We start from the raw sequence: 57,226 nt of genomic DNA on the forward strand, positions 1-57,226 counted from the left end.
GGCTTCCTTCAGGCCCTGCCGTTGGCCAACAGCGCCCTTGCCATTCGGATTATCTTCCCCTCAGTCAGGGTGATTCAGGTTTCTTTCAACCTGACGGGTTTGCCAGCTTCGCTGGGCAAACAAAAAAAAGCGCCCTGAGGCGCTTTTTTTGATTACCGGGCGGTTCAGGCCTTGTATTTGCTGAACACCAGGCTGGCGTTGGTGCCGCCGAAGCCGAAGCTGTTGGACATGACGGTGTCCAGCTCGGCGTCCTGACACTCGGTCACGATGGGCAGGTTCTGCGCCTTTTCATCCAGCTCGGTGATGTTGATGCTGGGGGCGATAAAGCCGTGCTCCAGCATCAGCAGGGAGTAGACCGCCTCGTGCACACCGGCGGCGCCCAGGGCGTGACCGGTCATGGCCTTGGTAGCGGAGATATAAGGGGCCTTGTCGCCAAACAGGCTGTTGATGGCTTCCAGCTCTTTTACGTCGCCCACCGGAGTGGAGGTGCCGTGGGTGTTGATGTACTGCACCGGGTTGGGAGCCGTGGCCATGGCCTGCTTCATGCAACGTACCGCGCCTTCGCCGGACGGGGCCACCATGTCGTAGCCGTCGGAAGTGGCGCCGTAGCCAGTGATTTCCGCGTAGATTTTGGCGCCGCGGGCCAGGGCATGCTCCAGCTCTTCAACCACCACAATGCCGCCGCCACCGGAGATAACAAAGCCGTCACGGCCGGCATCGTAGGTGCGGGATGCCAGCTCGGGGGTGTCGTTGTACTTGCTGGACAGGGCACCCATTGCATCAAACTGCAGCGCCAGGGTCCAGTCCACTTCTTCACCGCCGCCGGCAAAGACAATGTCCTGCTTACCCAGCTGGATCTGCTCCAGGGCATGACCGATACAGTGCGCAGAAGTGGCACAGGCGGAGCTGATGGTGTAGTTGATGCCTTTGATCTTGAAGGGGGTGGCCAAGCAGGCAGAGGTGGTGGACGACATGGTGCGCGGCACCATGTAAGGACCCACACGACGCACGCCTTTTTCACGCAGAATATCGCAGGCTTCAATCTGGTTTTTGGAGGATGCGCCACCGGAGCCGGTGACCAGACCGGTACGTTCGTTCGACACCTGGGATTCGTCCAGACCGGCGTCGGCAATGGCCTGCTCCATGGACAGATAGGCAAACGCGGCAGCGTCACCCATAAAGCGCATCACTTTACGATCGATGTGTTCGGACGGGTTCAGCTTGATGTCGCCCCATACCTGGCTGCGCAGCTTGTGATCGGCAAATTGCTGGGAAAAGGTAATGCCGGAGCGGCCGGCCTTGAGCGACTCAAGTACTTCTTCCTTGTTGTTGCCTATGCTGGAGACCACACCGATACCGGTAATGACTGCTCTTCTCATCTATCGTTCCTACTGTTTCGATTTGGTGCCAATTCTAACCACAAAGCATGGTCAAACTGGTCAGCTTTCACATAAAATGACCGTTTTTTGCGGCCCCGGAGCGTTCAGTGTCTCACCGTTTTATTACCACCGCCCGTCTCGACTGGAATGACCAGGGAACCCCGGTCGCCACCGCCTTTGACGATGTGTATTTTTCCAACGATAACGGCCTGGCCGAAACCCGTTATGTGTTTCTTGGTAACAACGGTCTGCCACAACGCTTTGCCGAACACGATCGCGACCTGTTCGTGGTGGCCGAAACCGGCTTCGGGACCGGCCTGAATTTTCTGGCAACCTGGAAGGCCTTTGCCGACTATAAACGGCAGCATCCTCAGGGTAAAACACGCCGGCTGCACTTTATCAGCGTAGAGAAATTTCCCCTCTCCCGCGACGACCTGCAACTCGCCCTGCGCCAATGGCCAGAGCTTACCATTTTAAGCGAACATATGTTAGCTGAATATCCGGTACTGGTTGACGGCTGTCACAGATTGCAACTTGCAGATGATGTCTGTCTGGATTTGTGGCTGGGGGACGTGGCCGAGGTACTGCCGCAAATGGATGCCGGCCTGGCCGGCCGGGTGGACGCCTGGTATCTGGACGGCTTTGCCCCGGGCAAAAACCCGGACATGTGGACCCCCGAGCTGTTTGCCCAGCTGGCCCGACTGGCCCGCAACGGCGCCACCCTGGCCACCTTTACCGCCGCCGGCTTTGTTCGCCGCGGGCTGATTGAAGCCGGTTTTGATGTGAAGCGGGTAAAAGGCTTTGGCCGCAAGCGGGAAATGCTGGCGGGCCACCGCCGCAGCGATACCCGCCCCCCCTGCCCCGCTCCCTGGTACTGGCGCCGGCCCGGTCAGGGTGAACATACCCTGATCGTGGGCGCCGGCGTGGCCGGCGCCGCCCTGGCCCGCGCGCTGACCCGCCGGGGCCAGCGCGTGACCCTGCTGGAGCAGGCCAGTGCGCCGGCTCAGGGAGCCTCCGGCAACCGCCAGGGCGCTATCTACCCGCTGCTGAATGGCGATCACGATACCCTGAGCCGGTTTTATCTGCCCGCCTTTCTCTATGGCAGGCGGGAGCTCGGCCGCCTGGCCCGGCGCCAGTCCTTTACCCACGACTGGTGCGGTGTGGTGCAGCTGGCTCATGATGACAAAAGCGCTAAAAAAATCGACAAACTGATAGCCGGTGGTTTCCCTGATGCGCTGGTGCAACCACTGTCAGAGCAGGAAGTGAACGAAACCACTGGCATTGAGGCCAATATCGACGGCGTGGCCTACCCGCTGGGGGGCTGGGTGTGCCCCCATGAGCTGACCGCCGCCCTGCTGGCGGACGCCGGTGAGATTGACTGCCACTTCAATACCACCGTCACCGGCCTGGAGCGCAGCCCTGATGGCTGGCAGGTACAGACCGAAAACGGTGACACCTTTACCGCCGACAATGTGGTGCTGGCCAATGGCCATGCCCTGGCCGAACTGTCGCAGACCGAGGCGCTGGCACTGTATCCGGTGCGCGGTCAGGTAAATCATCAGCCCACCACCCCGGCACTGGAAGGACTGAAAACCGTGGTGTGCTATGAAGGTTATCTCACTCCCGCCTGGCAGGGTCTGCATTGTGTGGGCGCCAGCTACGACCGCCGTGATGCCGGGCTGGATTACCGGAATACCGACGAAGCCGATAATCTGGCCAAACTGCAGGCTACCCTGCCCGCGCTGGGAGCACTGAACGCCAGTCCGGGGAACGGCCGGGTGGGCATTCGCGCCGCCTGCCGGGATCACCTGCCCCTGGCCGGGGCCGCCCCCGACCAGACCGCCCAGCTGAATGATTATACCGACATGCCGAAACGGGCCGGCCAGGCCTTTCCCCTGGCCGCCGATCACGAAGGCGTGTATGTGCTCTCGGGCCTGGGTTCCCGGGGCATGTGCTCGGCGCCGCTGCTGGCGGAGCTGCTGGCATCCCAGATACTGAATGAACCCCTGCCCCTGGGCCGGGAGGTACTGGACGCCCTCAACCCCAACCGCCACTGGCTGCGTAAATTGCTGAAGGGAAAACCTTTATAAAAGCTGTAAGCTATAAGCTGTCAGCTTTAAGTTGTTTCGACTGGATTGTCGGTATGGTGTTGTGCCTGCAAAAGTCGCATTTTCTGCAAGTGCGGCTTTTGTCAGGCAGACAACGCCGAGCAGCTTATAGCTGACGGCTTACAGCTCCCCTTGGGGGGCTTATTCCGCGGGGCGGATCAGGCCGAGGTGAGGGCCAAAACCGTGCTGGCGCTGAAACGCATTCAGCAAGTCCTGAGCAATACCCAGCTGGTGATAGCCTATGTTGTCGGCCACCCGGTGCAGTTGTATGCAGTCTGCCTGCGGAGCAATGTCCAGCAGGGAATGCTCCAGCCATTCGGCGGCCATCAGGGCGCGCTCACGCATCAGCCGCTCATGGGCGGTGAGGGCCAGCCGGTAGTTCTGCCATTGGGGTGTTTGCGGCCATTCCAGCGGTTCGGTCACAGTGGCGGTCAGCGACACCTGCACTCTGGATGGTACACAGCCGTCCTGGTGCTGTTCCCCGTCAAGCTGCCAGGCAATGCGGTATTCCGCCTCTGCCAGGCCTGGCTCAAGGGTCGGGGAACCATATACATCGACCGTCTGCCGGGCTTTGAGCTCCATGGCGCCGAGTGCCGGCATGGCCAGCAGCATGAGCAAGGCACAAGAAACCACATTCACAACTCATCTCCCGGTAACGGTGACTGAGACCATGTTCTGATTATAAGTCTGCCATGGTCTCAAGTCATTTGAGTCTATGGTCGAAAAGCCTGCAATCACACATCACGCCGGACCGGTACACCTGACAAGCTTCGCAGGCCTCTATATAGTGCAGGCAAAGCGACTGTCTGGAGTGCTGCATGATCACAGCCTATACCCTGAACGGAAAATCCCTTGAAATTCAGCCCCTGAGCCTGACCGACAGGCTGCCAGCCAATACCCTGTGGCTGGACATTCACAAGCCCGACGAGCAGGAACAGCAATGGATGAAGCAGCTGTTCGTGGAAGAAGTGCCCGAGCTCGACGAGCTGGATGATATCGAGGCCTCGGCCCGTTTTTACCGGGACAAGGACGGCCTGCACATTCATTCGCTGTTTCCCCAGCGCCTGGGCAAGGAAATCGACGGCATCAACGTGCTCTTTACCCTGCGCAACAATATGCTGATCAGTTTCCGGGAAGACGATCTGGGGCTGATGCGGCTGCTGCGCCACTATATGCGCCAGGACCGGCTGGAGGTGGAAGACGCCCCGGACCTGCTGCTGGAAATTTTTCAGCTCAAGATTGAATATATCTCGGATCTGATCGAAGACGGCTACAAGACCCTGGAAGAAACCGCCAAGGAAGTGCTGCATGTGGAAGACCTGCGCGAGACCATGTCGAACCTGATGCACCAGGAAGACGGCAACGGCCATGTGCGCCTGGCGCTGTACGACACCCGTCGCGCCCTGCGCTTTATGCGCCGGACCCTGCGCAAGCAGGCCAGCGACGAGCAGCGCAAATGGATAGACGAGCTGCTTTACGACATTGAATCGCTGCTGCCCCACACCCAGTTTCTGTTCGACAAGATCAACTTTCAGCTGGAGGCGGCCATGGGCTTTACCAGCCTGGAGCAGAGCAAGGTGATCAAGATCTTCTCGGTGGCCGCCGTGGTGTTTCTGCCGCCAACGCTTATCGCCAGCATCTACGGCATGAACTTCCATTTCATGCCGGAGCTGTCGCTGAAATACGGTTACCCCATGTCGCTGGTACTGATGCTGTTGTCCGCCTGCGGCACCTATTACTTCTTCAAGCGCAAGGGCTGGCTGTGAGTTTGAGGGATTAGGGAATAGGGACTGGGGAATCGATTCCCTAATCCCTGATCCCCAGTCCCAGCTTTTAACCGTGATAAAAACGGCGTCCATGCTCCTGGCGGCGGCCGGCGCTGAAGGCCGATACCCGCTTGAGATAGCCGATCACCCGGGTGGCGTGGTCAATGTGCTCGCTGCCGCACTCACTGCACTGCCAGTCGGTATGCTTGCTGATATGGCCACAGTCGTTGCACAGGGTGCTGCGCACGTTCACAGTAAAATAGTGGCAGCCGGTTTTCGCGGCAATGCGGTAAAGCTGTAAGTAGCCTTCCGCCGACAGGTGCTCATCCAGGTTCAGGTGCAGGGCCGAGCCGCCGTCCAGATATTGCACCAGCTCGTGGCCGTGGAGCACAAACTTGTCGGGCATCTGAATATCATCATCCTCCACCACATAGAAGTAGGAGTTGTAACAGTCCCGGGGCACGGCATAGCCGTCGGCCCTGTCCCATTTGGCGTTTTTCACCCCCAGGTTTTCGGCGGGCACAAACTCGGTATTGAACAGATAGCCGTATTCCCGCCGCGCTTCCCGGTTGGCGTCATAAATCACTTTCAGCCGCTCCCGCACAAAGGTCCGGTAGTCCGCATTGTTGCCCACCCGAATGCCGCGGGACTCCGCCGCTTCCACCATGCCGTTCACCCCTATGGTCAGAAACTGCTTGTCGAGACTGATAAAGCCGGCGTCATACACGGTCAGCAGACCCTGCTGCTGAAACTCCTCCATCAGCCGGCGATAGGCCACCTGATAGCGCTGAATTTTCTGCACCTCGGTGCGCAGATCCCGGTCGTCCTGCTCCAGCCGGTTCATGTTCAGGGTGATCACATTGATGGAGCCGGTGGCCACGCCCCCGGCCCCGAGGGTGTATGAAAAGGTGTTGTCGGTCATTTCGTTGCGCAACCGGCAACAGGATGCCAGGGAATCGGCACTGTCCGACATATACACAAAAAAGCTGTTGCCCCGGCTCATCTCACCGGCGCACAGGGCGGCAAAGTCGTCATCGGCCGGTGCGCCATTTTTGGTGAGCATGGCGGCGGTCACCACCGGAAAGGTGAGTACCGCCTTGCGGCGCTCCTCGTTGAACCAGTTCAGAAAATACGCCTGCAGCCGGCGCACCGACCCGGCCGCCGGTACACTGCCATCGGGAAACACAAAGTGCTCAAACAGGCTGGCGAAATAGTCCCGGTCAAACAGGGAAATGTTCCAGAACACGCTCTGGTAGCCCCGGGCCGCTGCCGGCTGGTTGATGGCATACACCACATGCTGCAGGTGATTGTCGATGGCATGAGCATGGGTATCGAGATAGTCGTTACCATAGTCCTTGCGGGCGAAATAATCGAAGTAGGTCAGAAACTCCACCGTGGCCACGGCCCCGGCAAACTGGGAGCTGACCGCAAACACCAGATTCACAAAAGCCCCGCAGAACGACTCCAGGTGCCGAGGCGCCCGGCTTTCGCCCCCCAATCGGGTCAGACCGTCCAGCAGAAAGGGATACATGGTCATGGACACGCAATAGGGCTTGAGGCTGGTTTCGTCGTGCACGTAAATTTCGTGGGCCTCAATCTGGCGCTCATATTCCGCCGCCAGCTCATCACCGAACAGGGCGGCTATCTTGTTTTTTACCAGGCCCCGGTTCACCTGCACAAAAAAGTCCTTCATCAGCTCGGCTTCGGCGGTGGCGATGTTCTTGTGGGTGACGTTGGCATTGGGATCCATGCTGGAACCATCGGCGGCGTTGGCCGCTCGCATATAATGGTGAAAACCGTCCAGTTTGGCAGTCAGCTGCTCCGGGTGCAGACGAATCATGGTGCTCTCCGAAAATGATGATTAAGCGACTCGCCGGTGGCCAGACACCGCAGTCGCTGATTGGTATAAGGAGAATCGAGCCCGCCCAGGCTGGCGCGCCAGGGGCCGGTCTTGAGGTAATCCAGCTCGGCCATCAGCAGGCCGGATACCCGCTCGCGGCCGGTATAAAGACAGGTTTTCAGACCCTGTTTACGGCAATGGCGCAACAGCGCCAGCAGGCTGTGGCGATCCCATTCTCCGCCAAAAAACAACACACAGCTCACCAGTCCGTCGTAGTGTGCCAGCCACTGATTCAAGCGCGTCTCGGTCAGTGGCGTGCCCGCATGCGGATCCCAGCTGTCCTGGCTGTGGCAACCCGGGCAGGCCAGCGGACAGCCGGTCACCAGCCAGGCCAGGCTCACTTCTCCGGGCACTTCCTGCAGCACCACCCTGGGCTCAAAGGCATTCAGCATTACGACACCAAATCACTATATGTTGTGCCTAAATGCTATATCGATACACAACATATTGTAATCCCCTCTTTCGGCGATTCACCCTTTCACTGATCTGGATCAGCTTTGTGCATCGGCCGCCGCCATTGGCCTCAACGCCGGCTTTGTGTTATCACAGGCGCAGTGCTTAACAACGAGGAACAGCATGAAAAACAAGTGCATGGCAGTACTGCTGGCGGCGCTGGGGCTGGCCGGCTGTGATAACAATGAAGTGGGTGATGTGTCTCTGGGGCTGTTTACCACCAAGGATATAAAAATCGAGGTGCTGACCGATCCGGAGGTGCCCGGCGTCACCTGCCACATGTCCAACATAGTGGCGGATCTGGATCTGGCGGATCCGTCCGACATGTCCATCAGCTGCCGCCAGACCGGCGAGATCACACCGGCCATGATCGCCCATATCGACCGCTCCAAAAGCGGCGACATCGTGTTCAAAAAATCGAAGAGTATTTTTCTCAAGAGCCTGAAGATCCGTCGTATCTATGACGAAACCAGCCAGAGCCTGCTCTATATCGCCTACAGCACCAAGGAAACCAGCGGCAGCTACAAGCACTCCATGTCCACCGTGCCGCTATGGGGTACGGCGGCATATCAGGCACCACAAGGGAAGTAACCATGGTTAAAGTTAACTACAGCGAGCTGGAAGACGCTTTGATGTTTGCCTCTGCGGCGACGGATCTGGGTGACGGCGGTGCCTTTATCGACAGTGAGACCGGAGAAATCTGGCTGATTTGTGATGGCGCTCCCGAGCCCTGGCCCGAGGATGTCTTTGAAAATGAGCGTTATCTGCCCCTGCCCGACCAGCGGGACTTCGATCTGGGCAGCCCGCTGGTGTTTCGTTTCGCCAGCCGCTTTATGTCTGACAAAGATGAAGACAAAGTCCGGGATATGTTTCGCGCCCCGGGCGCTTACCGTCGCTTTGATGATTTAATCGACAAACGCGGTCTGCGCGATAAATGGCACCAGTACCGGGATGACGCCCAACGTGAAGCGCTCACCGAATGGTGCGCGGAAAACGGTATTGAGCTTGAGGGCTGATGCAAGCGGTTGTTGCTTCGGGGCCGATCGCGGTCAAACAGCCCTCATAAAGAACAACAGAATAATGTGACAACAGAAGTAGAACAAAGAAGGCATTTCAGACTATTGCACTACAAATGGATTTCACCTTAGAATAAAAAAGCCTGACAAAGGCTTTTTTAGAAAATCAAGAACACAGTTTTGTAGTGAGTAATTGTAAAATGATAAAAAAAGTTACCGCTTTAGCTATCCTTGCCGCTTCCGTTACTTCCCTCAGTGCAAATGCAGAAACCTATCACCCGGGACCTTATGTCGGTGGTTCCATCGGTCATACATCCGTTGACTGGGACGTATTGGATGACCTTGAAAGTGAAGGAGCCTCTGTTGATGACAACGATGTCGGTTACAAGCTTTTTGCCGGTTACCGCATAAACAACTTTTTCGCCATTGAAGGCTTCTATGCGGATTTGGGTAAAGCAACTGCTGCTGGTAGTGGCTTAGTAGGTGGCAACACTGCCCATGCATCTGCCGATGTAGATGCCAGCACCTTTGGTCTCTCCGCTCTCGCCATTTACCCGATCAATGACAAGGTTGAAGTCTTTGGAAAAGTAGGCTTTAACGCTTGGGATGCTGATGCAAATGCCAGCCTGCGGATCCCCGCTAATGGTATCAACGAAAGTGCTTCTGATAGCGATGACGGCACCGATCCCATGTATGGCGTTGGTGCTGCCTATAACATCGATAATCTTTCCCTGCGTGTTGAATTCGAACGCTATGAGCTGGACGATGCCAATGTAGATATGGCGTCTGCCGGTATATCCTACAAGTTCTAATATTGTCTGCATTCTTCCAATAGCAGAAATGGACATACCTGTATCAGGTATGTCCATTTTTTATATGTGGCTGTCAGCACAATGAACCCCGGCTTATGTTGGGATTCGCTTCGCTCATCACCAGCCTGCAGACTCGAACGAATCGTAAACACTGTGTCAGCTGCGGATCATTTGCTCCCTGAGCTCGTGAATACGGTCGCGCAGCGCCGCGGCCTGCTCAAACTCCAGATTCTGGGCGTGGGCCAGCATTTGCTGCTCCAGCTCGTCGATCTGGTGGCTGAGCTCCCTGGCGCTGGGCAGGTGCTCGGGCAGCGGGGTTTTCTCCTTGGCCCGCTTTGAGCCCACCCGCTTGGTGCCGTCCAGATCCATCACATCGGTAATGCGTTTGTTGAGGCCCTTTGGCACTATGCCGTGCTCTTCGTTAAAGGCCTGCTGTTTGGCCCGGCGGCGCTCGGTTTCGCCGATGGCGGCGGCCATGGAGCGGGTCACCCGGTCGGCATAAAGGATGGCCTTGCCGTTGAGGTTACGGGCAGCCCGGCCGATGGTCTGAATAAGGGAGCGCTCGGAGCGCAGAAAGCCTTCCTTGTCCGCATCGAGAATGGCCACCAAAGACACTTCCGGCATGTCCAAACCTTCCCGCAACAGGTTGATGCCTACCAGCACATCAAATTCGCCCAGACGCAGATCCCGAATGATCTCCATGCGCTCTACCGTGTCGATATCGGAGTGCAGGTAGCGCACTTTCACCCCGTGCTCGTTCAGGTATTCGGTGAGATCTTCCGCCATGCGCTTGGTGAGGGTGGTCACCAGCACCCGCTCGCCGTTCTCCACTCGTCGGCGGGCTTCCGACAGCAGATCGTCCACCTGAGTGGCCACCGGTCGCACCTCCAGCTCGGGGTCGAGCAGGCCGGTAGGGCGCACCACCTGCTCGGCAATGTCGTCACCGGACTTGTCGAGCTCATAAGGGCCGGGAGTGGCCGAGACAAACACCGTCTGGGGCATCAGCGCCTCGAATTCCTCAAAGCGCAGGGGCCGGTTGTCCAGCGCCGAGGGCAGGCGAAAGCCATATTCCACCAGGGTTTCCTTGCGGGAGCGGTCACCCTTGTACATGCCGCCAATCTGGGGCACGGTGACGTGGGACTCGTCGATGATCAGCAGGCCATCGCCGGGCAGGTAGTCAAACAGGGTGGGCGGCGGCTCACCTTCGCCCCGGCCCGACAGGTAGCGGGAGTAGTTTTCAATGCCGGAGCAATAGCCCAGCTCCTGGATCATCTCTATGTCGAACTGGGTGCGCTGACTGATGCGCTGCTCTTCCAGCAGCTTGTTGGCCGAAAGCAGCTGGGCCTTGCGCTCGACCAGCTCTTTTTTAATGTGCTCTATGGCTTCCAGCAGAGTTTCCCGCGGGGTCACATAGTGGGTCTTGGGGTAAATGGTAAAACGGGCCACCGTCTGCAGCACGGCCCCGGTGAGCGGATCAAACAAGCTGATGCGCTCGATTTCATCATCGAACAGCTCCACCCGTACCGCCTGATCATCCGACTCGGCGGGAAAGATGTCCACCACCTCACCGCGTACGCGAAAGGTGCCGCGCTGAAAGGCCGCGTCGTTGCGGCTGTATTGCAGCTCCGCCAGCCGGCGCAGCATGTCGCGCTGATCCAGCACATCGCCGGTGCGCAGATGCAGCATCATGCTCAGATAGGACTGGGGATCCCCCAGGCCGTAAATGGCCGACACCGAGGCCACAATGATCACATCCCGCCGCTCCATCAGTGCCTTGGTGGCCGACAACCGCATCTGCTCGATGTGATCGTTGATAGAGGCGTCCTTTTCAATAAAGGTATCGGTGGTGGGTACATAGGCCTCGGGCTGATAGTAATCGTAATAGGAAACGAAATACTCCACCGCATTATGGGGAAAGAACTCCTTCATTTCGCCATAGAGCTGGGCCGCCAGGGTCTTGTTGGGCGCCAGCACCATGGTGGGCCGGTTGAGGGTGGCGATCACATTGGCCATGGTAAAGGTCTTGCCCGAGCCGGTCACCCCCAGCAGGGTCTGGTGCGCCAGCCCGGATTCAATACCGTCCAGCAGCTTTGCGATGGCGGTGGGCTGATCGCCGCCAGGCTGATAATCACTGACCAGTTGAAATGTTTTGCTCATGAACCCCGCCTCCTCACTGTGCCCGCCAGTGTACCCCCGGGAGAGGTTTATTGGCAAAAACAGGCGATAAGGGCCGTTAGCAACAAAATGTCATTTGAGGCTTGACCAGGCCGGATCGGGCGCGTATTATTCGCGGCCTCTTCACGAGATTCCCCCTTAGTTCAGTCGGTAGAACGGCGGACTGTTAATCCGTATGTCGCTGGTTCGAGTCCAGCAGGGGGAGCCACTTTTTCGCCTTCCGGCACTTGACTTATCCACTTTGTCAACAATCTCCCTCGGCAAAAACTCACATCCTGGTGTTTTTACTCTATCCCTCGCCGGTGTTTATAAACCGAGCGGGATTTTTTCGTTGCATTTATTAAGCGCTTGATTTTATTGATCTTATTTTTTGTCTGTTTTTTTACCGCATTAATCGGAAGCCGCGCCACGACTGGCTTCTCACTGGTTCCGCTCACACAATCCACACCCTTATCCACAGAAATGGTGGATAACCTGCTCCACCCCTGCAGGCACAAGGCTTTGCAAGGCTGTGCATAACCCGTTGCCATTTCAGCGCCGAACGAAACACAACAAAACCCTTATGATCCCGTCCATGTTCAGGGCAGGAATCAGAACATATTTTTACAGACAAAATGGCCATAAAAGGCCCAGAAGGCAGCAGCTGATATGTTTTTATTACCTTTTGCGCGGAATAACATCAGCAACAGGCGAAAACGTCATGATGATAACACCAGCCTCTTGCGCATGGCTTCGGCTACCGACTCTGCTCTTGCTCCCAGCACAACCTGCAGATGGCGTTCACCCAGCCGGACGACCCCTTTTGCCCCCAGTCCCCTGAGCCGGACATCGTCTGCCAGGGTGCTGTCTTTCAGGATCAGCCGCAGGCGGGTAATGCAGGCATCCACATGCTCGAGGTTGCCCGCGCCCCCCAGAGCGGCGATAAAATCATCGGCTTCATGGTTAACACCTTCATCCCCGGCCTTGGGGGGAGTTCCGGCATCGCGACCGGGGGTGGCCAGGTTGAAGGCTCGAATCACCCCATAAAACACCACAAAATAAATCAGCCCTGTCACCAGCCCCAGTCCCAGCAACCGCCAGGGATGAGTGGCCAGTCCCCAGTTCAGCACCAGATCAAACAGGCCGGCAGAAAAGCCAAAACCATGCAGAGCGCCCACCACGTTGGCCGCCACCAGCGACAGCCCGGTGAGCAGGGCATGAATGCCATACAACACCGGCGCCAGAAACATAAAGGTAAACTCCAGCGGCTCAGTGATACCGGTCAGCAGAGACGTCAGCGCCACCGACAACAGCAGGCCACCGACCCTGACCCTGTGTCCTTTGGGCGCCGCCAGCACCATGGCCAGCGCCGCCGCCGGCAACCCGAACATCATTACCGGAAAAAAGCCGGCCATAAAGACACCGGCGGTGGGATCACCGGCAAAAAAACGGTTCAGATCGCCCCGGGTCACCTCATCGGCAATCTGGGTAACGATGGCGCCATCAACGCCGGGCACGGCCCCTCCCACCGCGAGGGTTTCCGCCAGCGCCGGTGACAGACAGATATTCTGCAGGCCGCCCGCCGCCTCATAGCTCACCTTCAGGCATTCGCCCAGGCCGAACCAGAACAGGGAATTGAGCACATGATGCAGCCCCATCGGGATCAATGCCCGGTTCAGCACGCCATAAACAAACTGCCCCAGTGAGCCTGAGCTGGCCACCGCGTGACCAAAGGCATCAATGCCCTGCTGAACGGGGGGCCAGACCAACCCCACCATAACGGCGGCGATCAGGCAAAACAGGCCGGTCATGATCGGCACCAGGCGTTTGCCGCCGAAAAATCCCAGATAATCGGGCAGGCGCACGGCGTGAAAACGGTTATAGCTGTGGCCGGCGATAACACCGGCGATAATGCCGCCAAAAAACGACAGCTCCAGGCCTTCATTAATGGTGCCGGCGGCCCCGGTCAGCACAAAATAACCCACGGCCCCGGCCAGGGCCGCCGCGCCGGCATCGTCTCTGGCCAGCCCCACCGCAATACCGAGGCCAAACAGCAGGGGCAGCTGATCAAAAATGGCGCCGCCCGCCGCCGCCATAAAGGGGATACTCAGCAGATCCGGCTGCCCCAGGCGTAACAGCAATGCCGCCACCGGAAGGGTGGCGATAGGCAGCATCAGGGCCTTGCCCAGTTTTTGCAGATATCCCAACAGTTTCACAGTGCCACTCCTGTGCAAAACAAGCCGGCCCCATGGCAAGCAGGTAACGCTTTGTTATGATAGGAACCACTCTGCCGCGGTTCCGGCCATCTTTTAATATGGTTGAATAATTCCATGTACGCCCTCACCCACTGCACTCTGTTTGACGGTGAACGCCTGCACCGAAACACCGCCTTGGTGATCGACGGCGACCGTATTGTTGCCCTGGTATCCGAACAGGAACTGGATGCCAACCTGCCCCGGACCGGCCTGGGCGGCGCCATTCTCAGTGCCGGCTTTATCGATCTGCAGCTGAACGGCTGTGGTGGTGTCATGTTCAACGACGCCATCGGCACCGAGACCCTGAATATCATGCATGCCAGCAACCTGAAATCGGGTACCACCACCTTTTTACCCACGCTGATCTCCTGTCCCGATGAACACATGCACCGGGCGGTAGCGGTAGTGCGCGACTATATGTCCAGGCATCCTTACCGGGTGCCCGGCCTGCACCTGGAAGGTCCCTATACCAATGTGGCGCGCCGGGGCATTCATCCGGCGGAGCAGATCCGTCCGCTTGATGCGCCCATGCTTGAATTCCTGTGCGACCACGCTGGCGCCATCGCCATGCTCACCCTGGCTCCGGAAGTCAATAACCCGGCTCATCTGCAGCGGCTTTCCCGGGCTGGCATTCGTCTTTCCATGGGCCACACCGGCGCCGACTATGATCAGGCCATGGCCGGCTTTGACGCCGGTATCGGCTTTGCCACTCACCTCTACAATGCCATGACCCCCACTGCCAACGGCCGTCAGCCCGGCGCCGTGGGCGCCGTCTATGACGCCTCCGGTGTGGGCGCCGGTATTATTGCCGATGGCCATCATGTGCATTACGCCAATATTCGCCTGGCTCACCGGGTGCTGGGCGAGCGGTTGTGCCTGGTGACCGACGCCACCGCCGCCGCCGGTGCACCGGCGGGCTTTGATCATTTCGACTTTTGCGGCGCTGCCGTGTATCTGCGCGATGGCAAATGCGTGGATGACCAGGGCACCCTGGGCGGCTCGGCACTGACCATGATCGACGGCGTGAAAAACCTGGTACAACAGGCAGGGCTGCCCCTGGAAGAGGCCCTGGCCATGGCCAGCCGCAACCCGGCCAGAATGCTGGGACTCGACGCCCATATCGGCACCGCCACTCCCGGCCGGGTCGCCAATCTGGTAGCATTTGATACAAACTTCAATGTGGTTACCATCGTCGTCAACGGACAACTTTCATCATGACCCGCGGACAAATCGCCAACGTCGACCTGGTCAAACAGGTCAACAGCTCTGCCGTATACCGGCTGATCGACAGCCGGGGGCCCATCTCCCGGGTTCGCATTGCCGAGCTCAGCCACCTGGCGCCGGCCAGTGTTACCAAAATCACCCGGGCCCTGCTGGAGCAGGGCCTGATCCGCGAACTGGAACACCAGGCCTCCACCGGCGGCCGGCGGGCCATTTCCCTGACCACGGTGACTCAGCCTTTTCATCTGGTGGCAGTGAAACTGGGCCGGGAAGAGCTGCAACTGACCCTGTATAACCTGTCCGGACAGGAGCATGGCCGCCAGGTACTGCCCTTTCCCCGCCGTGAGCTCGACAACCTGATGGCGGCCCTGCACCGGCACATTGCCGACTTTATTCAGCGTCATGCCGGCGAACGCCGCGTGGTGGCCATCGCCGTGGTCATGCCCGGCCTCACCGATGCCCAGGCCGGGCGGGTGATTTATCACCCCAGCTATCCGCTGGCGGGGGTTGCGCTGGCTGAACGCCTGGGCGCCCTGCTGGGGCTGCCGGTGTTTATCGGCAACGATATTCGCGCTCAGGCCCTGGCGGAGCATTATTTCGGGGCATCACAGGATTGCCTGGACTCGGTGCTGGTGAGTGTGCACCACGGTGTGGGTGCCGGCATCATTACCGAAGGGCGCATCTTCAAAAGCCAGGGCCGGGACGTGGCGGAGATTGGACATATTCACATGGATCCTCTCGGGGAGCGCTGCGACTGCGGTAATGTGGGCTGCCTGGAAACCATGGTGGCCGATGCCGCCCTGCTGCGGCAGGCAGAGCGCATGCTGGCCCAGGGCTATCAAAGCTGCCTGGCCGGTGAAGCGCTGACCATGAGCGCCCTGTGCCGGGCGGCACTGGCCGAAGATCGGCTGGCCGTCAATATTCTGCGTCAGGCGGCCGAACGTCTGGGTCAGGCGCTGGCCATTGTGGTGAATCTGTTCAACCCGCAGCGGGTGCTGCTGAGCGGCGCCCTGTGCGAGGCCGAAGAGCTCGTGTTTCCGATCATCAACAGGGCCATCACCCACCAGTCACTGCCCGGTTTTCATCAGGGGCAGCCCATTATCCGCGCCCGCTTTCAGCACGATCAGACCATTGGCGGCCTGGCTCTGGTCAAGCGCGCCCTGCTGGAAGGCGAGCTGTTGCAACGTATTCTGGAGCAAAAATCATGAGCAATATCGTTTTCAGTACCGATCCGGACTGGCGGCCGGAGCAGAACAACGGCCAGCAGGATCCGGGACTGTTTCCCGCCGATGGCATAGTGCGCCTGCGCCGGGAAACCAAGGGCCGCAAGGGTGCCGGGGTGGTCTGCGTGTATGGTATCGGCGCCGACCGGGTGGGCGAGGTGGCCAAAAAGCTGAAAAAGCAGCTGGGTACCGGTGGCGCGGTAAAAAAGGGGGTGATTGAAATTCAGGGCGACCGGCTCGAGCAGATCAGGCAATGGCTGGAAAAAGCCGGCTTTACCGTGAAACAGGCAGGCGGCTGAGCAGAGCCGCCTTGAACTTGCAGGCCAAATGACTAAAATACTCACTTCCCTGCTCAAGGGGGAGTAGTCACTATCGGAGCCATCCGAAGACGGTCGTCAACATAGTTGGTGCAAAATCACCATGGTGGCCGTGACCTTCAGGGTTTGACGAGACCTTTGACAGACGAGTGCCGATACCGGGGACGGGCGGCGTACGTCTGTTCATTGGTAACAATAATCCTGTCCCCTCTGGTATCACTTTTGGAAGCACTCACCACCTCGACCCTGGCGGTCTCCATTGCCGAGATCGGCGACAAGACCCAGCTGCTGGCCCTGATCCTGGCCTGCCGGTTCAGAAAGCCGGTGCCCATTGTACTGGGCATTTTTTTTGCCACCATTCTCAACCATGCCCTGGCGGGCTCGGTGGGCGTCTGGATAGAGTCCTGGCTCGATCCCCAGTGGCTGCGCTGGCTGCTGGCGGCATCGTTTTTCGCCATGGCGGTGTGGATCATGATCCCCGACAAGGCCGACGACGAAGACAGCCGCTTTTACCGTCTGGGGCCCTTTGCAGCGACCTTTGTGCTGTTTTTCCTGGCGGAGATCGGTGACAAAACCCAGATTGCCACCACCCTGCTGGCGGCGCGCTTTGTGGATGAGTTCTGGCTGGTGGTGGCCGGCACCACCCTTGGCATGATGGTGGCCAACCTGCCGGCCGTGCTGTTGGGGCACAAGGGCGCCGGTCGCCTGCCCATGCACTGGGTGCACGGCGTCAGCGCCATCATCTTTCTGGCCCTGGGCATCACCACCCTGTGGTGGCCGTAGTAACAACCAACAGGGCCCCGCATTGCGGGGCCCTTTGCCGTCATCTGCCAGCCATCAGCCGTAAAGGTTAAAGCTGTCGCTGTTGAGCCAGAGGTGAACGGCAATGCTCGCCACATAGCCCAGGGCGATCACCGGCGCCCATTTCAGGTGGCCGGCAAAGGTATACATGCCCCTTGCCTGCCCCATCAGGGCCACCCCGGCGGCAGAGCCGATAGACAGCAGACTGCCCCCCACCCCGGCAGTCAGGGTGATCAGCAACCAGTTGCCGTGGGACATTTCCGGCTGCATGGTCAGTACCGCAAACATCACCGGAATGTTGTCCACAATGGCCGACAGCACCCCCAGGGCAATGTTGGCGTAGACGGCATCCCAGCTGGTATAGAGCAGGTCCGACACCAGCGCCAGGTAGCCCATGTAACCCAGGCCGCCCACACACATCACCACGCCGTAGAAGAACAACAGGGTATCCCACTCAGCCCGGGCCACCCGGCTGAACACATCAAAGGGCACCACGCTGCCCAGCCGCTTGAGGGCCTCGTCGTCGCCCCGCTTGATGGCCAGCGCCCGCTTGCGGGCCAGTGAGCTGGGCAGGGTACGACGCAGAAAATAGCCAAAACACTGCAGGTAACCGAGTCCGGTCATCATGCCCAGCACAGGTGGCAGGTGCAGCAGGCTGTGGCAGGCCACCGCCGAGGCAATGGTCAGCAGGAACAGCAGTACAATGCGAATGGCGCCGCGCTTGAGCTCCACCTCTTCATACTGAGCGGCAGGCCTGCGGTTTTCGATAAAAAAGTTCATCGCCAGGGCTGGCACCAGATAGTTGACCAGCGCCGGCAAAAACAGGATCAGGAACTCGTTGAACTTGATAATGCCTGCCTGCCATACCATCAGGGTGGTGATATCGCCAAAGGGGCTGAAGGCGCCGCCGGCGTTGGCGGCAATCACGATATTGACGCAGCACAGGTTGATAAAGCGGTTATCCCCTTCCGCCACCTTGGTCACCACGGCGCACATCAGCAGGGCCGTGGTCAGGTTGTCGGCAATGGGCGAGATAAAAAAGGCCAGAAAACCGGTGAGCCAGAACAACGACTTGTAGCTGAAGCCCCGGCGAATCATCCAAGCACGCAGGGCGTCAAACAGACGCCGCTCCTCCATGGCGTTGATATAGGTCATGGCCACCAGCAGGAACAGCAGCAATTCTGCATATTCAAGCAAATTATGACGAAACGACGCTTCCGTGACCCCCGGAATGCCGTGATTCATATAGGTCCAGCCGATCAGGGTCCAGATAATCCCTGCCGCAACCAGCACCGGAATGGACTTGCGCAGGTGAAAATATTCTTCTCCCATCACCAGCAGGTAGGCAACCACGAAGATGGCCACCGCGAACATCCCCACCCCTGAGGTGGTCAGATCCAGCTGGCCGGAGGCCGCAAACGCGGGAGCGCTCGACAGTGCCGCCAGCCCTGCCAGGAACAGGCACAGTTTCCTTGTCATTGTTATTCTCGCTTTTATTTTTGTGGCTATAGTTAGCGGCCTGCCCGGTACCCGGAAAGGCCCCTGAAAAGGCTAACATAAAGCCACGGACGGTCGCAGACCGGTTTCCCGACACGGGTCTCAGTTTTGCATAAAAAACGCACCGCTTACCGCCGGGGTCCGAGTATGGCAGTATTGCCCGCTATCGCCCCGGCGGCCTTGACCCTGGTCAAGATCCCTGCTGCGGAGCGAATCAAACAAAGTAAATATTTAATCTTGTTTTTTGCATTAATTTTCACGATGATGAAACCGTGTTTTTCAGGCAATCAAGGACAAGCCCGTGCGCGAAAATGATGCCGCCCTGGTCAAGGCGTTCCGTCAATCCAGCCCCTATGTCAATCTTCACCGGGGCTCCACCTTCGTCATCATGCTGGGTGGCGAGGCCATCGATCAGGAAAACTTTTCCAATATCATCAGCGACATCGCGCTGCTCACCAGCCTGGGTGTCCGGCTGGTGATCGTGTTCGGCGCCCGACCCCAGATCGATCGCGGCCTGGCCGAAGCCGGCCTGAGCGGCGTATTTCACAAACACACCCGGGTGACAGACGAAGCCAGCTTTCGCGTGATCAAGGACGTGTGCGGCGGTCTGCAGATGGACATTACCGCCCGGCTGTCCATGGGGCTTATCAATACGCCCATGCAAAATGCCCGCATTAACGTGGTGACCGGCAACTTCGTGATCGCCCAGCCCCTGGGGGTGGATGACGGCGTCGACTACATTCACTCGGGCCGGGTGCGCCGCATTCACACCGACACCATTCATCACCAGCTGGCCAACGGCGCCACCGTGCTGATCTCCCCTATCGGTTTTTCCGTGACCGGCGAAAGCTTCAATTTGTCATCGGAAGAGCTGGCCCGCCGGCTGGCCATTGAACTCAAGGCCGACAAGCTGATCGGCTTTTGCTCTCAGCGCGGCGTGCTCAACGAAGACGGCGTCGCCATTGCCGAGCTGTTTCCGGAGCAGGCGGAAGAGCATCTGCAGAAACTGCTGGACGAAGGTGAAAGCCTGTCGGGCACCGCCCGTTATCTGCGTGCCGCCATTTCCAGCTGCCGGGGTGGCGTGCCCCGCAGCCACCTGGTCAGCTACAAGGAAGACGGCGCCCTGATCCAGGAGCTGTTTACCCGCGATGGTCTGGGCACCCAGATTGTCAGCCTGAGCGCCGAGCAGGCCCGTCAGGCCAGCATCGATGACATTGGCGGCATTCTCGATCTGATCCGGCCGATGGAAGAAGAAGGCATACTGGTACGCCGCTCCCGGGAGCAGCTGGAAATGGAAATAGACCAGTTCACCATTATTGAAAAGGACGGCGCCATCATCGGCTGTGCCGCTCTCTACCCCTTTCCCGACGAAGGCATGGCGGAAATGGCCTGTGTGGCCATTCACCCGGACTACCGCCGGGGCAGCCGCGGTGACATGCTGCTCAACAAAATTGAAGAGCAGGCGCGCAAGCGCGGTATGAGCCGGCTGTTCATTCTCACCACCCGCTCCATTCACTGGTTTCAGGAGCGGGGCTTCAAGCCGGTGGATGTGGATGCCCTGCCCATGGGCAAGCAAAAACTGTATAACTTTCAGCGCCGCTCAAAAATCATGATTAAAGAGCTCAACTGAACGAATTAACCAGATTACCATTGACAGCAATGCCTTAAGTCAGTAGTTATAGGGCCGCCTCGGTACAAAATGCTGAGGCAACGAGAAGAGGTGCGTTGTTCAGGCAGCCGGCAGCAGGAGTCGCCACTCCGAGGATCGCCGGTCAGGGGAATAACGCCGAGATGACGACCGGGGGCGTGACGGTTGTTGTCGGCCGCGAGGGCTGAATCCTTCGGGCTGTCACCTGTTGGGTGGAGTGCTTCCTGATGACCTTTCCAATGTCTTCGCAGTCGTTCCCCCCGTAGTTTGAATTTATCCAGCAAAGCAAGGAGCTTGCCTTGAACCAACCCGTTGTAGCCAAATTCGGTGGAACCAGTGTTGCCGACGCCGATGCCATGAGCCGTTGTGCCGCCATTCTCGAACAAAACCCCGGTACCCGGCTGGCGGTGCTGAGCGCCAGCTCCGGCGTCACCAACCTGCTGGTGGCTCTGGCCTCGGGCGCCCATGGCCCCGAAGAGCGGGAAGACATGCTGCAGAAACTCGCCGTTATTCAGCACGGCATTCTCGACAGTCTGGAGCGGCCCGAGATGCTGACCCGGCATATCGAAGACATTCTCGGCCATATTCGCGAGCTGGCCGACAGCGCCGCCATCAGCCCCACCAGGGCACTTTCTGACGAGATCGTGGCTCAGGGCGAACTGATGTCGACCCGGCTGTTCGTGGAGCTGCTGCGCCGTCGCGGTACCGATGCGGTCTGGTTTGACGTGCGCAAGGTGATGCGTACCGACGACCGTTTTGGCCGCGCCACACCGGATCTGGCCACCCTCAGGGCCGAGGTGGAAAAAGAGCTCAAGCCCCTGTGCAACAAGCAGCTGGTGGTGACTCAGGGCTTTATTGGCGCCGCCCCCGACGGCCGCACCACCACCCTGGGCCGGGGCGGCAGCGACTATTCCGCCGCCCTGCTGGGCGAGGCGCTGGACGCCGCCGCCGTGGAGATCTGGACCGATGTGCCCGGCATCTACACCACGGATCCGCGCCTGGTAAGCGAGGCCCGCGCCATTCCCGAAATCAGCTTCAGCGAAGCCTCGGAAATGGCCACCTTTGGCGCCAAGGTGCTGCACCCGGCCACCCTGCAGCCGGCGGTGCGCTGCCAGATCCCGGTGTTTGTGGGCTCCAGCCGGGCGCCGGAAGAAGGCGGTACCTGGATTCGCAACAGCACCCCCAGCCAGCCGCTGTTCCGGGCCCTGGCCCTGCGCCGCAACCAGGTGCTGCTGACCCTGACCAGCCAGAGCATGTTTCAGGCTCACGGGTTTCTGGCCGAGGTGTTCGGCATTCTGGCCAAGCACAAGATTTCGGTGGATCTGATCACCACCTCGGAGATCAGCGTATCGCTGACCCTGGACGCCGGCGCCGAGCTGCTGACCCAGGACGTGCAGGACGAGCTGGCAAAGCACTGCCATCTCAAGGTGGAAGAAGGCCTGGCGCTGGTGGCCCTGATCGGCAACCGCATGAGCGAGGCCGGCGGCACCGCCAGCCGGGTGTTCCAGGCGATCAATGAAGTCAATGTTCGCATGATCTGCTACGGCGCCAGCCCCCACAACTTCTGCTTCCTGGTGGATGAAGACAACGCCAATCAGGTCATTGCCGATCTGCATAACGAACTGCTGCCGGCTTAAAACAAGCTATAAGCTATAAAATATTAATAAGCAGCGTGTATCAGACAACGCTGCTTTTTTCTTTTCAGACACCACCATAACTTCGTAACTGCCGCAATTTTCTACAGCCTCTTCTTGGAAACTTATAGCTGACAGCTTACGGCTTAAGGCTTTAGTTCAGGCTCCAGGCGGTCAGCAGACCCGCTAACAGAGAAGCGCCCATGGCCCAGGCCACCCGTTGCCCCAGCGCCCGGTCACCCAGACTGAGCGCCATGCCCGCCTTGACCAGGTTGTTGACCGAGGCCGCCAGCACAATGCCCAGCACCGCCATGCCTGGTGCCAGACCGTCCTGAGACATGCGCGCCAGCGACAGGGTAATGGCATCCACATCGGCCACCCCCGAGGCCAGCGCCAGCAACAACACCCCCATATTGCCCAGCGCCTGCTTGAGCCACTCCCCCAGCACCATAATCAGCAATATCAGACCGCCAAACAGCAAGGCGGCCTTTAAATCCAGCGGGTTCATGTTGAGACTGGGCTGCTCCACACTGACCCGGGTACGATGACGCAGCCAGATCCAGACGGCGGGGCCATACAGCAACAGCGTCATCACCAGCACCGGCCACCAGAGTCTGGGCAGCAGCGCCGGATTGATCAGGGCGCAATACACCAGCATGCGGGGAAACATGGTGCCGCAGGCCAGCAGCACGCCGGCAGCCAGCAGCGGTGAAAGCGCCGGCGTGTCTCTGGATAATCTGGAGTAGTGCAGGGTCAGGGCGGTGGACGAGCTCAGTCCGGCAAACAGGCTGGTAAAGAGAATGCCCTTTTCGGTGCCGCCCACGCGAATGGCGAAATAGCCCAGAAAGGAAATGGTGGCGATCAGCACCACCATCCACCAGATTTCAAAGGGATTGACCACACCGCCCGGGCCCATGTCCCGGTTGGGCAGCAAGGGCAGCATCACCACGGTGATCAGCAGCAGCTTGAGCCCGGCATCCAGCTCATGCTCCCGCAGTCTGTGCAGCAGACCGTGAATTTCCCGCTTGTTGTCGAGAATAAAGGCGGTGATCACCGCCGCCGTGGCGGCAATGGCCGGACGGTCAAGAAGTGCCAGGGCGCCAAAGCAAAAGGTCAGCAGCAGACCGATGCTGCCGGTAATGCTGAAGTCATTGAGGGTTCTGGCCTGGGCCCGGTAAGCCACCAGGCTGATGGCCACCAGCCCCAGCAAGCCCACGGCAATCAGCCAGTGCCCCACCGTTTGCCCCAGCAGGGCTATCAGCCCCCCCAGCAGACCCACCAGGGCATGGGTGCGAATACCGGCAATGCGCTGGCCGGCCCCGGCATCCCGCCTTTGCCAGCCCCGCTGAATACCAATCAGTGCCCCCAACAGAAGGCCTATACCCAGACGTACCAGAGTCTGGTGGCCGCTCCACAGCTCGGCGGCCAGCTCACTCATATACCGCTGCCATTCCCAACCTCGTCAGACAGCACCTGCTCCAGCGGCACATGTTTCAGGTGGTGGGCCTCGGCCACCGCCTGATACACCACCTTGCCATCATGCACGTTCAGACCATTGGCAAGATGCGCATCCTCATTCAGCGCCCGGCGCCAGCCCTTGTTGGCAAGAGCCTGCACAAAGGGCAGAGTGGCGTTGGTCAGCGCCAGGGTGGAGGTGCGAGCCACGGCCCCGGGCATATTGGCCACACAATAGTGCACCACACCGTCCACTTCAAAGGTGGGCTGCTGGTGAGTGGTGGGCTTGCTGGTTTCAAAGCACCCGCCCTGATCGATGGCCACATCCACCAGCACCGCCCCCTGAGGCAGCTTTTTCAGCATGGCGCGGGTCACCAGTTTGGGAGCCGAAGCACCGGGAATCAGTACGGCACCGATCACCAGATCGGCCCGGGCCAGCTCTTCTTCAATGGCATCGGCGGTGGAATACTGGGTCTTGAGGCCGGGTCCGTAGAGCGCGTCCAGCTCCTTCAGCCGGGCCAGCGACTTGTCGAAAATGGTCACGTCCGCCCCCAGCCCCATGGCCATGCGTGCGGCATTGATGCCCACCACCCCGCCGCCCAGCACCAGCACCCGGGCCGGCAGCACCCCGGGCACGCCACCCAGCAACACCCCTCGCCCGCCCTGGGCCTTTTCCAGGCAGTGGGCGCCGGCCTGCACCGCCATGCGCCCGGCCACCTCGCTCATGGGCGCCAGCAGCGGCAGGCCGCCCTGGGCATCGGTGACGGTTTCATAGGCGATGGCGGTACAGCCCGAGGCCAGCAGGCCTTTGGTCTGAGCCTCGTCCGGTGCCAGGTGCAGATAGGTAAACAACACCTGCCCGGTTTTGAGCCGGCGATATTCCTCGGGCTGTGGCTCCTTGACCTTGACGATAAGTTCGGCTCCGGCAAACAGGGCCTCCACGTCCGCCACCAGCTCGGCGCCGGCGGCGGCGTACTGATCGTCACAAAAACCCACGCCTTCTCCGGCGCCGGTCTGCACCCGTACCTTGTGCCCGGCACGGACAAGCTCACGCACTCCTCCCGGTGTCATGCCCACCCGGTATTCATTGTTTTTGATTTCTCTGGGTACTGCGATATCCATGTTCACCCCCTGTCTGGCCGCGAGTTTTAGAGTAGAATGCAGCCTGCAACGCTGTGCTCCAGCCTGCTCTGTCCTTTCTTCTGTTATAGAAGCTGGAGCAACATTGTGCTTTTCCGTCACTTAAGATTCAATTGCAACCAAGGAGTACCGGGCCCCATGGACATAGGACAGCGCCTCAAGACCATTCGCCTGCAGGCAAAACTGTCCCAGCGGGAGCTGGCCAAACGCTCTGGCGTGACCAACGGCTTTATCTCTCAGGTTGAAAAGAATCTGGTCAGTCCGTCCATTGGCTCACTGAAGAAGCTGCTGGACGGCTTTCCCATGACCCTTGCGGACTTCTTTGCCGAAGAAGAAGGCGCCGGTGCCGGCAAGCCGGTGGTGTACCGGGCCGACGATCAGCCCGAGCGGGGCACGGGTAATATCAGCTACCGCCTGATTGGCAGCCGCTTTCCCGATCGCCATATCACCCTGCTGCGGGAAACCATGCCCCCCGGCGCCGACACAGGCCCGGACATGCTCAGCCACCCGGGCCAGGAATGCGGCGTGGTGATAGACGGCAAGCTGCTGCTGCACGTGGGCGAGCGCCACTTTGAACTGGGCCCGGGCGACGGCTACTACTTTGACAGTACCGAGCCCCACCGCTTTGTGAACATTGGCGACAACGAGCTGCATATCGTTTCCGCCAGCCAGCCCCAGGTACTTTAAAACGTGGGCGGCGTGGCGGCCGACACCAGCTCGCATACCTCGGTGCCCCGATTGCGAAAGCGATGGGGCTGGCAAGTGTCGAAATAATAGCCGTCGCCGGCCTTCAGCACCCGGCACTCTTCCCCCACGGTGATTTCGATTTCACCGCTCAGCACCAGGCCGGCCTCTTCCGCCTCATTGCTGAGCATCTCCGGCCCGGTGTCGGCGCCGGGCGGATAGCATTCCCGCAGCAGCGCCAGCTTGCGCTCGCCGGTCAGCGGCCCTACCAGCCACATGGTGACGCCGTTGCTGCCAAATTCCACCAGCTCGCCGGCACGAAAGAACACCTGCCGGCCAGCGCGCCGCTCCAGGCTGAAAAACGCCCCCATGGAAATGGGAAAGCCGTCCAGCACCCGCTTAAGGGTGGCCACGGACGGATTGACCGCAGCCTGCTCTATTTGCGAGATCAGGCTGTTGCTCACCCCGGCCCGTTTCGCCAGCTCCCGCTGGGTCAGGCCATGCTGAGCACGCAGCCATTTCAGACGTTCGGGCAAGTCCATGGCGCTCTCCTCATGCCGCCCGGGCGGCGGCGGCTTCCTGGGCCCGGCGTTTTTCCGCCCGGGCCATCAGCCACCAGCCCACAAAGGTCACCAGCGATACGATCACGATAATGATGGTGGCCAGGGCGTTGATCTTGGGGCTCACTCCCAGACGCACGCTGGAAAACACCACCATGGGCAGGGTGGTGGCATTGGGCCCGGACACAAAGCTGGCGATCACCAGATCGTCCAGCGACAGGGTAAAGGCCAGCAGCCAGCCGGCGACGATGGCCGGGGCAATGATTGGCAGGGTAATGACAAAGAACACGCGAAGCGGCCGCGCCCCCAGATCCATGGCGGCTTCTTCCAGGGAGCGGTCCAGCTCTCTGAGCCGGGAACTCACCACCACCGCCACATAGGCGGTACAGAAGGTGACATGGGCAATCCAGATGGTACTCATGCCTCTCTGGGCCGGCCAGCCAATCAGATCGCCCATGGCCACAAACAGCAGCAGCAACGACAGCCCGGTGATCACCTCGGGCATCACCAAAGGTGCTGTGATCATAAAGGCAAAACCGCTCTCTCCCCGAAACCGGCCAATGCGGGTGAGCACAAAGCCCGCTACCGTGCCCAGCACCACAGCGGTACTGGCGGCAAAAAAGGCGATGGTGAGGCTGAGCCCCACCGCCTGCATCATCATGTCGTCAGCCAGCAGCTCGCCATACCATTGGGTGGACCAGCCGGCCCATACCGTCACCAGCCGGGAGCTGTTAAAGGAGTAAATGATCAGCAGCAGCATGGGCGCATAGAGAAAGCCAAAGCCCAGCCACAAAATCAGCGGCCGTGCCCAGGAGCGGCTGACGGGAATATTGTTCATGGCTCAGCCCTCCATTTCTCTGCGCTGAATGCGGTGGAACCACATAATGGGCACCATCAGCAGCAACAGCATGACGCTGGCCACCGCCGCCGCCACCGGCCAGTCCCGGTTGTTGAAAAATTCCTGCCACAGCACCCGGCCAATGAGCAGGGTATCGGGCCCGCCGAGCAACTCGGGGATCACGAACTCCCCCACCGCCGGAATAAACACCAGCATGGCGCCGGCGATAATGCCGCCCTTGATCAGGGGCACAATCACCGTAAACAGGGTGGTCATGGGCCGGGCGCCCAGATCTGCCGACGCCTCCACCAGGGAGTAATCCAGCCGCATCAGCGCGGTATAAAGCGGCAGCACCATAAAGGGCAGGTAGGCGTAAACGATGCCGATATAGACGGCGGTGTTGGTATTGAGAATCTGCAGCGGCTCGTCAATGGCCCCCAGCCACAGCAGAGCATTGTTGAGAAAGCCGGTGTTGCCGAGAATGCCCATCCAGGCGTATACCCGAATAAGAAACGAGGTCCAGGACGGCAGAATCACCAGCATCAGCAGCACGTTGCGGGTAGAAGGCTTTGAATGAACAATGGCCCAGGCCAGGGGAAAACCGATAAGCAGACACAGCAGAGTGGAAATGGCCGCCACCCTGAGGGACTGCAGGTAGGACTCAATATAAAGGCTGTCGCTCAGCAGAAACAGGTAGTTACCGACGTTAAGCACAATCTGCAGCTGCTCGTCGGCAAAACTCAGCAGGGCGCTGTAGGGCGGAATGGCCAGGGCCGCTTCCGACAGGCTGATCTTGAACACGATCAGAAAGGGCACCAGAAAAAACAGCAGCAGCCAGGCATAGGGCAGCGCGATCACCAGTCGCTGGCCGGTGGCGGTTCCAAGCCTCTTCATCATTACCTCCTCAGGTCAGCAGCACGGCGCAGCTGTCCGCCTGCCAGCTCAGGTGTACCTGATCGCCCCAAGTGGGGCTGTTGCGTCTGTGCCGGTCCACATTGGGCAGGGTGGCCAGAATGCGTTTGCCCGAGGGCAGGCGCACATGATAGATGGACACATCCCCCAGATAGGCAATCTCGTCCACGATACCGGACAGCCGGTTATGGGGCTGACCGGGCTCATTCCGGCTGAGGTGCATTTTTTCCGGACGCACCGCAATCATGATGGGCAGCCCTTCGCCGATGGACACACCGTGGTTGATCTGCAGCGGCTGCGCCAGATCGGCACAGCGGATCAGGGCGCTGTCGGCCTCGTTGCGTTCCAGCTCCCCTTCAAACACATTCACCGAGCCGATAAACTCGGCGCTGAACCGGCAATTGGGGTATTCATACACATCCAGCGGCTCGCCCACCTGCACCAGCCGGCCCTTGTTCATAATGGCGATGCGCCCGGCCATGGTCATGGCCTCTTCCTGATCGTGGGTCACCATCACGCAGGTCACGCCCACGCTCTCTATGATGTTCACCAGCTCCAGCTGCATTTCTTCCCTGAGCTTTTTGTCGAGCGCCCCCATGGGCTCGTCCAGCAGCAGCAGCTTGGGCCGTTTGGCCAGGCTGCGGGCCAGCGCCACCCGCTGCCGCTGGCCACCGGAGAGCTGATGGGGCTTGCGTTTGGCGTAATCTTCCATGTGCACCAGTCTGAGCATTTCCGCCACCCGATCGGCAATCTCGGCCCTGGGCAGCTTGTCCTGCTTCAGGCCAAAGGCGATGTTGGCTTCCACCGTCATATGCGGAAACAGCGCATAGGACTGAAACATCATGTTGATGGGCCTGTCATAGGGCGGCACCTCGCCGATGTCGACCCCGTCGAGAAAGATCTCGCCCCGACTGGGCGGCTCAAAGCCGGCCAGCATACGCAGCAGGGTCGACTTGCCGCAGCCCGAGGCCCCGAGCAGGGCAAAGATTTCCCCCCGGGGAATTTTCAGGCTGACGTCATCCACCGCCGGCTGCCCGTCATACAATTTGCTGACGCCGCGCAATTCCAGAAAGGGCGCCTTTTCCGTGCTGACCGGTTGTTGCTGTTCCGGCATGCTTGCCTCCGTATTTCTGACGCTGGTTCAGCGTTAATGTCCAGCAAAAGGCTTTCAGGTTCCGGAGCGCCGGCAGGGATTACCGGATTCGACCGTCAAATGCCATGGCCGAAAAGTTGCTCCTGCATTTTCGGCATTCCCGCCATCCATGGCGGTCAGATGCATTTGCCGAGCGCTACATGGGGCGAGCTTGCTCGCCGTGACGAAGCCGTGAAGCCTGACCGAACATTCGGTGAATGTTCGCAGCAGGCTGAACGGATGAGTATCAACCCATGCAGCGTGTCGAAGAAGGTAACCCTGCTGGTGCTCCGGTGCGTGCTTAAGTCCCGCAGACGACTGGGTAACAAAGGCCTGTTACACAGGCCCTGCCGACTAAAGTGGCAGCTACCACTGCTTCGTCTGCTTTCCTTACTTATTCTTCAAGGTGTGCTTACCGGCCGGTCTTGACCCGGGTCCAGGCGCGGGTAATGGCCCGGTTTACCTTTTGCGGCAGCAGTTTGGCGGTATAGAGCTTGTCCGCCACTTCCTGGCTGGGATAAATGCCCGGATCATTCAGGATGTCTGCGTCCACAAATTCATTGGCGTTTTTATTGGGGTTGGCATAGGCCACGTAGTTGGAGATGTCGCCGATCACCTCGGGCTTGAGCAGATAGTTGATGAGGGCATGGGCGTTATCCGGATGTCTGGCATCCTTGGGAATGGTGAGCATGTCCACCCACATCAGGGCGCCTTCCTTGGGAATACGGTAGGCCACCTTCACCCCCCTGCCCGCCTCGTCGGCTCTGTCCCGGGCCTGCAGTATGTCGCCGGACCAGCCCACCGCCACGCAGATATCGCCATTGGCCAGATCGTTGATGTACTTGGAGGAGTGGAAGTAGGTGATATGGGGCCGCAGGCTCATCATCAGCTCGGTGGCCGGCCCCCGGTAATCACTCACATTGGTGCTGTTGGGGTCAATCCCCTGATAGTTGAGGACGGCGGCAAACACCTCGGTGGGCGCATCGAGAAAAGCCACGCCGCAACCAGCCAGCTTTTCCAGGTTTTCCGGCTTCATCACCAGATCCCAGGAGTCAACCGGGGCGTCCTCGCCCAGGGCTTCCCTGACCTTATCGACGTTATAGCCGATGCCGGTGGTGCCCCACAGGTAGGGCACACCATACTGGTTGCCGGGATCTTTCTCCGCCAGCAGCGCCATGATGCGCGGATCCAGGTTGTCGTAATTGGTCAGCTTTGCCTTGTCCAGGGGCAGAAAGGCGCCGGCCTGGATCTGCCGGCCCATAAAGTCGCCGGTGGGCACCACCACATCAAAGCCGGTGTTGCCGGCGAGCAGCTTGGCCTCCAGCACTTCATTGGAGTCAAACACATCGTAGGTCACGGCAATGCCGGTCTCTTTGGTGAAATTGGCCAGGGTGTTTTCGGCGATATAGTCGGACCAGTTGTAGAAGTTGACCTGAGGCGGCTCCTGGGCCTGCGCGTTCAGGGCCAGAGTGATGCCGGCGGCCAGCAGGCCGGTCTGAAATACGGACTTGTTACTCATGGTGCTTTCCTTGTCGGTTGTTCAAGAGTAGAAAGGGTCAAATCAAGTGCCTGGCGCGCCTTGTGGATCAGTTCGTCCACCTGCTCGCGGCTGATTACCAGGGGCGGCGAGATAATCATGGTGTCGCCCACCGCCCGCATCACCAGCCCCTGTTCAAAACAGTGTTCGCGGCAGATAATCCCGGCGCCGGCATCTGTGGGAAAAGGTGCCAGGGTGGTTTTGTCGGCCACCAGCTCCAGCGCCGCCAGCAGCCCCAGTCCCCGGGTTTCTCCCACCAGGGGGTGGTCCCCGAGGCTGGCCCAGCGTTGCTGCAGGTAAGGACCGATATCGTCACGCACCCGCTCGACGATGTGCTCCTTTTGCATCACCTCTATACAGGCCTGGGCCACGGCGCAGGCCACCGGGTGACCGGAGTAAGTAAAACCGTGAAAAAACTCGCCGCCGTTGATAAGGGTTTCCGCCACACGCCGGCCCACCGCCACCGCCCCCAGGGGGATATAGCCGGAGGTCATGCCCTTGGCCATGCACAGCAGATCCGGCTCAAGACCGTAATATTCGCTGGCAAACCAGTGACCGGTGCGGCCAAAGCCGCAGATCACCTCATCCGCCACCAGCAGAATGTCGTACTTTTTGCAGATGCGCTGAATTTCAGGCCAGTAGCTGGCGGGGGGAATGATGACGCCACCGGCGCCCTGAATGGGCTCGCCAATAAAGGCCGCCACCCGCTCGGGGCCGAGCTCCAGAATTTTCAGCTCCAGCTGCCGGGCCCGCTCCAGACCAAATTTCTCGGGGTCAATCCCTTGCCCCTCACCAAAGTGATAAGGCTGGTCGATATGCACCATGTCCGGCAGCGGCAGGCCGCCCTGCGCATGCATGGGCTTCATGCCCCCCAGAGATGCACCGGCCAGGGTGGAGCCGTGGTAGGCGTTATGGCGGCTGATAATTACCTGTCGCTCAGGGCTCCCCTGCTCGGCCCAGAAGTGGCGCACCATGCGCACGACAGTGTCATTGCACTCGGAGCCGGAGCCGGTAAAAAACACATGCTGCAGGTCGCCGGGCAGCAGCCCGGCCAGGGTGGCGGCCAGCTCGGCGGCCGGCGGATGGGTGGTCTGAAAAAACAGGTTGTAATAGGGCAGGCGCTGCAGCTGGGCGTTGGCGGCATCGATCAGCTCCTGCCGGCCATAGCCGAGATTGACGCACCAGAGCCCGGCCATGCCGTCAAGAATGCGGTTGCCGTCGGCGTCCCACAGGTAGACCCCCTCGCCCCGCTCGATCACTCGTGTGCCCTTTTGCTGCAGGGCCCGACCGTCGGTAAACGGATGCAGGTGATGGGCCGCATCCAGCCGCTGCAGTGCTTCCTTGTTTGACTCCGGCATGCTCAACTCCCTGTCGACATGGTTAACGTGCTACACGTTCAGCAGCAGAAACTCCCGCTCCCAGGCACTGATCACGGTGAAAAAGGCCTCATATTCCTTGCGCTTGACCGCAATAAAGGCGCTGACAAAACGCGGCCCCAGCATTTCGCGCAGCTCTTCACACTGCTCCAGCTCCAGCAGGGCCTCTTCCAGGCTGCGGGCCAGGCCAAAAGGCATGTTGTAGGCGCTTCCCTCTACCTGCTCGGTGGGGGCGATGCGGTGTTTCATGCCCAGATAGCCGCAGGCCAGGCTGGCCGCCAGCGCCAGATAGGGATTGGCGTCGGCGCCGGCAAAACGGTTTTCAATGCGCCGGTCGGCCAGCCCCGAGCGCGGCACTCTGAGCCCCACGGTGCGGTTGTCTTCGCCCCAGGCCATGTTGCGCGGTGCCGAGTCGCCAAAGGCCAGCCGGCGGTAGGAGTTGACGTTGGGGGCAAACAGCGCCACCGCACTGGGAATGTAACGCTGCATGCCGCCGATAAAGTGCAGAAACAGCTCGCTGTGGCTGCCGTCCGGATTGGCGAACAGGTTGTTGCCGTCGGCGTCCACCAGGCTCTGATGAATATGCATGGCGCTGCCCGGCTCGTTTTTCATCGGCTTGGCCATAAAGGTGGCGTACACATTGTGACGCATGGCCGCCTCGCGCATGGTGCGCTTGAACAGAAACACCTGATCCGCCAGATCCAGGGCATCGCCATGAATGAAGTTCACCTCCATCTGCGCCGCCCCCGACTCGTGGATCAGGGTGTCCACCTCCAGCTCCTGGGCCTCACAGAAGTCGTACATTTCCTCAAAGATGGGGTCGAACTCGTTGACCGCATCAATGCTGAAGGACTGACGGGCGGTTTCCGGCCGGCCGTTGCGACCGATGGGCGGCTCCAGCGGGTAATCCCAGTCTTCGTTTTTCTTGACCAGAAAGAACTCCAGCTCGGGGGCCACCACCGGACGCCAGCCTTCCTGCTCATAAAGGTTAAGCACCCGGCGCAGCACGCTGCGAGGGGCGATTTCCACCGGGTTGCCGTCACTGTCAAAACAGTCATGGATTACCTGCGCGGTGGGCTCACTGGCCCAGGGCACCAGCCGGGGGGTGTTGATATCGGCATGCAGTTCCATGTCGCGCTCGGTCCAGTCGATATTGTCATCGTCGGGCCATTCACCGTTCACCGTCTGCAGAAAGATGTTGTCGGGCAGGCGCATGCCCCCTTCTTTCAGAAACTTGCTGGCGGGCAGTATTTTACCGCGGGCATTGCCGGTAAAGTCGGGTAACAGGCATTCCACTTCGGTAATGGCATGCTGCTGCATCCACTGACGCAGCCACTCCATATTGCGATTTTCAGGATCTTGAACACTCATAGTGAAGCTCTGGGTGAAAAACACACTCGTCAGCATAGTCCATATTGGTGTAAAAGTATGCTAGACATAGACATAGCGAACGAGCAAGAAAAAAGCGTCACCAACTTGGTGGTCAAGGAACCCACTCAAAATTTAACAAAAATTTATTGATATTAAACAGCAGGACGACAGCGCAGGCGTTTAAGGACAAACTCATGACCAGACCCCGTAACCGGCCCCGAGCCACCCATTCCGATGCCAGCCCGCCCTGGGCGGAGTTTCAGTCCGTTGACCTGATGCTGTGCGATATCAACGGCGTGATCCGCGGCAAACGCATTCAGACCAGCGCCTTTGAAAAGGCCCTGGAGCAGGGCATCAGCCTGCCCGCTTCTGTGTTTGCCCTCGACATTACCGGCCAGACGGTGGAGGAAACCGGCATGGGCCTGGCACAGGGCGACAGCGACCGGGTATGCCGGCTGTTGCCTCATACCCTGGCGCCTGTGCCCTGGCACAAGATCCCCTCCGGGCAGATTTTAATGTCCATGGAAGACCTGGACGGCAGCCCGTTTTTTGCCGATCCGCGCCATGTGCTGCAAAACGTACTTACCCGGCTCAAGGAAAAGGGTCTGAACCCCTGTGTGGCAGTGGAGCTGGAGTTTTATCTGGTGGATCAGAAGGAAGGCGCCGACGGCCTGCCGCAACCGCCCATACTGCCCGGCACCGACGAGCGCATGCACGACACTCAGGTGTATTCCCTTGACGATCTCGACAGCTGGGAGGACTTTCTTATCCAGGTGGCCGAGGTGTGCAAACTGCAGGGTATTCCCGCCGACAACGCCGTGGCCGAATACGCGCCGGGCCAGTTTGAAATCAACCTGGCCCACCAGCACGACGCCGTGGCCGCCTGCGATCAGGCCATTCTGCTCAAGCGGACAATCAAGGCCATTGCCATCAAGCAGGGCATGTACGCCACCTTTATGGCCAAGCCCTACAACGGTCAGGCCGGCTCGGGCATGCATATTCATGTGAGCCTTCTGGACGACGACGGCAACAATGTGTTTGCCGAGGATCACGAGCGCTTACGTCAGGCCATTGCCGGCACCCTCAGCATGCTGCCCGAGTCGATGGCGCTGTTTGCTCCCAACGCCAACTCCTTTCGCCGGCTGCAGCCCCATATGTTTGTGCCCCTGCACGCCAGCTGGGGCTTTGACAACCGCACCGTAGCGGTACGTATTCCGTCCGGTGACCCGGCCAATACCCGGCTGGAGCACCGCGTGGCCGGGGCCGATGCCAACCCCTATCTGGTGGTGGCGGCCATTCTCGCCGCCGTGGATCATGGCCTGACCGAGCAACTGCATCCGCCCGCCCCCATTCTGGGGGATGCCAACAAGCTGGATTTGCCGCTGCTGCCCTACCGCTGGCAGAGTGCCCTGGACCGCTTTGCCCAGTCACACCGGCTGTCGCAATATCTGGGCAAGGAGTTTCACCGGGCCTACCTTATCAACAAGCGCTTTGAACTGGCCGAATTCGATCAACACGTTACACCGCTGGAATACCAGTGGTATCAGCATCTTGTGTAATATTCAGGAGCCTTTATGCAGTCTCATGCCGATTCCTATTACGCCGCGTCTGCCCACCCGGCACCGGAGCACCCTGCCCTGCACGACAACCTGGAAGTGGACGTGTGCATTGTGGGCGCCGGCATCACCGGCTGCGCCGCGGCACTGAGTCTGGCGGAGCGAGGTTACAGCGTGGCTGTGCTGGAAAGTCGCCGCGTAGGCTGGGGCGCATCCGGGCGCAGCGGCGGCCAGATGATTTTCGGCTATGCCTGCGAGCAGGCGACCCTTAAAAAACTGGTGGGCGACAAGATCAGCCGGCAGTTATGGGATATCTCCATTGAGGCCCTCACGCAAATGCGCCGGCGCATCGATCAGCACAATATTCAGTGCGATCTGGCGGACGGTCACCTGCATGCGGCGGTCAAGCCCCGGCACATGAAGGAGCTGGAGCACTGGGCCGACAGTCTGCGCAAGGATTATGGCTACGACTCGCTGGAAATGTGGAGCAAGGAGCGAGTGCGCGAGCAGATGAGCACCGATGCCTATCTCGGCGGCCTCTATGACGCCGCCAGCGGCCATGTGCACCCGCTCAATTACACCCTGGGGCTGGCGAAAGCCGCCGCCGAGGCCGGCGCCCGTTTTTTTGAATACACCCCCGCCACCCGCATTGAGCAGGGCGAACACCCTGTGGTGCACACGCCCCACGGCGTGGTGCGCAGCCGCCACCTGCTGCTGTGCGGCAACGCCTACCTCGACGGCATCGTCCCCGACATTGAGCGCAAGATCATGCCGGTGGGCACCTATATCACCGCCACCGAGCCTCTTGGTGAGGAGCGGGCCAGACAACTCATTGCCAACAACATGGCGGTAGCCGACATCAATTTTGTGCTCGACTATTTTCGCCTGAGCGCCGACCACCGGCTGCTGTTTGGTGGCCGGGTCAGTTACTCCGGGCGCGATCCGGTGAACCTGGCGGCGTCCATGGGCAAGCGCCTGCGCCATGTGTTTCCGCAACTGGACGGGGTCAAACAGCAATACACCTGGGGCGGCTATGTGGGCATCACCATGAACCGGGCCCCCCACTTTGGCCGGCTGAACGGCAATGTGTATTTTGCGCAAGGGTTCTCCGGTCACGGCATTGCCCTCACCGGCATGGCCGGCAGCCTGATGGCGGACGTCATTGCCGGCAGTGCCGAGCGCTTTGATCTGTTTTCCCGCATTCCCCACAACGACTTTCCCGGCGGCCGGCTGCTGCGTACCCCGGCGCTGGTGCTGGCCATGGCCTGGTACCGGCTGCGGGATCTGTTGTAAAAACGAGCAGAATATGCTCCAGTGAAGGCGGTAACAGGGAGGCGGCTCAATGGAGCAACTGGAGTTTTTTGATGTACCCAGCCCCTGCATCGGCGTCTGCCAGGTCAACAACAGGGGTTACTGCAAGGGCTGCTTTCGCAGCCGGGACGAACGCTTTAACTGGCTGACGTTTACCCCCGCCCAGCGCCGGGAGGTGATCCGCCTGTGCCAGGATCGTAAGCGCCGGGTGCTGGCCGCCGCCCGCAAAAAACAACTGGAGCTGGAGCTCGAACAACAGACCACCCCGCCGCAGGATACACTGCCGTTGTAAGGCTACACCTCCATTGTCTGTAATAAAGGAGCTCTCGAATCAGCAGCGCGGTTACACTCCGCCGACACGCTTCAAGTACCTCCATGTAACGCTCGGCAAATGCCATCCATGGCATTTGACGGTCGGCTACGGCAATCCCCACTGCTGTTTCGTGAAACCTCGGTGCTGTCTGCAGACATATAGCCTGAGACCAGTTCCAGCATCATCAGCCGTTATCCGCGCAGGGACTGCCCCAGAAAATCGAGCAAGATGCGCACCTTGGGTGACAAATGTCGGTTATGGGGATAAATGGCCCAGATACCATTGTCATCTTCCTGATAATGCTCCAGCAAAGACAACAAGTTTCCTTCCGCCAGCGAAGCGCGGACATAATAATCCGGCAACTGCACCATACCGATGCCTTTCAGGGCCGCATCCAGCAAGGCCCAGCCGCTGTCACAGCGTATATTGCCCTTGACCCTGATAGTGCGAACCTTGCCCTGCTCCTGAAACCGCCAGTAGTCCAGGTTGCCCTGCAGGCAATTATGCTGCTCCAGCTCGGACAATGAATGAGGCATGCCATGAATGGAGAGGTAATCCGGTGAGGCGCACACATACTGAATACGGGAGGCCAGCCGCCGGGCCATCATGCTGGAATCCTCAAGCTTGCCCAGCCGAATGGCCAGATCGTAGCCATCTGCCACCAGATCCAGTTTCTGGTTGGTCAGGCGCAACTCTACTTCCAGCTCGGGGTAACTCAGCACAAAATCATTGATCAAAGGGGCAATCACCTTTTCGCCGTAGGTCACCGGCGCCGTCAGCCGCAACCTGCCTCTGGGGGACAATTGCAGATCGGTCATCGCCCGTTCGGCTTCTTCCAGCCCGTCCAGCACCTGCCGGCAATGCTGGTAATAAATCTGCCCGGCTTCGGTCACCGACACCTTGCGGGTGGTGCGGTAAAACAATTTGGTCGACAGCCGGCTTTCCAGCGCGCTTATCTGCCGGCTGACCTGAGCGGTGGAAATGCCCAGTCTTGCGGCGGCCCGGGTAAAACTCTCCGCTTCCGCCACGGCCACAAACTCGGTGACCCCTTCCCATAAAAACATGCCAGCTCCTCTTGCTTGCCGGCGATAAATGCAACATGCCGGCGGCCCTGATCCCATGATGTCAGTATTGAAACAGCCTCGCTGAAACACAAAGCCTGTGAGGCCGGCCACCTTCACCTTGCAGCGCCGGAACTGTTTATCACCAGCGCATTTATTACTCTCATGAGTCCGTACCATCACCCAACTGTTACCATCTGGTAATTATATTTTGTATTTTGACTCCATTATCAAACTCCGGTGGCTGAATATAATTTCCCCCATCAACACGGCAGCCTGCTGTCGCCGTGTCAGCCATTGAGGAAACATCATGCAAAACGCCAACGGATTAAAGCCACTGTTCACCGTTCTTACCCTTGCCGCCGGCATCGGCCTGTTCTGCCTGCCGGCACAGGCCGGGGAAGCGCCGGCCCTGACAGAGATAAACCACTCCCTGTCTTCCCGGGGTGACGGTGCCGACCACCGCCAGTGTAAAGAGCTGAAGCGCATCGGTGCCGAGCGCCCCGGTTACTGCTTCTGAATCACACTCACTGACCGCATTAACTAAACTTGAAGGTTAAGTCGACATTCCCCGCCCGGGCAGGCTTGTGTAATTCACGCCAGGCCTGACATGAATGCCGGCCCGACCACCCTCCATTCGTTACCGGAGTACAACATGAGTCAACAAATGATCAAATCACGGGCCGCCATTGCCTGGGGCCCGAACCAGCCGCTGTCCATTGAAGAAGTGGATGTGATGCCCCCCAAGGCCGGCGAAGTGCTGGTGCGTGTGGTGGCCAGCGGTGTCTGCCATACTGACGCCTTTACCCTGTCCGGTGACGATCCGGAGGGCATCTTTCCGGTGATCCTCGGCCACGAGGGCGGCGGCATTGTTGAGGCCGTTGGCGAGGGCGTGACCAGTGTGGAAGTGGGCGATCACGTAATCCCGCTTTACACCCCGGAATGCGGCGAGTGCAAATTCTGCAAGTCCGGCAAAACCAACCTGTGCCAGAAGATCCGTGAAACCCAGGGCAAGGGACTGATGCCGGACGGCACCACCCGCTTCTACAAGGATGGCAAGCCCATCTTCCACTACATGGGCTGCTCCACCTTTTCCGAGTACACGGTACTGCCGGAAATCTCCCTGGCCAAGGTAGATAAAGCCGCACCGCTGGAAGAAGTCTGTCTGCTCGGTTGTGGTGTCACCACCGGCATGGGCGCGGTGATGAACACCGCCAAGGTGGAAGAAGGCGCTACCGTGGCCATCTTTGGTCTGGGCGGCATCGGCCTGTCGGCCATCATAGGGGCCAAAATGGCCAAGGCCAGCCGCATCATTGCCATCGACATCAACGAGAGCAAGTTCGATCTGGCCCGCAAGCTGGGCGCCACAGACTGCGTCAATCCCAAGGACTACAACAAGCCCATTCAGGATGTGATTGTGGAGCTGACCGACGGCGGTGTGGATTACTCCTTTGAGTGCATCGGCAACGTCAACGTAATGCGTTCCGCCCTGGAATGCTGTCACAAGGGCTGGGGTGAGTCGGTGATCATCGGCGTGGCCGGTGCCGGCCAGGAGATCTCCACCCGTCCCTTCCAGCTGGTGACCGGCCGGGTCTGGAAAGGCTCCGCCTTTGGCGGCGTCAAGGGCCGCTCCGAGCTGCCCGGCTATGTGGATCGCTACATGAAGGGCGAGTTCAAACTGGATGACTTCATTACCCATACCATGGGGCTGGAAGATCTGAACAAGGCCTTTGACCTGCTGCACCAGGGCAAGAGTATTCGTACCGTTATTCATTTCGACAAATAACCACTTGCCTCCGCCCGTTCGGCAACGGGCGGAGGGCTCGCCAGCCACCCGCCCGGTGAGCCAGGCCCGTCACACCGGAGACCGCCATGATAGTCCGGCAACGCCCCCATGCCCTCAAGCTGTTTTTTACCCTGCGCGGCTCGGTCATTCAGCAAATTTATCCTCAGCTGCTGATCATCACCTTGCTGAGCAGCCTGGTGGCCACCATTCAACATGTTTCACCGGGATTTTTTCCTTCCTACACCACCACCCCTTTTGCCCTGCTGGGCATTGCCCTGTCACTGTTTCTTGGCTTTCGCAATAACGCCAGCTACGACCGCTGGTGGGAAGCGAGGGAGCAATGGGGCCAGCTGATGATCGATGCCCGCAGTCTGGCCCGGCAGGTCATTTCCTTTATGGATCAGGAGATGGAAGCCGGCCCGCAAACCCGACAGCGGCTGATTTATCTGACCATCGCCTTTGTGCACGCGCTGCGCCACCAGCTACGCGACACTTCTCCCTGGCAAGACATCGACCGCTATGTTGAACCTGAACACCACGCCGTCCTGCGCAACGCCCGCAACACGCCGGAAGCCCTGTTGCGGCTGATGGGCAAAAAGGTCGGTTATTGCCGACGACAGCGCCTGCTGTCGGAGTTTCTGGTACAGAGCATGGACGAACGCATCACCTCCATGACCGGGGTTTTGTCCGCCTGTGAGCGCATAAAAAACACGCCGCTGCCCTTTGCCTATGCCCTGCTGGTGCATCGCACCACCTATTTATATTGCTTTATGCTGCCTTTTGGCCTGGTTTCTTCACTGGGCGTGGTCACGCCCCTGGTCTGTGTGGTCATCGCCTATACCTTTTTTGGGCTGGATGCCCTCAGCGAGGAGCTGGAAGAGCCCTTTGGCCTGGCCGCCAATGATCTGCCCCTATCAGCCATGTCCAGAGCTATTGAAATCAGCCTGCTGGAAGCACTGGACGTCACCGAGCTGCCGCCGGAGATCACTCCTGAAAACGGCTACCTGCATTAACCGGCCCCAAGACATTATTACCGTCCGTTAAAAGTCATTTTCACTACAGGCCAATTATCACAGAGCGGCGCGGCAATATAATGCACGCCGCCGAAGGGCTGGCGGACAGAAGCCTGGCCCACCCGTAATCGGGAGCAGGCCTGAATCCGCCCTGATGAATGCAACGAAGAGACTCTTATGACATCAGCTTTTGACGCTCGCCTCACGCCGTTATGTCATGCCGGCCTGTTCCGGCATCTTTCCGGCATTCGTCGCGGCATAGAAAAAGAAGCCCTGCGGGTTACCACGGCCGGCAAGCTGGCCCGCTCACCGCACCCCAAGGCGCTCGGGGCCGCCCTGACCCACCCGTTGATTACCACCGATTATTCCGAGGCCCAGCTGGAGTTTATTACTCCTGCCGGTCATGACATTGCCGAAACCCTGGACTTTCTGGCGCTGATGCACCGTTTTACCGCCAGCCAGCTGCAGGGCGAGCAACTGTGGCCGGCAAGCATGCCCTGCCGGCTTCAGGGCAATAACAGCATTCCCATTGCCCGCTACGGCAACTCGCCGGCCGGCCACCACAAGCATGTTTACCGCCGGGGGCTGGATACCCGCTATGGCCGCATCATGCAGAGCATTTCCGGTATTCACTTCAACTTTTCCCTGCCCGACGACTTCTGGCAGCAATACCGGCAGTTGCTGGGCAGCCGGGAGTCATTGCAAGCATTTCGTTCGAGCCGGTATTTTGCCCTGATCCGCAACTTTCGCCGCTACGGCTGGCTGCTGCTTTACCTGTTTGGCGCCTCGCCGGCGCTCAGTCGCTCCTTTATGAACGGCCGTTCTCACCCGCTGGCCAGCCTGGGGCAAGACACCCTGTATCTGCCTTATGCCACTTCCCTGCGCATGAGCGGTCTTGGCTACCAGAGCCAGGCGCAGGCCACGCTGAACATCAGCACCAATAGCCTGGATGACTACATACAGGATCTGTCTCGGGCGCTGAACAGGCCCTATGCCCCCTACGCCCGTGCCGGCGTGGGTGCCTATCCCGATGAGCGTCAGCTGAACGACAAGATCCTGCAAATTGAAAACGAGTATTACAGCGACATTCGCCCCAAGGCGGTACCCGAAAACGGAGAAACACCGTTGCAGGCGCTGGCCGCACGAGGAGTGGAATACATAGAAGTGCGCAGCCTGGATATCAACCCCTGGCTGCCCCTGGGCATTGATGACGCTCAGATCCGCTTTCTGGATACCTTTATGCTGTTTTGTCTGTTGCAGAACAGCCCGGACATCGACGAACAGGCGCGGCAGCGAATTGGCCGCAATCAGATGCGCATAACCGAGCAGGGCCGGCGTCCGGGGCTTAACCTGGAGACTGCCGAAGGGGAGCTTGACCGTACCACCTGGGGTGAACAGCTGTTCAGTGAGTTAAACGCCATCGCCCGGCGGCTGGATCAGACCGGCAGCGGCTACGTGCGGGCGGTGCAGCATTACCAGAGGCAACTGTACCGGCCCGAGCTGACCCCCTCACACCGGATCCTGCAACAGCTCAACGACAACGGCCAGGACTATGCCGACTGGATGAGCAACCGGGCCGCCGAGCTGCACCGGGAACTGCAACAGACACCGCTCAGCCCGGCCCAGACGGAATACTTTCGGCAACTGGCCCGGGATTCCCTGCTCAGACAAGGGCAATGGGAAAACACAGAAGTGGCCTGAGCAGGCACACAGAATAACTGGCCGTTACAGCCTTTCCCTGATAAGCCCGGCAATCAACGCCGCCGGCGCTTCCTCCAGATGCATATGATGGCCGCCGTCGAGCACTTGATAAGTCAACTCGGGCACCAGCCCAAGCAGTGGCTGTACGCCGTCGACTTCGTTGCCCTGCTTTGCCATCATCAGCAGCACCGGCATGCTTAGCCGCTGCAAAAATGCCGCTACCTGTTCGTCGCACAGGCGCACCACAGACGGCTGCGACAGGGCAATATCGTGGCGCCAGACCCAGCCTTCCGTAGTTTGTTCCAGACTACGTTCCAGCAGCCAGCCCGCCGCCTCCCGGCTCACCGGGTATCGGCCGCCCATGCGTGCCTGCAGCGCATCTTCAAGGCTGGCATAGGGCCGCCAGCCGCGCCGGCGAAGGCGGCTACCCTTGTTCAGTGCGGCCGCCATTTGCTCGGGCAGGGTGCTGGCTGTGTAGGTGCGCGGGACCAGGCCATCGAGCAACAGCAACTGACTGACTCGCTCGGGAAAGGCGCCCGCCAGCAGGGTAGCCACGCCGGCGCCCATGGAGTGGCCCAGCAGCGCCACTCGCTTGAGCTCCAGTTCATCCAGAAGCGCCAGCACATCGGCGATATTGTCCCAGATGTAATAGGGCTGGCCGGGGGCACGGTGCTCAGACAAACCGTGGCCGGCCAGATCCGGGGCAATCAGCCGCACATGGGGCAGCAGCTGCGCCAACAGGGTAAAACTGGCCGCGTTGTCCAGCCAGCCGTGCAGGGCCACCAGAGGAATGCCATCGGGATTGCCCCACTCCATCACCGCCAGCCGGCGGCCATCCAGGTCGATGTGGTATTCCCGGGGCTCACTCATGCCAGGACTCGGGATACTTGTAACCTTCAAACTGCTTGCTGGCGTACTCTTTGAACGCGTCGCTGTTATAGGCCGCTATCACGTCCTGCACAAAGGCTTGCTCCTGGTCTTCGGCGCGCACCACCACCCAGTTGATAAAGTCGTAGCTGCGCTCCAGAAACAGCCCGTCGCTGAAGGGAATGCCGCTTGAAGCGGCATAGTTGCCGTTGATAACAGAAAAATCCACATCCTGACGGGAACGCGGCAACTGGGCCGCTTCCAGCATGACCAGCCGAATCCCTTTGGGGTTGTCAGCCACATCAAATTCGCTGGCCTTGAGCGGATCTATGTCTTTTTTCAGGGTGATCCAGCCCATGTCTTCCAGCATCAGCAGGGCCCGGGCCTGATTGGTGGGATCATTGGGAATGGCGACCGTGCTGCCCTGTTTCACCTCTTCAAGGGCACCGGCCTTGCCCGCATACAGCCCCATGGGGCCGGTGGGCACCTGGGTGATGGGGCTCAGCTCCAGGCCGCGGCTTTGACTGAAGGTATCCAGATAGGGCTTGTGCTGAAAGCAGTTTACATCCAGTGAACCTTCCGCCAGCGCCAGGTTGGGCATGACATAATCGGTGAACTCCACCAGTTTCACGCGGTAGCCCTGGGCTTCAAGCTGCGGCTTGATCGACTCGGTGACCATGTCGGCAAAGTCTCCGACCGTGGTGCCGATAACGATTTCCTTTTTGGCCTCATCCACCGCCAGCAACGGAAAAGAACACAATGACAATGCCAGCCAGGGCAGGGCACGGGACAAACGAAACATGACGACTCCTGTGATACTGAAACAACGCGCAACAATAGACGTTTAGACGGCCATACTATGCGAGCGGATTCAAACAGGCAATGCGCGGCGGCAAAATTGTGCTGCGCATCATCACGCAACCGGCCCCTGCACCGGCAGGGGCCGTCGATGTTATACGCCGCGCTCGTTGTTCCAGATAATCACATGCAGCTGGGGCAGCACACGGGCGTTAAACCAGCCGTCGGCGGTGACCTTGTCCACCAGCCAGCGCAGGCTGGCATTCAGGGCGTCGAGGTCGGTTTCCCGCTCAGGCTCGTCGGGGGTGGCCGGCGCCGGATTGCAGGGCTGCAGGGTCAGCGGCAGTTGCGGGTACTGAGCGGCAAAGTCCCGCGCCCACTGGTAGTCGGCTTCGTCGGCGATCACCAGCTTGAGGGTCACCTGAGTATTGACCCCGGCGGCAGCCAGGCAGGCGTCAAACCGGCTTTGGCTGAAGGCCATGCCGGCGGAAGGCGGCTTGGGGCTGAGGGTCAGGTGATCCAGCAGGCCAAACCAGTCCTGCGCCTTGCTGCCCTGAGTTTCAATGGCAAAGGTATAGCCCCGCTGGTGGCCCAGGCTCAGCAGCTCACTCAAGGGCTGCAGCGCCGGGTTGCCGCCGGACAGGGTAATCAGCAGTGGCCGGCCGCCGCTCAGGCGCTCCACCTCCGCCAGCACCGCCTCGGCACTCATGGGCGTCCAGTCGGCCTTGAAACGGGGTTCGACCGCATACAGGGTGTCGCACCAGCTGCAGCGAAAGTCACAGCCGCCGGTGCGCACAAACACGGTGGGCACCCCGGTGAGCGCCCCTTCCCCCTGAATGGTAGGGCCAAAGATTTCGCTGATGGCGATCATGGCCGGAACTCCGCCCAGGTTTTGGGGGTTTCCGACACGGCCACGGCGCTTACCTCGGGCCAGCGCGCCCGCGCCCAGTCATACAGGTGCTTGGCCAGCCGTTCGGCGGTGGTGCACTCGTCCCCCAGCACCTCGTTGAGGTGACGGTGATCGAGCTGGTCGTCGATATAGTCCTTGAACGCCTTGAGTTCGAGGTAGTCGCGTACAAAGCCGTACTGATCGAGCTGCTCGCTCTGCAGCTCGATCACCACCACATAGTTGTGACCGTGCAGCCGGGCACAGGGGTGCCAGTCGGGCATTTGCTTGAGCTGGTGGGAAGCGGAGAAATGAAACTCTTTTTTGATGGTATACATTACTTCGCCCTCGCCACCGCATCGCGCCAGAACTGATCGTCCTGATAGGGCGTGGTGTCGCTTACGCCGGCCAGCGCCATGGCTTCGATGCGCTCCACGCAGGTGCCGCAACGGCCGCAGTGAATGTCACCGCCTTCGTAGCAGGACCAGGTCTCGGCCACCGGCACATTAAAGCGGGCAGCGTCCCGGGCGATCTCGGTCTTGTCGGCGTCCACATAGGGCGCCAGCAGCGCCACCTCGGCCACACCGTCGAGGGCGCGCGCCTGCATCTCGCCAAACAGGCGAATAAAGTCGGGGCGACAGTCGGGATAAATAAAGTGATCGCCACCGTGCACCGCCAGCGCCACAGTATCCAGGCCGCGGGCGGCGGCCACGCCAAAGGCGATGGTGAGCATGATGGCGTTGCGGTTGGGCACCACGGTGACCTTCATGTTTTCTTCGCTGTAATGACCGTGGGGCACGTCGATGTCGTCGGTGAGTGCCGAGCCGGAGAGCTGGCGGCCGATATGGCCGATGTCCATCACCAGCTGGGGAACACCAAGGCGTTCGGCACACAGGCGTGCGGCGCCGATTTCTTTTTTGTGGCGCTGACCGTAGTCAAAGGTCAGCAGGGCGCCGAGGGAATCCTCCGCCGCCAGCCGGTAAGCGAGCGTCACGGAGTCGAATCCGCCGGAGCAGATCAGCAGTGCTTTCATAGGTTGTGTCCTTGTTTTGTCCGGGTAGGCTGCGACCGGGTAAAAAGCGATGGGCATTTTAACGCTGTGGGCAGGAAGCGCAAGTCTGGGGACTGGGGACTGGGGAGTTCTAATCCCTACTCCCTATTCCCTGCTCCCTTTTAATAAAAAGGGCACCGAAGTGCCCTGTATATACTCAAATCATCAAATGTTACTTCCCGGCGTGCTTCGCCAGATACAGCCAGGTGTCGATCACTGTGTCCGGGTTGAGGGACACGGAGTCGATGCCCTGCTCCACCAGCCAGGCGGCGAAGTCGGCGTGATCCGACGGGCCCTGACCGCAAATGCCCACGTACTTGCCGGCCTTGCGGGCGGCCTGAATGGCCATGGCCAGCAGCGCCTTCACCGCCTCATCGCGCTCGTCAAAGGAGCCCGCCACCAGACCGGAATCCCGATCCAGACCCAGTGTGAGCTGGGTCATGTCGTTGGAGCCGATGGAGAAGCCGTCAAAGTAGTTGAGGAACTTGTCGGCCAGCAGGGCGTTGGACGGCAGCTCGCACATCATGATCACACGAAGACCGTTTTCACCGCGCTTGAGGCCGTTCTCGCCAAGAATGTCGATCACCGACGCGGCCTCGTTCAAGGTGCGCACGAAGGGGATCATGATCTCGACGTTGGTCAGGCCCATGTCTTCACGCACCCGCTTCATCGCCTCGCATTCCATGGCAAAGCAGTCCTGGAAGTCTTCGGAGATGTAACGGGACGCACCACGGAAGCCCAGCATGGGGTTTTCCTCGTCCGGCTCGTAGGCGTCGCCGCCGAGCAGGTTGGCGTATTCGTTCGACTTGAAGTCGGACATGCGCACAATCACCCGCTCCGGCCAGAAGGCGGAAGCCAGGGTGGCGATGCCTTCGGTCAGCTTGGCCACGAAGAATTCCCGCGGGCTGTCGTAGCCGGCGATGATCTCGTCGATTTTGAGCTTGAGCTCGGGGCTTTCGTTGTCGTAGTTGAGCAGCGCCTTGGGGTGCACGCCGATCATGCGGTTGATGATAAATTCCAGCCGCGCCAGGCCTACGCCGGCATTGGGCAGCTGGGCAAAGTCAAAGGCCCGGTCCGGGTTGCCCACGTTCATCATCACCTTTACCGGCGAGGCGGGCATGGATCCCACTTCCGAGGTGTTGACGCTGAACTCCAGCTTGCCGTTGTAGATATAACCGGTGTCGCCTTCGGCACAGGATACGGTCACCTGCTGACCATCCTTTACCAGCTCGGTGGCGTTGCCGCAGCCCACCACGGCAGGAATGCCGAGCTCGCGGGCAATAATGGCGGCGTGACAGGTACGTCCGCCCCGGTTGGTGACGATGGCGGCGGCCCGCTTCATGATCGGCTCCCAGTCCGGGTCGGTCATGTCGGTCACCAGTACGTCGCCGGCCTTGATTTCGTCCATCTGATCGATGCTGTCGATCACCTTGGCGGTACCGGCACCAATCTTGTGGCCGATGGCCCGGCCTTCGGCAATGACATCGCCTTGCTGGCTGAGGGCAAAACGCTCCAGCACGTTGGCGTCCTGACGGCTGCGTACGGTTTCCGGACGAGCCTGAACTATGTAGAGCTTGCCGTCCACACCGTCCTTGGCCCACTCGATGTCCATGGGGCGGCCGTAGTGCTTTTCGATGATCATGGCCTGCTTGGCCAGCTCCATTACCTCGTCGTTGGTGAGGGAGAACTGACGGCGCTCTTCCCGGCTGGTTTCCTTGATGTCCACCTGCTTGCCCAGTTCGGCGCCGCCGGCGTAAATCATCTTCTGCAGCTTGGAGCCCAGGGTCTTGCGCACCACCGCCGGACGACCGGCCTTGAGGGTGGGCTTGTGCACGTAGAACTCGTCGGGGTTGACCGCACCCTGCACCACCATTTCGCCCAGGCCCCAGGCGGAGGTCACGAACACCACCTGATCAAAGCCGGACTCGGTGTCCAGAGTGAACATGACGCCAGAGGCGGCGATATCGGAGCGCACCATGCGCTGAATGCCCGCCGACAGCGCCACGCCCTTGTGGTCGTAGCCCTGATGCACCCGGTAGGAAATGGCGCGATCGTTGAACAGAGACGCAAACACATGCTTGACGGCTTCCCGGACTGCATCCAGGCCGCGCACGTTGAGGAAGGTTTCCTGCTGGCCGGCAAAGGAAGCGTCGGGCATGTCTTCGGCGGTGGCTGAAGAACGCACCGCGAACGACGCTTCGTCACCGGCCTTGCCGGCCAGCTCGCCATAGGCGTCGCGAATGGCCGCTTCCAGCTCGGGCTGGAAAGGCGTGTCAATTACCCACTGACGAATGGTCCTGCCGGCCTCGCCGAGGGCAGCGATGTTGTCCACATCCAGCTTGTCGAGCAGATCGTGAATACGATCATTCAGCCCGCTCTGCTCGAGAAATTCGTTAAAGGCAAAGGCGGTGGTCGCAAAGCCACCGGGCACGGATACTCCGGCGCCGGCCAGCTGACTGATCATCTCGCCCAGTGAGGCATTCTTGCCGCCAACCCGGTCCACGTCGTTCATGCCGAGCTGCTCGTACCAAATCACATATTCCTGCACTGCCACGTCTCCACAAAAGTTGTTTCGGGATATCCGTATCGCTTGATTTCGGTGTGAAGGCAGGCCACCGAATGATGTTGTTATTGTGTGGTGTGCCCGCACTGGAAATGATTCTACAATGGCCTCGAAAAGCGGGTAAACGCCCTGCCCGCATCAATACGCGAAAGTGAGATCTGGAGGCCCTGTGCACACGGTTTTTTATGTTTCTGATGGGACGGCGATCACAGCCGAAGTGTTTGGTCATGCCGTACTGAGCCAGTTTCCCCTGCCCTTTGAGCAAGTTACCTTTCCCTTTGTGGAAGACGAAGACAAGGCCCGGGCGGTGCGGGAACGCATCAACAACAGCTTTCACCAGAGCGGCAAACGCCCCCTGGTGTTTCACACCATTATCGACGACAGGCTGCGCAGCATCATCACAGCCAGTGAGGCCATGTGCTACGACTTTCTCAATACCTTTGTTGCTCCCATCGAGCAGCAGCTGGGCGTGAAGGCCGAACCCCGCGCCCACCGCTCCCACAGCATTGCCAACAAGCACAACTATGATCTGCGCATCGATGCGGTGAACTACGCCCTGGACAACGACGACGGTGTCACCACCAAGGAGTATGACGAGGCCGACATTATCCTGGTGGGCGTATCCCGCTGCGGCAAGACCCCCACCAGCCTGTATCTGGCGCTGCAGTTCGGCATTCGGGTAGCCAATTATCCGTTTATCGATCAGGACATGCAGCAAATGAATCTGCCGGCGGCCCTCAAGGCCAATCGCCACAAACTGTTTGGCCTCACCATAGACGCCAACCGGCTGCAGGAGATTCGTCAGCGTCGCCGGGCCGACAGCCGCTACGCCACCATAGAGCAGTGCCGGTTCGAGCTGGGCCAGGTGGAGCGGCTGTTTCGCATGGAAGCCATTCCCTTTATCGACACCACCTTTCACTCGGTGGAAGAAATCTCGGTCAAGATACTGGAGCGCACCGGCATACGCCGCAAAATTTACTAAGGCAAACACCGCATTGATCCAGCACAAAAACCTGAGAGCCAAAACACGTTCTCGCTCTCAAATATGAACAAAATATTGATTTGGTGTTTACAAAAATGTATACATTGATCCCCGTGATTAACCACGGGGTCAACCACCCCATGAATTGACCACAAATTGAGTCATCACCGGGCTCAAACACTGCGGTGTGGTTCTGTCAGCCTTTATATAACCAGATAACGACGGCGGGCAGTGAACAACAACTTACTTGAGCAACCCTCAGGGACTTATTGCAATGAAACACAGCCAAAGCAAATCGGTATTCGATTACTACGGCAAGCCGTCTTTCGGTAAAGCACTGCCGCTCTCCTTCCAGCATATTCTGGCAATGATCATGGGCGCAGTGACGCCGCCGCTGATCGTGGCGGGTGTGGCCGGTGCCAACGCCCAGGAAACCATGATGCTGGTGCAAATCGCCCTGCTGTTCTCGGGTTTGTCTACCCTGCTGCAGTTGTTCCCCGTCGGCCGTTTCGGTGCCGGCGTACCCACCATCTTTGGTGTGGGCTTCGCCTATGTTCCTTCTCTGATCGCCATCGGCAGCGTATACGGTCTTCCCGGTATCTTCGGCGCCCAGATCGCCGGTGGTATCGCCATGCTGGTGGTGGGCCTGTTCATCAAGCAGATCCGTCATCTGTTCCCGCCCGTGGTGGCCGGTACCGTGGTACTGGTCATCGGCCTGTCCCTGTATGACATCGCCATCAAGTACATGGCCGGCAGCGGCAATGTGGCCGCCGACGGCTTTGGCAGCGCGCAAAACTGGCTGGTGGGCATCACCACCCTGGCCGTGGTACTGCTGTGCTCCCAGTTCGGCAAGGGCTACCTGCGCCTGGCCGCCATTATTGTGGGCATTCTGGTGGGTTACGCCATTTCCTTCTTCTTTGGCATGGTCGATTTCGCCAAAATGGATGCCGCTCCCTGGGTGATGGTACCCACGCCCTTTGCCATCGGCATTGAGTTCCACGCCTCTGCGGTGATCTCCATGGTGGTGATCTGTATCGTCAACTCGGTACAGACCATCGGTGACCTCTCTGCCACCACAGTAGGCGGCATGAACCGCGAGCTGAAAGACAAGGAGCTGTCCGGTGGACTGCTGGGCAACGGCCTGTGCACCCTGGTTGGCGCCATCTTCGGTGGCCTGCCCACCGCCTCCTTCAGCCAGAACGTGGGCATCGTGGCCATGACCAAGGTGATCAGCCGCTATGTACTGGGCATTGCCGCCGTGTTCCTGGTGATTGCCGGCCTGCTGCCCAAGTTTGGTGCCGCCATGACCACCATTCCCTACCCGGTGCTGGGTGGTGCGACCATCATCGTGTTCGGCATGATCACCATGACCGGTATTCAGCTGCTGGTGAAGGACGAGCTGTCTTCCCGCAACATCACCATAGTGGCACTGGCCGTGGCATTGGCCATGGGCATCAACGCCGTGCCCGAAGCCATTGCCCAGCTGGGTGACACCGCCCGCATGCTGATCGGCTCACCGGTGATTGTGGCCGCCACCGTTGCCTTTGTGCTGAACATGGTGCTGCCCAAGAAATCACTGCAGGACGAAGCCCGCGAGCGTGAGGAAATTGAGCGCCAGATGAACCAGGGCACTTCCAAGTCCGATGCCAAGAATGACAACGCCCAGCTGCGCGAGGCCAACGCCAGCAATTGAAAGGGTAAGCCTTCGGGCAAGGATGAAAATCCATAGCTGATAAGAAAGCCGGTCGAATGACCGGCTTTTTTGCATCTGATGTAACGGCTTACTTCAGTCGCCAGACCGTCATTTCGGCCAGGGTATGCTGGAACTTGCGCCGGGTTTCCCGGATCACAAAGGGAATATCCTGCCGGGCCTCCAGCTCAAAGCGCTCGCCCAGCAGCGCTTTCAGGCCATCCAGCGTCGTAAAATTCTCGCCGTTGACCTTGATGCCGCCCAGCCATTTGGCTTTCGGCGTGTATTCTTCCAGCCAGGTATAGGGCGAGGTCAGCACCAGGCAGCCACCGGCATTGAGCCGTTCATGCACCTGAGCCAGAAACGCCGCCGGATCATACAGGCGGTCAATCAGGTTGCCGCAGAAAATGAGGTCATATCCGGTGAAACGGGACTTCAGATTGTGAGCATCGCCCTGCACAAATTCGATACGGTCGGCCACACTGGCATAGCCCATTTGTTCAAGACTGGCTTCTCTGAACTCCACCAGCTCGCCCTCGGTGGGAATGGCAAAGCGTGTCTGACCGTTTTCCTGCAGTTGAACACCATGCTGAATAAAGCGGGCAGAAAAGTCGATGCCGTCCACCCGGTCAAAGTGGCGCGCCAGCTCAAAACTGGCCCGGCCCACCGAGCACCCCAGATCCAGCGCCCGGCCCTTGCTCACATGCGGCAGGTGCCCCAGCAGCGCATTGACACAGGCCACCGGATAGTTGGGCACGCCGAAATACGCATCCCCATAGTGAAATTCCAGATACTGAGCGACCAGCTCGTCGGTTTCATAGGTGTTGACGGGTTCCACGGGGACCTCTGGGTTATCGGATTCAATGTAACGAAAGCCGGCATGCTGAAAGAAGTGCCGGCGAAAGGCATAGCGGGAATGGCGGGTGGCTTCGTTGCCGGTGGAGATCCAGGAGCCCCCCTTGATCAGGTTGTGCCGGTTATCAAAGGTCGGCGTCGAGAAATCATCGTACAGCGGATGCACCTCAAAACCGGGAAAGCCGTCAATGGGGGTTTCGGTCCACTGCCAGACGTTGCCGGTAATGTCATAAATGCCATCACACTCAAAACGGTTCACCGGGCAGGACGAGGCGTAATACTCCAGGTTGATATTGCCCGGCGCTCGCTCCCAGTCGGGCTGATCGGCGTCGATGCGCTCACGCAACAAGGTCCATTCGGCCTCGGTGGGCAGGCGAATGTGCGTGCCGGTTTGCGCCGCCTTCCAGTTGCAGAAGGCCCTGGCTTCCAGGTAGTTCACCTCCACCGGCCAGTCCAGCGGCAGGGGCACTTCTTCCAGCAGGTTGCGCTGCCAGTATTCGCCGTTCCGCTCCAGCCAGAAGCGGGGCATGGCAGCCTGGGTATAATTCAGCCACTGGCGCCCTTCATCGGTCCAGTATTCCGGCTTTTGATAACCACCATCCTTTACAAAGGCCGAGTATTCGCCATTGGACACCAGATAGCGGGATACCCGGTAAGGCTGCACCTCCACGGTTTTGCTGCCGTATTCGTTATCCCAGCCATAGGTGGCGGCCGAGGCCGGCTTGCCCAGGGTAATGGTGCTGCCGGCCACCGGCAGCAGGGTGTTCTGTGGCGCCGGGCCGGAGTCGGCGCAGGGCGCCCACAGTGAATGAGGTGTGAGCTGGTTCAGGGGCAGCATGCGCATGATCACCGAGGAGGTTTCCAGGTGTATGCGCTCGTGCTCAATGCCCATCAACACCATCCAGGCGGCCGAGTCCTGGGTAATGGGCAGGGTCAGCGGCATGTCGCGAATAAAACCATCTACCGTTTCCCGCACCCGGTTGCGGTAGTCCCGGGTGTGGGCCAGGCTGGGCCAGTCGTAGTGTGCGTCGTTGAGATCGTCCCAGGACATTTCATCCACGCCGATGGCGAACATGGACTCCAGCCGCTCGTCGAGGCGTTCGGGCAGGTACTTGCCCAGCACCAGCTTGTTGATAAAGAACACCGCAGTATGACCAAAGTAGAAGATCAGCGGATGGCGCAGGGGCTCGGGCCGGGAATAATAGGCTTCGTCGGTGGCGATGCAGTCAAACAACGCCTCGTACAGGCTGAAGGTATGGTGAAAGTAGCGGCGGATTTCTTCCCGCTTTTGCTCCGGATCCGTACCGGTGAGCAACGGGGTTCGGGTGATGGCCTCTGCCAGTGTCTGCATGAACATGTCCCTGATCACATTTTTTTGTTTACGTTACCTTGGCGCAGGGAAAATGAGAAGCCTGCACTTGCGGTCGTTGCAGGCATTTTACGGTGGCCGGGCTTGTGCTATAACCAATCTCCCTTTTTACACAAATTACAGGAAGTATCATGTCTCAAGCCGACGCCCAGTTCGATAATGTTTCCGTCGAAACTCGCGCCAATGTTTATCACGACGGCAAGGTCACCAGCCGGGTGGTGAAATTTGCCGACGGCAGCCACAAGACCCTGGGCATCATGCTGCCCGGTGAATACACCTTTGGTACCGAAGCCGCCGAGCTGATGGAAATTACCGCCGGCGATCTGGAAGTGCAGCTGCCTGGCAGCTCCGACTGGCAGCGCATTCAGGGCGGCGAGTCCTTTGAGGTGCCCGCCAACGCCAGCTTCAACCTCAAGGTTCACAGCCTGGTGGACTACTGCTGCTCCTACATCAAGTAAGCGCCCGGGCCGGCATTCAGTTGCCGGCCCTGTCTTCCGGGGGTGCCACACACACCCGGTTGCGGCCCTGCTCCTTGGCCGAATACAGTGCCTTGTCGGCCCGGCCAACCAAATCTTCAACCCTGTCTTCCTGATCCGGCACAGTGGCTGCCACTCCCAGACTGAGGGTCACAATGCCATGCTCGGACTGGCCATGCTCAATGTTGAGTTCCCGCACGGCTTTCAGTAATCGTCTGGCGACATGACGGGCCTGCCACAGCTCCAGCTCCGGCAGCAAGACGATAAATTCCTCGCCACCATAGCGCGCCACCATGTCCCCCTGGCGGTGCAGCTGACCGGCCAGCACCCGGGCGATTCGGTGCAGACATTCATCCCCCAGCTGATGGCCGTATTCGTCATTGAAGCGTTTGAAGTAGTCAATGTCAGCCATAACAAGGCCGAGGGAGCGCTGCTCACGCTGGGCCCGGCGCCATTCGGCTTCCAGGTGCCGGTCAAAGCAGCGCCGGTTGGCGATCTGGGTCAGTTCATCAACCTCGCTCAGGCGCTGCAGTGACTGATTCATCGCCTGCAGATGCAGGTTGGCCTGCTCGAGCTGCTGCTCCGCCGAAGCCCGGGCGTTGACAAACACCTCGAAGGTCGCGCCCATGCGGCTGATTTCATCGTCGCCACCGGTAGGAATGGGCACCGGACAGCCCTTGCCATGAGACTGCATGGCCTGGCTCAGGTGATTGATACGCTGAATAATGGCCCGGCGAATATAGAAAGTGGCCACCAGGGTGATCAGAAACAACATCAGTGACGCCGCCAGCAGCCCGGCCAGGGAGCGCTGCATCAACGTCTGCTGCTCATGCAGCGCCTGCTCCGCTTCGGCCTTCAGTCGCTGATGATAGTTAAAAACGGCGCTGGTCAGCTTTTGCGCCAGCACCCGGGTCTGCCGGGCCGTGGCCAGGGTGGCGCGGGCGTGACGCAGCAATGGCAACCTGCTGTTGAACACCCTGGGCAACTGCTGCTCAAGCCGGTCTCGCAGCGCAATAAACGACGGCCGGGTCAGCTCAATCTTCGCCAGTTCGCGCAAACGCTGCCGGCTGTAGCGCTCAAGCTGATCAATGTGCCCCGGCCGCTCGGCACTGAGTACGGCCGCGGCATAGCCCAGTGCAGCCAGCGCCGGCCCGAAAAAGCGCTGCTCCGGCAGCGGCAGGGTGCCGTTACCGGCCTCCAGATCGGAAACCTGACTGAGCAGCACAAACAAGTCGTCCATCTGCTGAAGCTGCTCTCCCTGCAGCGCCTGCTCGGCACGCAGCCGTTCATTGAGCCGCTCCAGACTGCCGAAAAAGGGGGTCTGCCAGCGATCCAGTATCATGGTATCGGCCTGGCTGACATCTGTACCCTGTTGCTCCAGGCGATTGCGCGTAGCCTGATAAAGGCTGGTCAGGTTTTCCACCCGGCGATTGCCGGCACTGACCGAGCGATCGTTGCCCACCAGCAGCTCGTAGACTTCGGCGGCGATGGTCTCGGCGTCCCGGGTCAGCTCGGCGGCGATCATGGCACGCTCAAAATGACCGCCCACCGCGCCGGCCAGGCCGGCATACTGGCTGAACATGACATACACAAACAACGAAGCAGACAGCAGGTAAAAACCAAACACCAGCATGATGATCAGAGTCAGTCTGCGTCCCAGACTGCCCTGTGCCCTGGCTCCCTGTCTCCTGCTCACAGGCGCCACACTCACCGAAACAGCGGCCCGTAGAGCAAGCCGCCCCGGGACCAGGGCTGGTTCAGCCCCGCCGGCACATTGACCGGCGTGCCCGGGCCAAAGTGCCGCTGGTAGATTTCACTGTAGTTACCCACACTGCGAATGGCCTGATAGGCCCAGTTGGCGGGTAACCCCAGCCGCTCCCCCAGATCGCCTTTCACCCCCAGCAGGTTGCGTACTTCCTCGTCTTTGCTCTGACGGGCCGCCCGCTCAACGCCGCCTTGGGTTATGCCTTTTTCATCGGCCAGGATCAGAGCGTGGATCACGGCCCGGATCACCCGCTGCCACCGGGCATCGTCATTGCGTACCATGGGTCCGATGGGCTCACGGGAAAGCAGCCCGGGCAACACCAGGTAGTGTTCGGGATTGTCGGCCCGGTGTGCCCGGCTGACGGCCAGGTTGATACGGTCATCCGTGTAGGCATCACAATGCCCCCGGAAAAAGCTGTCGCCGTTGGAAAACAGGACCCGGGCATGGATTTGATCCCGCTCCAGCAGGGTCAGCAAATTATGATGGGACGTGGTATTTTCCGCCACACAGACGGTTTTTCCGTCAAGATCGGCCAGGGTTTTAATGCCCGCTCCCTTGCGTACCATCAGCCCCTGGCCGTCGAACAGGTAAATGGCGGGAAACGCCACCTGGTATCTGTCTTCCCGCCCCATGCTCCAGGTGGAGTTGTACATCACCACATCGCTGCGTTTTTGCTGCAGGGTGGTAAAACGGCTGCTGGCGTCCACTTCCACAAACTGTACCCGGCCGGGATCGCCAAACAGGGCGGCGGCAGTGGCGCGGCAGAAGTCCACGTAAAATCCGTGCCAGACACCGTTTTCATCAATGGCGCTGCGTCCGGGGTCATCCGGAAACACACCGCAACGAATGTCACCGTGACGCATCACCTCCGCCAGTGTGCCAGCCTGAGCTGGCATGACCATCAGCCATATCAGCCACGCTGCCACCAGCCCGGCCTTGCCCATTATTCGAATAGCCATGACCACAACCTGCTATTGCTTCCATTATCCTGTTCAGCATGAGCCATTATTGAGAGAATGGCATAAAGCAACTACCATACCAATCCGATTACCGGTATGCCTCCAAAGGCAAGCTGATGAACATATCACCGTCTTTCTTTCAGGCAGCCCGCTTATACAGAGCAACGCAGCCAGCCATCAGCGGCTATTCTGACACTATGTGTTACCGTCAGGAGGCCTGCCATGCTCATCATTCTTACCGTCCAGCTGGTAGCCGGCATGTATGCCCACCACGACTGGGGATGCGAGCTGGAAATCGACGATCAGTCTTCGCTGCATGATCTGCACGACGCCATTCAGCAGGCGGTGCGCTTTGACAACGATCACCTGTATTCCTTTTTTATTTCCCGCAAGGAGCAGGGTACCGAGCGCCAGCTGTTCGACGGTGAAGAGTTTTCTCACGATGCCGCCATTGCCGAGCTCTTTCCCCTGCCGAAAGGAAAAAAGCTGTTCTACTGGTTTGACTTTGGTGACGACTGGATTTTTCAGGTGTCCCGCTCCCGTAAAAAACCGAAAACCGGCTCGCCGGAACGGCAGTATCCACGCATGACCGGCGAAACCGGCGTACGTCCGGTGCAGTATGAAGGCTATGATCCCCATGCCGAGCCGGAGTGGTGAACCATGTTCCGGCTTCTCGCTGCCCTGTTGCTGCTGAGCCTGCCGCTGACAGCGCAGGAATACAGGGTGCAGACCCTGGCCAGGGGGCTTCATCATCCCTGGGGCATGGCCGAACTGCCCGATGGCAGCCTGCTGATAAGCGAGCGCAGAGGCCGGCTGCTGCGCCTGACACCGGACGGAGAGCGCCGCCAGGTATCCGGCTTGCCGCCCATTGCCGCCAGCGGCCAGGGCGGCCTGCTCGATCTGGCATTACACCCCGGCTTTGAGCACAGTCGCCTGCTGTATTTCAGCTTCAGTCAGCCCGGAACGGGGGGCGCCGGCACCGCCGTGGCCCGGGCCAGACTGGCCGGTGATCGGCTGGAGCAATTACAGATACTA

General features: G+C 59.7%; 51 protein-coding genes, 1 tRNA gene and 2 riboswitches (1 of these 54 cut by a window edge). Of the genes, 26 read left to right on the forward strand and 26 right to left on the reverse strand.

Annotated elements, in window-relative coordinates; all coding sequences use genetic code 11:
* Window positions 1-164: 164 nt before the first annotated feature.
* The gene (fabB, locus tag DA373_RS08545) at window positions 165-1,379 is read right to left on the reverse strand and encodes a beta-ketoacyl-ACP synthase I (protein WP_107851895.1); all 1,215 of its coding nucleotides are present in this window, start codon (window positions 1,377-1,379) and stop codon (window positions 165-167) included.
* A 107-nt stretch (window positions 1,380-1,486) separates the two neighbouring features.
* Here fabB and mnmC point away from each other — a divergent pair, with 107 nt between their 5' ends.
* A complete protein-coding gene (gene mnmC / locus DA373_RS08550) occupies window positions 1,487-3,469 on the forward strand; it encodes a bifunctional tRNA (5-methylaminomethyl-2-thiouridine)(34)-methyltransferase MnmD/FAD-dependent 5-carboxymethylaminomethyl-2-thiouridine(34) oxidoreductase MnmC (RefSeq protein ID WP_107851896.1) in 1,983 nt (660 codons plus the stop codon).
* Window positions 3,470-3,628: 159 nt separating this feature from the next.
* Here mnmC and DA373_RS08555 read toward each other — a convergent pair whose 3' ends face one another.
* Window positions 3,629-4,126, reverse strand: a complete 498-nt coding sequence (locus DA373_RS08555) for a DUF922 domain-containing protein (protein ID WP_232821233.1) — start codon at window positions 4,124-4,126, stop codon at window positions 3,629-3,631.
* Window positions 4,127-4,305: 179 nt separating this feature from the next.
* Here DA373_RS08555 and corA point away from each other — a divergent pair, with 179 nt between their 5' ends.
* Window positions 4,306-5,253, forward strand: coding sequence for a magnesium/cobalt transporter CorA (gene corA / locus DA373_RS08560; protein WP_107851897.1), 948 nt, complete (start codon window positions 4,306-4,308; stop codon window positions 5,251-5,253).
* Window positions 5,254-5,320: 67 nt separating this feature from the next.
* On the opposite strand, the gene nrdD is transcribed toward corA, so the two are convergent.
* The gene (gene nrdD, locus DA373_RS08565) at window positions 5,321-7,093 is read right to left on the reverse strand and encodes an anaerobic ribonucleoside-triphosphate reductase (protein ID WP_107851898.1); all 1,773 of its coding nucleotides are present in this window, start codon (window positions 7,091-7,093) and stop codon (window positions 5,321-5,323) included.
* Complete coding sequence (gene nrdG / locus DA373_RS08570; protein ID WP_107851899.1) at window positions 7,090-7,545, reverse strand: anaerobic ribonucleoside-triphosphate reductase activating protein; 456 nt, start codon at window positions 7,543-7,545, stop codon at window positions 7,090-7,092. Before nrdG ends, nrdD begins: the two co-directional genes overlap by 4 nt.
* Before the next feature lie 184 nt (window positions 7,546-7,729).
* On the opposite strand from nrdG, the gene DA373_RS08575 reads away from it, so the two are divergent.
* From DA373_RS08575 to DA373_RS08585, 3 genes are all read left to right on the forward strand, one after another.
* On the forward strand, window positions 7,730-8,197 hold the full coding sequence (locus DA373_RS08575; protein ID WP_107851900.1) for a CreA family protein: 468 nt from the start codon (window positions 7,730-7,732) through the stop codon (window positions 8,195-8,197).
* A 2-nt stretch (window positions 8,198-8,199) separates the two neighbouring features.
* A complete protein-coding gene (locus tag DA373_RS08580) occupies window positions 8,200-8,622 on the forward strand; it encodes a hypothetical protein (RefSeq protein ID WP_107851901.1) in 423 nt (140 codons plus the stop codon).
* Window positions 8,623-8,822: 200 nt separating this feature from the next.
* A complete protein-coding gene (locus DA373_RS08585; RefSeq protein ID WP_107851902.1) occupies window positions 8,823-9,434 on the forward strand; it encodes an outer membrane beta-barrel protein in 612 nt (203 codons plus the stop codon).
* Window positions 9,435-9,590: 156 nt separating this feature from the next.
* Here the strand turns inward: DA373_RS08585 and uvrB are convergent, their stop codons facing one another.
* Entirely contained in the window at window positions 9,591-11,591 is a 2,001-nt protein-coding gene (gene uvrB, locus DA373_RS08590; protein WP_107851903.1) for an excinuclease ABC subunit UvrB, read from the reverse strand.
* 150 nt (window positions 11,592-11,741) lie between these two features.
* On the opposite strand from uvrB, the gene DA373_RS08595 reads away from it, so the two are divergent.
* Window positions 11,742-11,817: transfer RNA gene (locus DA373_RS08595), tRNA-Asn, on the forward strand.
* Between the two features lie 490 nt (window positions 11,818-12,307).
* Here the strand turns inward: DA373_RS08595 and nagE are convergent.
* Window positions 12,308-13,804: an N-acetylglucosamine-specific PTS transporter subunit IIBC gene (nagE, locus tag DA373_RS08600; protein WP_107851904.1), complete on the reverse strand. Its 1,497-nt coding sequence runs from the start codon at window positions 13,802-13,804 to the stop codon at window positions 12,308-12,310.
* 114 nt (window positions 13,805-13,918) lie between these two features.
* On the opposite strand from nagE, the gene nagA reads away from it, so the two are divergent.
* The 4 genes from nagA (at window position 13,919) to DA373_RS08620 (ending at window position 17,387) form a co-directional block, all read left to right on the forward strand.
* Window positions 13,919-15,061, forward strand: a complete 1,143-nt coding sequence (gene nagA, locus DA373_RS08605; protein ID WP_107851905.1) for an N-acetylglucosamine-6-phosphate deacetylase — start codon at window positions 13,919-13,921, stop codon at window positions 15,059-15,061.
* The gene (locus tag DA373_RS08610) at window positions 15,058-16,272 is read left to right on the forward strand and encodes an ROK family transcriptional regulator (protein ID WP_107851906.1); all 1,215 of its coding nucleotides are present in this window, start codon (window positions 15,058-15,060) and stop codon (window positions 16,270-16,272) included. The genes nagA and DA373_RS08610 overlap by 4 nt, the downstream gene beginning before the upstream one ends.
* Window positions 16,269-16,586: a translation initiation factor gene (locus DA373_RS08615; protein ID WP_107851907.1), complete on the forward strand. Its 318-nt coding sequence runs from the start codon at window positions 16,269-16,271 to the stop codon at window positions 16,584-16,586. The genes DA373_RS08610 and DA373_RS08615 overlap by 4 nt, the downstream gene beginning before the upstream one ends.
* A 46-nt stretch (window positions 16,587-16,632) precedes the next feature.
* A riboswitch (yybP-ykoY riboswitch) is annotated at window positions 16,633-16,804 on the forward strand.
* Window positions 16,805-16,826: 22 nt separating this feature from the next.
* The gene (locus tag DA373_RS08620; RefSeq protein WP_107851908.1) at window positions 16,827-17,387 is read left to right on the forward strand and encodes a TMEM165/GDT1 family protein; all 561 of its coding nucleotides are present in this window, start codon (window positions 16,827-16,829) and stop codon (window positions 17,385-17,387) included.
* A gap of 54 nt (window positions 17,388-17,441) precedes the next feature.
* Here the strand turns inward: DA373_RS08620 and nhaD are convergent, their stop codons facing one another.
* Window positions 17,442-18,884: a sodium:proton antiporter NhaD gene (nhaD, locus tag DA373_RS08625; RefSeq protein ID WP_107851909.1), complete on the reverse strand. Its 1,443-nt coding sequence runs from the start codon at window positions 18,882-18,884 to the stop codon at window positions 17,442-17,444.
* A gap of 165 nt (window positions 18,885-19,049) precedes the next feature.
* Here nhaD and DA373_RS16300 point away from each other — a divergent pair, with 165 nt between their 5' ends.
* The 3 genes from DA373_RS16300 to lysC all read left to right on the forward strand — a co-directional run bounded on the left by DA373_RS16300 (window position 19,050) and on the right by lysC (window position 22,187).
* A complete protein-coding gene (locus DA373_RS16300) occupies window positions 19,050-19,217 on the forward strand; it encodes a hypothetical protein (protein ID WP_157953699.1) in 168 nt (55 codons plus the stop codon).
* A complete protein-coding gene (gene argA, locus DA373_RS08630; protein WP_107851910.1) occupies window positions 19,204-20,532 on the forward strand; it encodes an amino-acid N-acetyltransferase in 1,329 nt (442 codons plus the stop codon). The genes DA373_RS16300 and argA overlap by 14 nt, the downstream gene beginning before the upstream one ends.
* A 77-nt stretch (window positions 20,533-20,609) precedes the next feature.
* Window positions 20,610-20,781: riboswitch (Lysine riboswitch) on the forward strand.
* 68 nt (window positions 20,782-20,849) lie between these two features.
* Entirely contained in the window at window positions 20,850-22,187 is a 1,338-nt protein-coding gene (lysC, locus tag DA373_RS08635) for a lysine-sensitive aspartokinase 3 (RefSeq protein ID WP_107851911.1), read from the forward strand.
* Window positions 22,188-22,338: 151 nt separating this feature from the next.
* Here the strand turns inward: lysC and DA373_RS08640 are convergent, their stop codons facing one another.
* Together DA373_RS08640 and ald are read right to left on the reverse strand one after the other, a co-directional pair.
* Window positions 22,339-23,622, reverse strand: coding sequence for an MgtC/SapB family protein (locus DA373_RS08640; RefSeq protein WP_107851912.1), 1,284 nt, complete (start codon window positions 23,620-23,622; stop codon window positions 22,339-22,341).
* Window positions 23,619-24,761 (reverse strand): alanine dehydrogenase, encoded by a 1,143-nt coding sequence (gene ald / locus DA373_RS08645; protein ID WP_107851913.1) that lies wholly within the window; start codon window positions 24,759-24,761, stop codon window positions 23,619-23,621. Before ald ends, DA373_RS08640 begins: the two co-directional genes overlap by 4 nt.
* A 156-nt stretch (window positions 24,762-24,917) precedes the next feature.
* On the opposite strand from ald, the gene DA373_RS08650 reads away from it, so the two are divergent.
* Window positions 24,918-25,466, forward strand: coding sequence for a cupin domain-containing protein (locus tag DA373_RS08650; protein WP_107851914.1), 549 nt, complete (start codon window positions 24,918-24,920; stop codon window positions 25,464-25,466).
* Here DA373_RS08650 and DA373_RS08655 read toward each other — a convergent pair.
* The 7 genes from DA373_RS08655 to DA373_RS08685 all read right to left on the reverse strand — a co-directional run bounded on the left by DA373_RS08655 (window position 25,463) and on the right by DA373_RS08685 (window position 33,189).
* Window positions 25,463-26,005: a cupin domain-containing protein gene (locus DA373_RS08655; RefSeq protein WP_107851915.1), complete on the reverse strand. Its 543-nt coding sequence runs from the start codon at window positions 26,003-26,005 to the stop codon at window positions 25,463-25,465. The genes DA373_RS08650 and DA373_RS08655 overlap by 4 nt on opposite strands.
* A gap of 10 nt (window positions 26,006-26,015) precedes the next feature.
* Window positions 26,016-26,861 (reverse strand): putrescine ABC transporter permease PotI, encoded by an 846-nt coding sequence (gene potI / locus DA373_RS08660; RefSeq protein ID WP_107851916.1) that lies wholly within the window; start codon window positions 26,859-26,861, stop codon window positions 26,016-26,018.
* Between the two features lie 3 nt (window positions 26,862-26,864).
* A complete protein-coding gene (gene potH / locus DA373_RS08665; RefSeq protein WP_107851917.1) occupies window positions 26,865-27,755 on the reverse strand; it encodes a putrescine ABC transporter permease PotH in 891 nt (296 codons plus the stop codon).
* Window positions 27,756-27,765: 10 nt separating this feature from the next.
* Window positions 27,766-28,887, reverse strand: a complete 1,122-nt coding sequence (potG, locus tag DA373_RS08670; RefSeq protein ID WP_107851918.1) for a putrescine ABC transporter ATP-binding subunit PotG — start codon at window positions 28,885-28,887, stop codon at window positions 27,766-27,768.
* A gap of 430 nt (window positions 28,888-29,317) precedes the next feature.
* Window positions 29,318-30,424 (reverse strand): extracellular solute-binding protein, encoded by a 1,107-nt coding sequence (locus DA373_RS08675; RefSeq protein WP_107851919.1) that lies wholly within the window; start codon window positions 30,422-30,424, stop codon window positions 29,318-29,320.
* The gene (locus DA373_RS08680; RefSeq protein ID WP_107851920.1) at window positions 30,421-31,800 is read right to left on the reverse strand and encodes an aspartate aminotransferase family protein; all 1,380 of its coding nucleotides are present in this window, start codon (window positions 31,798-31,800) and stop codon (window positions 30,421-30,423) included. Before DA373_RS08680 ends, DA373_RS08675 begins: the two co-directional genes overlap by 4 nt.
* A 30-nt stretch (window positions 31,801-31,830) precedes the next feature.
* Window positions 31,831-33,189 (reverse strand): glutamine synthetase family protein, encoded by a 1,359-nt coding sequence (locus DA373_RS08685; protein WP_408635771.1) that lies wholly within the window; start codon window positions 33,187-33,189, stop codon window positions 31,831-31,833.
* A gap of 194 nt (window positions 33,190-33,383) precedes the next feature.
* Between DA373_RS08685 and DA373_RS08690 the strand changes: the two genes are divergently transcribed.
* The 3 genes from DA373_RS08690 to DA373_RS08700 are packed head-to-tail and all read left to right on the forward strand — an operon-like array spanning window position 33,384 to window position 36,348.
* A complete protein-coding gene (locus DA373_RS08690; RefSeq protein WP_107851922.1) occupies window positions 33,384-34,748 on the forward strand; it encodes a glutamine synthetase family protein in 1,365 nt (454 codons plus the stop codon).
* 15 nt (window positions 34,749-34,763) lie between these two features.
* A complete protein-coding gene (locus tag DA373_RS08695) occupies window positions 34,764-36,038 on the forward strand; it encodes an NAD(P)/FAD-dependent oxidoreductase (RefSeq protein ID WP_107851923.1) in 1,275 nt (424 codons plus the stop codon).
* Between the two features lie 49 nt (window positions 36,039-36,087).
* Window positions 36,088-36,348 carry a DUF1289 domain-containing protein gene (locus DA373_RS08700; RefSeq protein ID WP_107851924.1) on the forward strand — a complete coding sequence of 87 codons (261 nt, stop codon included), beginning with the start codon at window positions 36,088-36,090 and terminating at the stop codon, window positions 36,346-36,348.
* A 212-nt stretch (window positions 36,349-36,560) separates the two neighbouring features.
* Here the strand turns inward: DA373_RS08700 and DA373_RS08705 are convergent, their stop codons facing one another.
* Window positions 36,561-37,433, reverse strand: a complete 873-nt coding sequence (locus DA373_RS08705) for a LysR substrate-binding domain-containing protein (RefSeq protein ID WP_107851925.1) — start codon at window positions 37,431-37,433, stop codon at window positions 36,561-36,563.
* A gap of 307 nt (window positions 37,434-37,740) precedes the next feature.
* Here DA373_RS08705 and DA373_RS08710 point away from each other — a divergent pair, with 307 nt between their 5' ends.
* The 4 genes from DA373_RS08710 to gshA all read left to right on the forward strand — a co-directional run bounded on the left by DA373_RS08710 (window position 37,741) and on the right by gshA (window position 41,930).
* Window positions 37,741-37,950 carry a hypothetical protein gene (locus DA373_RS08710; RefSeq protein WP_107851926.1) on the forward strand — a complete coding sequence of 70 codons (210 nt, stop codon included), beginning with the start codon at window positions 37,741-37,743 and terminating at the stop codon, window positions 37,948-37,950.
* 135 nt (window positions 37,951-38,085) lie between these two features.
* Complete coding sequence (locus DA373_RS08715; protein ID WP_107851927.1) at window positions 38,086-39,216, forward strand: S-(hydroxymethyl)glutathione dehydrogenase/class III alcohol dehydrogenase; 1,131 nt, start codon at window positions 38,086-38,088, stop codon at window positions 39,214-39,216.
* Between the two features lie 86 nt (window positions 39,217-39,302).
* Window positions 39,303-40,229 carry a bestrophin family protein gene (locus tag DA373_RS08720; RefSeq protein ID WP_107851928.1) on the forward strand — a complete coding sequence of 309 codons (927 nt, stop codon included), beginning with the start codon at window positions 39,303-39,305 and terminating at the stop codon, window positions 40,227-40,229.
* 177 nt (window positions 40,230-40,406) lie between these two features.
* Window positions 40,407-41,930, forward strand: coding sequence for a glutamate--cysteine ligase (gene gshA / locus DA373_RS08725; RefSeq protein ID WP_107851929.1), 1,524 nt, complete (start codon window positions 40,407-40,409; stop codon window positions 41,928-41,930).
* 24 nt (window positions 41,931-41,954) lie between these two features.
* Here the strand turns inward: gshA and DA373_RS08730 are convergent, their stop codons facing one another.
* The 6 genes from DA373_RS08730 to ppsA all read right to left on the reverse strand — a co-directional run bounded on the left by DA373_RS08730 (window position 41,955) and on the right by ppsA (window position 48,080).
* Complete coding sequence (locus DA373_RS08730) at window positions 41,955-42,800, reverse strand: alpha/beta fold hydrolase (RefSeq protein ID WP_107851930.1); 846 nt, start codon at window positions 42,798-42,800, stop codon at window positions 41,955-41,957.
* Complete coding sequence (locus tag DA373_RS08735; protein WP_107851931.1) at window positions 42,793-43,599, reverse strand: MetQ/NlpA family ABC transporter substrate-binding protein; 807 nt, start codon at window positions 43,597-43,599, stop codon at window positions 42,793-42,795. Before DA373_RS08735 ends, DA373_RS08730 begins: the two co-directional genes overlap by 8 nt.
* 150 nt (window positions 43,600-43,749) lie before the next feature.
* Entirely contained in the window at window positions 43,750-44,466 is a 717-nt protein-coding gene (gene queE / locus DA373_RS08740) for a 7-carboxy-7-deazaguanine synthase QueE (protein WP_107851932.1), read from the reverse strand.
* A complete protein-coding gene (gene queD / locus DA373_RS08745) occupies window positions 44,463-44,819 on the reverse strand; it encodes a 6-carboxytetrahydropterin synthase QueD (RefSeq protein WP_107851933.1) in 357 nt (118 codons plus the stop codon). The genes queE and queD overlap by 4 nt, the downstream gene beginning before the upstream one ends.
* Window positions 44,819-45,514, reverse strand: coding sequence for a 7-cyano-7-deazaguanine synthase QueC (queC, locus tag DA373_RS08750; protein ID WP_107851934.1), 696 nt, complete (start codon window positions 45,512-45,514; stop codon window positions 44,819-44,821). The genes queD and queC overlap by 1 nt, the downstream gene beginning before the upstream one ends.
* Window positions 45,515-45,704: 190 nt before the next feature.
* Window positions 45,705-48,080, reverse strand: a complete 2,376-nt coding sequence (gene ppsA, locus DA373_RS08755; RefSeq protein ID WP_107851935.1) for a phosphoenolpyruvate synthase — start codon at window positions 48,078-48,080, stop codon at window positions 45,705-45,707.
* A 184-nt stretch (window positions 48,081-48,264) separates the two neighbouring features.
* Here ppsA and ppsR point away from each other — a divergent pair, with 184 nt between their 5' ends.
* Entirely contained in the window at window positions 48,265-49,077 is an 813-nt protein-coding gene (gene ppsR / locus DA373_RS08760; RefSeq protein ID WP_107851936.1) for a posphoenolpyruvate synthetase regulatory kinase/phosphorylase PpsR, read from the forward strand.
* A 274-nt stretch (window positions 49,078-49,351) separates the two neighbouring features.
* Window positions 49,352-50,770, forward strand: coding sequence for a uracil-xanthine permease family protein (locus DA373_RS08765; RefSeq protein WP_107851937.1), 1,419 nt, complete (start codon window positions 49,352-49,354; stop codon window positions 50,768-50,770).
* Between the two features lie 88 nt (window positions 50,771-50,858).
* On the opposite strand, the gene ovoA is transcribed toward DA373_RS08765, so the two are convergent.
* Window positions 50,859-52,979 (reverse strand): 5-histidylcysteine sulfoxide synthase, encoded by a 2,121-nt coding sequence (ovoA, locus tag DA373_RS08770; RefSeq protein ID WP_107851938.1) that lies wholly within the window; start codon window positions 52,977-52,979, stop codon window positions 50,859-50,861.
* 143 nt (window positions 52,980-53,122) lie between these two features.
* Here ovoA and ppnP point away from each other — a divergent pair, with 143 nt between their 5' ends.
* Window positions 53,123-53,449: a pyrimidine/purine nucleoside phosphorylase gene (gene ppnP, locus DA373_RS08775; RefSeq protein ID WP_107851939.1), complete on the forward strand. Its 327-nt coding sequence runs from the start codon at window positions 53,123-53,125 to the stop codon at window positions 53,447-53,449.
* 16 nt (window positions 53,450-53,465) lie between these two features.
* On the opposite strand, the gene DA373_RS08780 is transcribed toward ppnP, so the two are convergent.
* Both DA373_RS08780 and DA373_RS08785 read right to left on the reverse strand, forming a co-directional pair.
* Window positions 53,466-55,163, reverse strand: coding sequence for a GGDEF domain-containing protein (locus DA373_RS08780; RefSeq protein WP_232821234.1), 1,698 nt, complete (start codon window positions 55,161-55,163; stop codon window positions 53,466-53,468).
* Between the two features lie 11 nt (window positions 55,164-55,174).
* Entirely contained in the window at window positions 55,175-56,191 is a 1,017-nt protein-coding gene (locus DA373_RS08785; RefSeq protein ID WP_107851941.1) for an amino acid ABC transporter substrate-binding protein, read from the reverse strand.
* Window positions 56,192-56,413: 222 nt separating this feature from the next.
* Between DA373_RS08785 and DA373_RS08790 the strand changes: the two genes are divergently transcribed.
* The gene (locus DA373_RS08790; RefSeq protein WP_107851942.1) at window positions 56,414-56,848 is read left to right on the forward strand and encodes an IS1096 element passenger TnpR family protein; all 435 of its coding nucleotides are present in this window, start codon (window positions 56,414-56,416) and stop codon (window positions 56,846-56,848) included.
* A gap of 3 nt (window positions 56,849-56,851) precedes the next feature.
* On the forward strand, window positions 56,852-57,226 hold the beginning of the coding sequence (locus DA373_RS08795; RefSeq protein ID WP_107851943.1) for a PQQ-dependent sugar dehydrogenase. The gene runs 717 nt beyond the window's last position; the window shows 375 of its 1,092 coding nt (coding positions 1-375); the start codon lies at window positions 56,852-56,854; its stop codon lies beyond the right edge, outside the window.

The organism is Oceanimonas marisflavi, assembly GCF_003049725.1.
GTDB lineage: Bacteria > Pseudomonadota > Gammaproteobacteria > Enterobacterales > Aeromonadaceae > Oceanimonas > Oceanimonas marisflavi.

Excerpts from the sequence above, each read along its gene's own strand:
- nrdD (WP_107851898.1), bottom strand. The coding sequence starts at position 7,093 with ATGATTCGTCTGCACCCGGAGCAGCTGACTGCCAAACTGGACGGTTTT.
- gshA (WP_107851929.1), top strand. The coding sequence starts at position 40,407 with ATGACATCAGCTTTTGACGCTCGCCTCACGCCGTTATGTCATGCCGGC.
- ald (WP_107851913.1), bottom strand. The coding sequence starts at position 24,761 with ATGGATATCGCAGTACCCAGAGAAATCAAAAACAATGAATACCGGGTG.
- queC (WP_107851934.1), bottom strand. The coding sequence starts at position 45,514 with ATGAAAGCACTGCTGATCTGCTCCGGCGGATTCGACTCCGTGACGCTC.
- corA (WP_107851897.1), top strand. The coding sequence starts at position 4,306 with ATGATCACAGCCTATACCCTGAACGGAAAATCCCTTGAAATTCAGCCC.
- DA373_RS08585 (WP_107851902.1), top strand. The coding sequence starts at position 8,823 with ATGATAAAAAAAGTTACCGCTTTAGCTATCCTTGCCGCTTCCGTTACT.
- DA373_RS08785 (WP_107851941.1), bottom strand. The coding sequence starts at position 56,191 with ATGGCTATTCGAATAATGGGCAAGGCCGGGCTGGTGGCAGCGTGGCTG.
- ppnP (WP_107851939.1), top strand. The coding sequence starts at position 53,123 with ATGTCTCAAGCCGACGCCCAGTTCGATAATGTTTCCGTCGAAACTCGC.
- potI (WP_107851916.1), bottom strand. The coding sequence starts at position 26,861 with ATGAACAATATTCCCGTCAGCCGCTCCTGGGCACGGCCGCTGATTTTG.
- uvrB (WP_107851903.1), bottom strand. The coding sequence starts at position 11,591 with ATGAGCAAAACATTTCAACTGGTCAGTGATTATCAGCCTGGCGGCGAT.
- DA373_RS08640 (WP_107851912.1), bottom strand. The coding sequence starts at position 23,622 with ATGAGTGAGCTGGCCGCCGAGCTGTGGAGCGGCCACCAGACTCTGGTA.
- DA373_RS08790 (WP_107851942.1), top strand. The coding sequence starts at position 56,414 with ATGCTCATCATTCTTACCGTCCAGCTGGTAGCCGGCATGTATGCCCAC.
- DA373_RS08710 (WP_107851926.1), top strand. The coding sequence starts at position 37,741 with ATGCAAAACGCCAACGGATTAAAGCCACTGTTCACCGTTCTTACCCTT.
- DA373_RS08690 (WP_107851922.1), top strand. The coding sequence starts at position 33,384 with ATGACCAGACCCCGTAACCGGCCCCGAGCCACCCATTCCGATGCCAGC.
- DA373_RS08675 (WP_107851919.1), bottom strand. The coding sequence starts at position 30,424 with ATGAGTAACAAGTCCGTATTTCAGACCGGCCTGCTGGCCGCCGGCATC.
- DA373_RS08610 (WP_107851906.1), top strand. The coding sequence starts at position 15,058 with ATGACCCGCGGACAAATCGCCAACGTCGACCTGGTCAAACAGGTCAAC.
- nagA (WP_107851905.1), top strand. The coding sequence starts at position 13,919 with ATGTACGCCCTCACCCACTGCACTCTGTTTGACGGTGAACGCCTGCAC.
- queE (WP_107851932.1), bottom strand. The coding sequence starts at position 44,466 with ATGATCGCCATCAGCGAAATCTTTGGCCCTACCATTCAGGGGGAAGGG.
- DA373_RS08655 (WP_107851915.1), bottom strand. The coding sequence starts at position 26,005 with ATGGACTTGCCCGAACGTCTGAAATGGCTGCGTGCTCAGCATGGCCTG.
- fabB (WP_107851895.1), bottom strand. The coding sequence starts at position 1,379 with ATGAGAAGAGCAGTCATTACCGGTATCGGTGTGGTCTCCAGCATAGGC.
- DA373_RS08615 (WP_107851907.1), top strand. The coding sequence starts at position 16,269 with ATGAGCAATATCGTTTTCAGTACCGATCCGGACTGGCGGCCGGAGCAG.
- DA373_RS08575 (WP_107851900.1), top strand. The coding sequence starts at position 7,730 with ATGAAAAACAAGTGCATGGCAGTACTGCTGGCGGCGCTGGGGCTGGCC.
- potG (WP_107851918.1), bottom strand. The coding sequence starts at position 28,887 with ATGCCGGAACAGCAACAACCGGTCAGCACGGAAAAGGCGCCCTTTCTG.
- DA373_RS08715 (WP_107851927.1), top strand. The coding sequence starts at position 38,086 with ATGAGTCAACAAATGATCAAATCACGGGCCGCCATTGCCTGGGGCCCG.
- nhaD (WP_107851909.1), bottom strand. The coding sequence starts at position 18,884 with ATGACAAGGAAACTGTGCCTGTTCCTGGCAGGGCTGGCGGCACTGTCG.
- DA373_RS08705 (WP_107851925.1), bottom strand. The coding sequence starts at position 37,433 with ATGTTTTTATGGGAAGGGGTCACCGAGTTTGTGGCCGTGGCGGAAGCG.
- potH (WP_107851917.1), bottom strand. The coding sequence starts at position 27,755 with ATGAAGAGGCTTGGAACCGCCACCGGCCAGCGACTGGTGATCGCGCTG.
- DA373_RS08580 (WP_107851901.1), top strand. The coding sequence starts at position 8,200 with ATGGTTAAAGTTAACTACAGCGAGCTGGAAGACGCTTTGATGTTTGCC.
- DA373_RS08720 (WP_107851928.1), top strand. The coding sequence starts at position 39,303 with ATGATAGTCCGGCAACGCCCCCATGCCCTCAAGCTGTTTTTTACCCTG.
- DA373_RS16300 (WP_157953699.1), top strand. The coding sequence starts at position 19,050 with ATGGCAGTATTGCCCGCTATCGCCCCGGCGGCCTTGACCCTGGTCAAG.
- DA373_RS08735 (WP_107851931.1), bottom strand. The coding sequence starts at position 43,599 with ATGTTTCGTTTGTCCCGTGCCCTGCCCTGGCTGGCATTGTCATTGTGT.
- ovoA (WP_107851938.1), bottom strand. The coding sequence starts at position 52,979 with ATGTTCATGCAGACACTGGCAGAGGCCATCACCCGAACCCCGTTGCTC.
- queD (WP_107851933.1), bottom strand. The coding sequence starts at position 44,819 with ATGTATACCATCAAAAAAGAGTTTCATTTCTCCGCTTCCCACCAGCTC.
- DA373_RS08765 (WP_107851937.1), top strand. The coding sequence starts at position 49,352 with ATGAAACACAGCCAAAGCAAATCGGTATTCGATTACTACGGCAAGCCG.
- DA373_RS08685 (WP_408635771.1), bottom strand. The coding sequence starts at position 33,189 with ATGAGTGTTCAAGATCCTGAAAATCGCAATATGGAGTGGCTGCGTCAG.
- DA373_RS08730 (WP_107851930.1), bottom strand. The coding sequence starts at position 42,800 with ATGAGTGAGCCCCGGGAATACCACATCGACCTGGATGGCCGCCGGCTG.
- DA373_RS08695 (WP_107851923.1), top strand. The coding sequence starts at position 34,764 with ATGCAGTCTCATGCCGATTCCTATTACGCCGCGTCTGCCCACCCGGCA.
- nrdG (WP_107851899.1), bottom strand. The coding sequence starts at position 7,545 with ATGCTGAATGCCTTTGAGCCCAGGGTGGTGCTGCAGGAAGTGCCCGGA.
- DA373_RS08700 (WP_107851924.1), top strand. The coding sequence starts at position 36,088 with ATGGAGCAACTGGAGTTTTTTGATGTACCCAGCCCCTGCATCGGCGTC.
- DA373_RS08680 (WP_107851920.1), bottom strand. The coding sequence starts at position 31,800 with ATGCCGGAGTCAAACAAGGAAGCACTGCAGCGGCTGGATGCGGCCCAT.
- DA373_RS08650 (WP_107851914.1), top strand. The coding sequence starts at position 24,918 with ATGGACATAGGACAGCGCCTCAAGACCATTCGCCTGCAGGCAAAACTG.